Annotated in this window: 40 protein-coding genes and 1 pseudogene (2 of these 41 cut by a window edge); 18 read left to right on the top strand and 23 right to left on the bottom strand. The window is 62.2% G+C overall.

Annotation, left to right across the window (positions count from 1 at the left end; all coding sequences use genetic code 11):
* The 9 genes from AEYBE204_RS24410 to AEYBE204_RS24450 form a co-directional block, all read right to left on the bottom strand.
* A protein-coding gene (locus AEYBE204_RS24410; RefSeq protein WP_023461030.1) for a hypothetical protein crosses the window boundary here: on the bottom strand, positions 1-649 show its 5' portion. It extends 1,394 nt beyond the left edge of the window; 649 of the gene's 2,043 nt are visible here — the first part of the coding sequence; the start codon lies at positions 647-649; its stop codon lies beyond the left edge, outside the window.
* On the bottom strand, positions 646-1,776 hold the full coding sequence (locus tag AEYBE204_RS24415) for a VWA domain-containing protein (RefSeq protein WP_023461031.1): 1,131 nt from the start codon (positions 1,774-1,776) through the stop codon (positions 646-648). The genes AEYBE204_RS24410 and AEYBE204_RS24415 overlap by 4 nt, the downstream gene beginning before the upstream one ends.
* Positions 1,773-4,127 carry a DUF5682 family protein gene (locus tag AEYBE204_RS24420; protein ID WP_023461032.1) on the bottom strand — a complete coding sequence of 785 codons (2,355 nt, stop codon included), beginning with the start codon at positions 4,125-4,127 and terminating at the stop codon, positions 1,773-1,775. The genes AEYBE204_RS24415 and AEYBE204_RS24420 overlap by 4 nt, the downstream gene beginning before the upstream one ends.
* Positions 4,128-5,219, bottom strand: coding sequence for an AAA family ATPase (locus AEYBE204_RS24425; RefSeq protein WP_023461033.1), 1,092 nt, complete (start codon positions 5,217-5,219; stop codon positions 4,128-4,130). It lies immediately after the preceding gene.
* Positions 5,213-8,875 (bottom strand): DUF4132 domain-containing protein, encoded by a 3,663-nt coding sequence (locus tag AEYBE204_RS24430; RefSeq protein ID WP_031229810.1) that lies wholly within the window; start codon positions 8,873-8,875, stop codon positions 5,213-5,215. The genes AEYBE204_RS24425 and AEYBE204_RS24430 overlap by 7 nt, the downstream gene beginning before the upstream one ends.
* A 641-nt stretch (positions 8,876-9,516) precedes the next feature.
* Entirely contained in the window at positions 9,517-13,422 is a 3,906-nt protein-coding gene (locus AEYBE204_RS24435) for a TonB-dependent receptor (RefSeq protein ID WP_023461035.1), read from the bottom strand.
* Between the two features lie 103 nt (positions 13,423-13,525).
* Complete coding sequence (locus AEYBE204_RS24440) at positions 13,526-14,590, bottom strand: FecR domain-containing protein (protein ID WP_023461036.1); 1,065 nt, start codon at positions 14,588-14,590, stop codon at positions 13,526-13,528.
* Positions 14,590-15,111, bottom strand: a complete 522-nt coding sequence (locus tag AEYBE204_RS24445) for an RNA polymerase sigma factor (protein ID WP_023461037.1) — start codon at positions 15,109-15,111, stop codon at positions 14,590-14,592. The genes AEYBE204_RS24440 and AEYBE204_RS24445 overlap by 1 nt, the downstream gene beginning before the upstream one ends.
* 211 nt (positions 15,112-15,322) lie before the next feature.
* The gene (locus tag AEYBE204_RS24450) at positions 15,323-16,216 is read right to left on the bottom strand and encodes a LysR family transcriptional regulator (RefSeq protein WP_023461038.1); all 894 of its coding nucleotides are present in this window, start codon (positions 16,214-16,216) and stop codon (positions 15,323-15,325) included.
* Between the two features lie 98 nt (positions 16,217-16,314).
* Here AEYBE204_RS24450 and AEYBE204_RS24455 point away from each other — a divergent pair, with 98 nt between their 5' ends.
* From AEYBE204_RS24455 to AEYBE204_RS24490, 8 genes are all read left to right on the top strand, one after another.
* Positions 16,315-17,304, top strand: coding sequence for an aldo/keto reductase (locus AEYBE204_RS24455; RefSeq protein WP_023461039.1), 990 nt, complete (start codon positions 16,315-16,317; stop codon positions 17,302-17,304).
* A gap of 1 nt (position 17,305) precedes the next feature.
* On the top strand, positions 17,306-18,157 hold the full coding sequence (locus tag AEYBE204_RS24460; RefSeq protein WP_023461040.1) for an aldo/keto reductase: 852 nt from the start codon (positions 17,306-17,308) through the stop codon (positions 18,155-18,157).
* Positions 18,158-18,187: 30 nt separating this feature from the next.
* A complete protein-coding gene (locus AEYBE204_RS24465) occupies positions 18,188-19,318 on the top strand; it encodes an aldo/keto reductase (protein ID WP_023461041.1) in 1,131 nt (376 codons plus the stop codon).
* A 3-nt stretch (positions 19,319-19,321) separates the two neighbouring features.
* Complete coding sequence (locus AEYBE204_RS24470; RefSeq protein ID WP_023461042.1) at positions 19,322-19,891, top strand: flavodoxin; 570 nt, start codon at positions 19,322-19,324, stop codon at positions 19,889-19,891.
* Positions 19,892-20,012: 121 nt separating this feature from the next.
* Positions 20,013-20,618 (top strand): hypothetical protein, encoded by a 606-nt coding sequence (locus AEYBE204_RS24475; RefSeq protein WP_023461043.1) that lies wholly within the window; start codon positions 20,013-20,015, stop codon positions 20,616-20,618.
* Positions 20,618-22,117 (top strand): PepSY domain-containing protein, encoded by a 1,500-nt coding sequence (locus AEYBE204_RS24480; protein ID WP_023461044.1) that lies wholly within the window; start codon positions 20,618-20,620, stop codon positions 22,115-22,117. The genes AEYBE204_RS24475 and AEYBE204_RS24480 overlap by 1 nt, the downstream gene beginning before the upstream one ends.
* Before the next feature lie 142 nt (positions 22,118-22,259).
* Complete coding sequence (locus AEYBE204_RS24485; RefSeq protein ID WP_023461045.1) at positions 22,260-24,341, top strand: TonB-dependent siderophore receptor; 2,082 nt, start codon at positions 22,260-22,262, stop codon at positions 24,339-24,341.
* A 255-nt stretch (positions 24,342-24,596) separates the two neighbouring features.
* Complete coding sequence (locus tag AEYBE204_RS24490) at positions 24,597-25,544, top strand: LysR substrate-binding domain-containing protein (protein WP_031229814.1); 948 nt, start codon at positions 24,597-24,599, stop codon at positions 25,542-25,544.
* Here the strand turns inward: AEYBE204_RS24490 and AEYBE204_RS24495 are convergent.
* From AEYBE204_RS24495 to AEYBE204_RS24530, 9 genes are all read right to left on the bottom strand, one after another.
* Complete coding sequence (locus AEYBE204_RS24495) at positions 25,541-27,298, bottom strand: ABC transporter ATP-binding protein (protein ID WP_023461047.1); 1,758 nt, start codon at positions 27,296-27,298, stop codon at positions 25,541-25,543. The genes AEYBE204_RS24490 and AEYBE204_RS24495 overlap by 4 nt on opposite strands.
* Positions 27,299-27,371: 73 nt before the next feature.
* A complete protein-coding gene (locus AEYBE204_RS24500; protein ID WP_023461048.1) occupies positions 27,372-28,115 on the bottom strand; it encodes a class II aldolase/adducin family protein in 744 nt (247 codons plus the stop codon).
* A 22-nt stretch (positions 28,116-28,137) separates the two neighbouring features.
* Entirely contained in the window at positions 28,138-29,280 is a 1,143-nt protein-coding gene (locus AEYBE204_RS24505) for an LLM class flavin-dependent oxidoreductase (RefSeq protein ID WP_023461049.1), read from the bottom strand.
* Between the two features lie 12 nt (positions 29,281-29,292).
* The gene (locus tag AEYBE204_RS0119885; protein ID WP_023461050.1) at positions 29,293-30,276 is read right to left on the bottom strand and encodes an LLM class flavin-dependent oxidoreductase; all 984 of its coding nucleotides are present in this window, start codon (positions 30,274-30,276) and stop codon (positions 29,293-29,295) included.
* A gap of 3 nt (positions 30,277-30,279) precedes the next feature.
* Complete coding sequence (locus AEYBE204_RS24510; protein ID WP_023461051.1) at positions 30,280-31,374, bottom strand: PhnD/SsuA/transferrin family substrate-binding protein; 1,095 nt, start codon at positions 31,372-31,374, stop codon at positions 30,280-30,282.
* Positions 31,371-32,150 (bottom strand): ABC transporter ATP-binding protein, encoded by a 780-nt coding sequence (locus tag AEYBE204_RS24515; protein WP_023461052.1) that lies wholly within the window; start codon positions 32,148-32,150, stop codon positions 31,371-31,373. The genes AEYBE204_RS24510 and AEYBE204_RS24515 overlap by 4 nt, the downstream gene beginning before the upstream one ends.
* A gap of 5 nt (positions 32,151-32,155) precedes the next feature.
* A complete protein-coding gene (locus tag AEYBE204_RS24520) occupies positions 32,156-32,965 on the bottom strand; it encodes an ABC transporter permease (RefSeq protein ID WP_023461053.1) in 810 nt (269 codons plus the stop codon).
* Complete coding sequence (locus AEYBE204_RS24525) at positions 32,962-33,807, bottom strand: ABC transporter permease (RefSeq protein ID WP_023461054.1); 846 nt, start codon at positions 33,805-33,807, stop codon at positions 32,962-32,964. The genes AEYBE204_RS24520 and AEYBE204_RS24525 overlap by 4 nt, the downstream gene beginning before the upstream one ends.
* 12 nt (positions 33,808-33,819) lie before the next feature.
* A complete protein-coding gene (locus AEYBE204_RS24530) occupies positions 33,820-36,216 on the bottom strand; it encodes a TonB-dependent receptor (RefSeq protein ID WP_023461055.1) in 2,397 nt (798 codons plus the stop codon).
* 308 nt (positions 36,217-36,524) lie between these two features.
* Between AEYBE204_RS24530 and AEYBE204_RS24535 the strand changes: the two genes are divergently transcribed.
* A complete protein-coding gene (locus AEYBE204_RS24535) occupies positions 36,525-37,613 on the top strand; it encodes an ABC transporter substrate-binding protein (RefSeq protein WP_023461056.1) in 1,089 nt (362 codons plus the stop codon).
* Positions 37,614-37,971: 358 nt separating this feature from the next.
* Here the strand turns inward: AEYBE204_RS24535 and AEYBE204_RS24540 are convergent, their stop codons facing one another.
* Together AEYBE204_RS24540 and AEYBE204_RS24545 are read right to left on the bottom strand one after the other, a co-directional pair.
* A complete protein-coding gene (locus tag AEYBE204_RS24540) occupies positions 37,972-38,943 on the bottom strand; it encodes a bile acid:sodium symporter family protein (RefSeq protein WP_023461057.1) in 972 nt (323 codons plus the stop codon).
* A gap of 1 nt (position 38,944) precedes the next feature.
* On the bottom strand, positions 38,945-39,910 hold the full coding sequence (locus tag AEYBE204_RS24545; protein ID WP_023461058.1) for a PDR/VanB family oxidoreductase: 966 nt from the start codon (positions 39,908-39,910) through the stop codon (positions 38,945-38,947).
* Between the two features lie 324 nt (positions 39,911-40,234).
* On the opposite strand from AEYBE204_RS24545, the gene AEYBE204_RS24550 reads away from it, so the two are divergent.
* The gene (locus tag AEYBE204_RS24550; RefSeq protein ID WP_023461059.1) at positions 40,235-42,559 is read left to right on the top strand and encodes an acetamidase/formamidase family protein; all 2,325 of its coding nucleotides are present in this window, start codon (positions 40,235-40,237) and stop codon (positions 42,557-42,559) included.
* Between the two features lie 106 nt (positions 42,560-42,665).
* Positions 42,666-43,598: a ribokinase gene (locus AEYBE204_RS24555; RefSeq protein ID WP_023461060.1), complete on the top strand. Its 933-nt coding sequence runs from the start codon at positions 42,666-42,668 to the stop codon at positions 43,596-43,598.
* Here the strand turns inward: AEYBE204_RS24555 and AEYBE204_RS24560 are convergent.
* Together AEYBE204_RS24560 and AEYBE204_RS24565 are read right to left on the bottom strand one after the other, a co-directional pair.
* Positions 43,588-45,090: a carboxylesterase/lipase family protein gene (locus tag AEYBE204_RS24560; RefSeq protein WP_031229825.1), complete on the bottom strand. Its 1,503-nt coding sequence runs from the start codon at positions 45,088-45,090 to the stop codon at positions 43,588-43,590. The two genes, AEYBE204_RS24555 and AEYBE204_RS24560, sit on opposite strands and share 11 nt — an antisense overlap.
* A 149-nt stretch (positions 45,091-45,239) precedes the next feature.
* On the bottom strand, positions 45,240-47,651 hold the full coding sequence (locus AEYBE204_RS24565) for a TonB-dependent siderophore receptor (protein ID WP_023461062.1): 2,412 nt from the start codon (positions 47,649-47,651) through the stop codon (positions 45,240-45,242).
* 382 nt (positions 47,652-48,033) lie between these two features.
* Here AEYBE204_RS24565 and AEYBE204_RS24570 point away from each other — a divergent pair, with 382 nt between their 5' ends.
* From AEYBE204_RS24570 to AEYBE204_RS24590, 5 genes are all read left to right on the top strand, one after another.
* Positions 48,034-48,855 carry an oxidoreductase gene (locus tag AEYBE204_RS24570; RefSeq protein WP_023461063.1) on the top strand — a complete coding sequence of 274 codons (822 nt, stop codon included), beginning with the start codon at positions 48,034-48,036 and terminating at the stop codon, positions 48,853-48,855.
* Between the two features lie 259 nt (positions 48,856-49,114).
* Positions 49,115-50,323, top strand: coding sequence for an aromatic ring-hydroxylating dioxygenase subunit alpha (locus AEYBE204_RS24575; RefSeq protein ID WP_031229827.1), 1,209 nt, complete (start codon positions 49,115-49,117; stop codon positions 50,321-50,323).
* A gap of 95 nt (positions 50,324-50,418) precedes the next feature.
* Positions 50,419-51,510 (top strand): acetamidase/formamidase family protein, encoded by a 1,092-nt coding sequence (locus tag AEYBE204_RS24580; protein WP_023461065.1) that lies wholly within the window; start codon positions 50,419-50,421, stop codon positions 51,508-51,510.
* 15 nt (positions 51,511-51,525) lie between these two features.
* Positions 51,526-52,482, top strand: a complete 957-nt coding sequence (locus tag AEYBE204_RS24585; RefSeq protein WP_023461066.1) for a helix-turn-helix domain-containing protein — start codon at positions 51,526-51,528, stop codon at positions 52,480-52,482.
* A gap of 100 nt (positions 52,483-52,582) precedes the next feature.
* A complete protein-coding gene (locus AEYBE204_RS24590) occupies positions 52,583-54,592 on the top strand; it encodes a S9 family peptidase (protein ID WP_023461067.1) in 2,010 nt (669 codons plus the stop codon).
* 61 nt (positions 54,593-54,653) lie between these two features.
* Here the strand turns inward: AEYBE204_RS24590 and AEYBE204_RS24595 are convergent, their stop codons facing one another.
* Positions 54,654-55,940, bottom strand: coding sequence for a nitrate/nitrite transporter (locus AEYBE204_RS24595; RefSeq protein ID WP_023461068.1), 1,287 nt, complete (start codon positions 55,938-55,940; stop codon positions 54,654-54,656).
* Positions 55,941-56,296: 356 nt separating this feature from the next.
* Between AEYBE204_RS24595 and AEYBE204_RS40805 the strand changes: the two are divergent.
* A pseudogene (locus AEYBE204_RS40805) lies at positions 56,297-57,124 on the top strand (glycoside hydrolase family 3 protein); the annotation flags it as partial.
* Between the two features lie 114 nt (positions 57,125-57,238).
* A protein-coding gene (locus AEYBE204_RS40810; protein ID WP_235068073.1) for a glycoside hydrolase family 3 C-terminal domain-containing protein crosses the window boundary here: on the top strand, positions 57,239-57,671 show its 5' end (the start). 668 nt of this gene lie beyond the right edge of the window; 433 of the gene's 1,101 nt are visible here — the first part of the coding sequence; it begins with the start codon at positions 57,239-57,241; its stop codon lies off the right edge, out of view.

Raw genomic sequence — 57,671 nt, forward strand, 5'->3', positions numbered from 1 at the left:
GCGCAACCCCCGTCAATTCCGTTTGTGCAACAGCAAAGTCGCGCGGACTGTCACCCGGCGCGTCAAGGGTCAGGTGAGCACGCACCACGAGCCAGGCTGCCGTATGGACGGCCTTGCGCCCCGCGGGTGCGGTCTTAGAAACCATCCCCTCAGGCCCCAATCCCGTCAGGATGCGAACGACAGGTCCTTCGTCTGGAAAGGTGACCGAGAAACCCTGAGCGTCGGGAACAACGTCGGCCCCGCCCTCGGCCAGTTCAAGCGCTGCGCGCCAATTGGCTTTTCCGGCCCATTTGCGCAGGTCGTCCAGCGGGAGCGCCGCGACATCCGTCTCCGCGCCGCTGCCGACCGTCACGGCCTCGGTCGTGTCCGTCATGGTTTGCGACTGGACGAAAAGCACAGCCGCCAACCGATGGCGGCAGACACCCGGCGCCGGACAGGTGCAGATGGCAAAGGCCGGCCCCCGTCGATCGAGACGCACCGTGTCGCCATCGCACGTGACGGTAACGGTTTCAGCGTTCGCGTCCTGAATCGCCGCCATTCCCTCGGCGACGTCGCGTGCCGCCCGACGGACCAGCCCCTTATTGGCCAGAAGGATCAGAGCCGCTTCGTCAAAGACGGTCAGCGCAGCGGCGAGTCCTGACGGAATCATGCGATCACCTCACCCAGCCAGTCAGCAAAGCGGTCAGCCGTGAGCGCCGCCACCTGCATGCCCGCGGCCTGAAGCCGCTCGGCGGTGGCGCGATCATATTCCGGCGTGGCACCTTCGCCCAAGGCCGCCAGACCGATCAGGGTCACCCGAGCCGCACTGAGTCGTCGGACGGCCGCGATCAACGGTGAAACCGGGCCGCCTTCGCAAAAGTCGCTCAGCAGGACGAAGACTGTGCGCGTGGGCTGTTCGACCAGTTGCTCGCAATAGGTGACGGCGCGCGCGATATCGGTCCCGCCGCCCAGTTGCACCGACATCAGGACCGAGACCGGATCGTGCGCTTCCGCCGACAGATCGACCACGCTGGTGTCGAAGACGACCAGCCTGACGTCGAGCGACGGCAGGCCGGTCAGGATGGCCGCCATGACCGCCGCGTACAGCGTCGAGTCGAGCATCGACCCCGACTGATCGACGCAAAGGATGATGCGCCACGGCATGCGGCGCTCGCTGCGGGCGAAGAAACGCAGGCGGTCGGCGACGATAACGCCACGGGCGGCGTCATAGTTCTTGAGATTGTCGCGTATCGTCGCGCGCCAGTCGAAATTTTGCATCGATTTGCGGGCGCTGCGGCGAAAGCGGTTGACGCGCCCGGACAGGGCCTGCTGAACGCGCGGGCGCAGCCTTTGCAGTATCTCCTCGACGACGGTGCGGGCGATTTCGCGGATCTTGTCCTGAACCTGCGGATTGGTACGCCCCTTGAACGATATCAGGGCCTTGAGCAGGTCGCGATTGGGTTCGAGCGTCCCCAGCAACGCCGGGTCGGACAACAGTTCGCTCATGCCTAGGCGGTCGATGGCGTGGGCCTGAACCGTTTCGAGCACCGACTGCGGAAACAGGGCCCGGACCTCGGCCAACCAGCCGAGCGCCGTCAGCTGACTGGGGTCGAGCGAACCGATCCGCCCCTTCTCCCGACGCAGGCCCCGCCCCTCCATTTCACGCGCATAGAGGTAGTCCAGCGCCCGATCCGCTCGCGCATCCTCCGCATTCAGACGGACCTCGTCGAAGGCGGGCTGCGCATAGCCGCCCAGCACCATGCGCCAGCGTCGCAGGATTTCGGCTTCTCCGGTCATACGATCCCCGCTTCGGCCAGCTGCGCGGCGATTTGACGATCTATCGCCAGATTGGCCACCATCTCGAACTCCGTAACGGCAAAGGCCTGCATCATTCTGGCGGCATCACTCCCGCGTCGCGCGGCGATGGTGTGCGCCAGCCGATCGATGTCACGAGGATCAAGACCGGCAAGCGCCAGCCGGAAGTGCGGTAAAAGGCTCAGAAAATCGTCAGTCTCGACCTTTTCCATCACTTCATCCATCGCCGCAACCAGCTCAGGTACCGACCAGAGCAGCTCGCGCGAGACTGTGATCGCACCACGCAGGAACGCCACCCGGTCGCGCGGATCGCCATAGGCGCCGGTCAAACCACCCTTCAGACGCGCGCCCATCCAGCCACCGTCGACATGGCCGCTCAAGAGGGCCACCGCCGACACGGCCCCGGCCAACGCCGGATTGAGGTCTGTATCGAGCAGGGCTATCGCCGCGTCGTCGAAATCAGCCGACGCTATACCTGCGATCTCGCCCGCCGCCAGCTCGGCGACCTCGCGCATCGTCACCAGCCCGACCAGAGCGTCGGACACCCGGTCGTCTGCGAAACCGGCAATATTCGGCAGAAGAAACAACGCCCGTCGCCAGCCGTCGGCCAGCAGCTTTTCGATGTCGTCGCGCTCGCCAAAACCCAATGCCGGGGCATTGCGCCACAACTGCACCAGTTCGCGCAAGGCCTCGGCGACCGTCCTGAGATCGCTGTCGCCCAACACCTGATCGGCAATGAACGGCAGTATGAGATGCGCTTCGGTAGAGATACCCGCCTGACAGGCGGCGATGAACAGATCGATGGCCGCAGACGCATTATTGCCCTGACCGTTGGCTTCGAGATCGCGCAAACGCCGGCGCGCGGCCACCGCTACCGCCCCCTCGACCGTATCCGCGTCGGCGGCGCATTCGATGAGGCGGGCCTCGACCGATGGCGACCAGGCCACCAACCAGATTTCGTGCAGCCGGTCGAGATCGACACCGGTGCGGAAGTCTGGACCGGCCATGCGCTGGCCGAAACCGGTCTCCAGAAACGCCATGCCATGCAGGAAACGGCTGGCCTTGCGATGGCGCGCCTTGCGGTAGATGTCGAGATCGCGGTTGCGTCGTTCGCCATAATCGAGCGCAAAACCCAGCGATCGGGCGCGGGCGCGGGCCGCTTCGACCAGCGGCGGCGATCCCGCCGACGGCGGCACGTCGCCGAGCGCGCTGCCCGTCAGAAAGGCCATGAGTTCGCTCATGACCGGTGCCGCATCCCCGCTCTCTTCGCCCTTGAGGAAGGCCGAGCGGCAGGCGTCGAGCACGTCATCGCGCAACGGCCCCGGGCGGCCGCGCAACTCGGCCAGCCGATGCGCGTTTTCCAGTGCGCCGCGCACGGTCGGCAAAGAGGGCGAAAAGCCCGGAAGACGATCCCGCACATGAGCAGTAAACCCCATCACCAGATCGGCGGCATGGTCCGCATAGAGATTTGCGCCCCCATCGCGGCGCGCCCATAGACCTTCATAATAGGCCGGCAAGGGCAGGCCCGCCCGGTAACCGGTCAGGGCATTGAGCTGACGATGCCCGTAGCGCACGAGATAGGCCTCACCGCCTTTTGCCCGCGTCACATGGCCCTCCTCACCTTTCAGCAAGGCCGGGGCGTGGAAACCCCCAACCACCGCGACGACAGGTCCTGCCATCCGGCGGCAGGCATCGTCGATCAATCCGCGCATCTGGATTTCGCGCGCCAGGGTGCCGTCGCTTTCCATTTGCGCGGGCTCCGTGCAGGCGCGGATGTGGTCGCAATAGGTGGCGACTCCGGTAAAAAAAGCCTGCCAGTCGCTGAGGTGCAGCTGCGTTTCGAACAGATGGTCCCAGACCTCGTTGCCATCCCGGCACCCCAGCTGCGCGCACAGGGCGCGCACATAGTCGTTGCTGGTCAGGCGTCGTTCATCGTCCGCCTGAGGGGCGCGGGCCTCATCGTCGTCGCGCATGGCGCGGTGCGACATGGGCAGGTCGATGAAGGCCGCCGGTACGCCCCGTTCCTTCGCGAGACGCAAGGCGACATATTCCGGGCTGTGGGCGCAAAAGGGGAAATAGCTGACGACCCGACGCCCGCCCTCTTCGCCCTTGCGGTCATCGACGGCGACGACCGCGACGGGCGGAACGGTTCCGGGGTCGGTCAGCAAAGGGATCAGCGAATCGAAATCGCACGGCCCCTCGATCAGAATAGCCGCAGGCTTGACCTCAGCGATCAGCGCCGCCAGATGCGCGGCGCAGGCGGGGCTATGATGGCGAACGGGCACCACGTAAAGATCGCGCGCCGCGTCGTACAGGGGGGCCGCTGCCGTCATTTAAACCAGCTTGAGCGCGCGCGCCGCCTGATAGAAGTCGCGCCACGGCCCCGACCGTCCCGCACGCTCCTTGACGATATGGTCGATATAGGCCTTGAAACGCTTGCCGTCCTCGGCCGAGTCCTTGAGGATTACGCCCTGGATCTGGCTGGCCACGTGCCGCCCCGTGATGCGGCCATCATCCAGATAGGCGGCGTCGAGGGCCGCGGCATGCAGCACATTGACCGCCTCGGCGGTGGACATGACGGCGTCGGGGCGGTTGAGACCTATGCCTTCACGCGTGCGCCCGGTGCGCAGGTCCTGAAAGGTCTGGACAAGAAGCTCGGCCACCTCGACCTCGCCGCTGACCCTGACCTCAACGGCCCCCAGCCGCTCGGCCAGTTGTTTCAGGATCAGTTCGCGCTCGAAAGCCGGGTCATCGATCGGTCGCACCGTTTCGAAATTGAAGCGGCGTTTCAGGGCGCTCGACATTTCGTGGACGCCGCGGTCGCGCAGGTTGGCCGTGGCGATGACATTGAATCCGGGCCGCGCCTGCACCGCCCGATCCGCCCCCAGTTCCGGGATAGCCAGGGTCTTTTCCGACAGGATCGAGATCAGCGCATCCTGCACCTCCTGCGGGCAACGCGTGATCTCCTCGAAGCGGACGATCCGCCCCTCACGCATGGCGCTCAATACTGGCGACGGAACAAGCGCTCGTTCGCTGGGGCCTTCCGCCAGTAGCAAGGCATAGTTCCAGGCATAGCGCAGGTGGTCTTCGGTCGTTCCGGCGGAGCCCTGAACGACCAGCCCCGACTGCCCGCTGATCGCGGCGGTCAGAAGTTCGGACAGCATCGACTTGGCCGTGCCGGGCTCGCCCACCAGCATCAGGCCCTGATGACTCATGAGGCTGACGATGGCGCGGTCGACCAGAGGGTCGTCGCCATAGAATTTACGCGTGACGCGCAGGCTTTCGTCACCCAGAATGAACTTGCGCACGGCGCGGGCGCTCAAAACCCAGCCCGCGGGACGGCGGCCGTCGTCCGCCGCCGCCAGCCGGCTCAGTTCGTCAGCATAACGCGCTTCGGCGGAGGCTCTCAGCTGTGTCTCTACCATGGCGTCTTTTTCTCCCAGTCAGCCTCGAACCCCGTACCCTTGGCCGCGATGTCGTGAAGGTCCTGCCGCGTCTCGGCCAGCAGGACCGGCGGCACCTCGCCCAGTGCCACAGACGCGCCGTGCCAGCCGCTGTTGCGCCGCAGTTTGGCGAAACTCAGCTCCGTCAGCGCCGCCGGAAGGTTCTCCTCCGGCAGGGGACTGCCCGAAAAATGGATCAGCGCCACCAGACCTGCGGCGTTATAGGTGCGTTCATAGGTAAAGAAGACACCGCCGTCTTCCGCCGCCCCGCGCGTATAGCCCAGCTTGTTGGCCGCGCCCCTGAGCTTGAAGGTTTCGATCATCCAGCCCCGCCGGTCGGTGATGACCGTGTCGGCCTTGTGCGCCGGATCGAACACCGGCAGGTCGCGCCCGAACTGATCGAACGGCGATATGACCTCATAATCGGCCAGATGGGTCTGCCAGCCCTCTATGAGACGGGCCTCGACCAACTGGCTGTGGGCCAGTTGAACGGACGCGAAACGCGCTACATCGACGGCGCCGTCATCGCTATCGCTCAGACTGTTGTCATCGAGCGGCCGGAAGGTCGCCACGCACCTGCCGTCATCGTCCAGCCCCATCCACACCAGCCGTCGCGCCAGACGCGCCACCAACGGATGCCCCATAACATAGAGCTGCCAGTCCTCCACAGGCCATATCCGTTCCAGACACATGGCTTCGCGCAAACGTGCCGTCTGGTCCGGAATGACCTGCTTGAGCTCCTTGCGCGCCGTCGCCAGAGCCTTCTTGGCCTCCTCTATGAGCGGCTTTTCCTCGTCATTGCGCGCCGTCGGCAGGGCTTTGACCGGCTGCCCGGCCCCATTGAGCAGGACCAGAGCATCGCTGGCGTCGAGCACCATACGGTAGGCGCGGTCATTCCCGCATTCAAGCTCTGCCGTCCCGGTTTCGTCGAGCCCCGCTGTAGGTATAGTGCGATCGGCCAGTTCCTCGGTCGTCCAGCCGCGCCGCGCCGCGATCTCCTCGATCAGGGTGGCGGCGTGCGCCTGCACGGTCTTGGCCTTGAAGCGGTTGGCCGTGGCCAGCACGATCTGGATCGCGGCAGGCGACGGATTGGCCGCCAGTGCGTCGAGGATGGCCTTGGCCTGCGACACGCGTGAGCCGTGGTTCTTGAGGAACGCGCGGCACAGTTTCGCCATGTCGGCCCCATCGACCCGCGTGGTCAGGCCCAGCAGGCCCTTGCTGTCGACGGCGCTCCCCAGATAGGTATTGAGTTTGTCTTTGCGGATCTGCGCGAACAGCTTGTCGCGATCGGTAATCCAGTAGCTGGCCGATTGCGGATACTGTTTCACATACTGCAAATTCTGCTTCAGTGTCGTGTCGACCACCGATTCCGCATAGGCATTGGCCTCATCGAGCGTACAGGTGCGCGTATCCTGCGCGATCCAGGCGCTCAGCACGTGGAGGCCCAGACGATGCGCATGACCGGGAGCCAGCCGATCGAGCCACAGGTCCATCAGGGCGTTGCCGCTGGTCTGTTTCAGTCTGGCGGCCAGAACGATCCACCAGCGCACCAGTATCGGATCGACCATCGTCCCGTCGCGCCAGTTCAGTGTGGGCAGAACATCGAACGGGAACCATTCGAGGCCCTTGGGCTGAGCCTTGATCAGGCCCGCCTCGGCCTCTTTTTTCATCTTTAGGGGGTCGAAGACGTCGGACACATCGTCGCCCAGCCGCTCAAGTGCCGTAATCAGGGCCGCGCGCGCCACATCGCTCTTTTCGCTCGTCAAGGTTTTGCGCAAGGCTGGAATTGCGGCAACGACGCCGCGCTGGGTCAGCCATTCGGCAGCGCCCGCTCTCACTTCCTGCTTGCCGTCCTCCAGCATCCGCGTGATCAGGCCGTCGATCCCCGGCGCCCCCGCCAGCAGGCGACGCGCCTCGGCACGCGGCCCTTTGCGCGTCCCCGTCGCCACCGTCAGCAGCGGCATCAAAAAGCGTTGCGGTACCTTCGGCAGGGTCGCCAGCAGCTCCAGCGCCGGACTCACAATCATCGGTTCCTTACCCGACTGCGGTCGAAAACCCAGAGCTTCCTCCAGATGGTCGAAATACCGCGTTACCAGCGGCCATAGCCGTTCGCTGTCGATATTTTCGACCGAACTGCCCCAGCGGCGGGTCAGATGCTCGACGACGGCATCTTCGTCGCGCCACATGGCCCGCAGCACGCGGAGGTCCGCGCCGCCGGCGATACGCCGACGCAATTCAGCCGCGATCGGGCCAGTGATGTAGGGACTGAACGCCCAGAACAGATTGCCGTGGCAACTCCAGGTGTATAGATTGACGATATGGCGCAAGGTCAGGGACGGCGACGACAGGAACGCCTCGATACCCGATCGGTCGAAAGACGCCGGAATCTGCATCCACTGGAAGTTTTTCGGTTCGGACGGGCGTCCTTTTTTACCGTCGTTTTTGCCCTCGGCGGCGTCCCTGATCGCGCGCAGGGTTTCACTGCCCACGCTGTTAAACTGCTTGCTCCAGTGCCATCTTTCCTTTGCCCCCTCGCGCCGGGCCTTGTCCAGCACGGCATTGAAACTATCCATGGATGGACGCAACAGGCTTATCACCGCATCGGACAAGGGCGGCGCGTCGGGTACCGACGGCATCGGGGGGATCGCCACCGTCGATCCATCGAGCGCCAGATAGCTGTCATCTTTGTCGTCGGTCCCACCGTGAGCGGCGGCATGGAGCCCACCAAGGGCGTTTTCGAGCGCCAGCCTGACCTTCGGCGCGCTTTCGTCCGCCAGCCAGTCCCGCAGGATTGGCGCGGCCGCCTCGCCCAGCGCCCGCGCCGCGAATGTCACCAGTTCGGCCCTGACGCCCGGCGCCGAAGCGCTGAACCGATGACGCAATGCCTCGGGAAGGCTTATGGTACTGCCTTTGGTCAGGGCGATCTGTGCGGCTTCCTTCACGGTCTTAGAACTGGAAACCGCGCCATCCATCAGGAGCTCGAGATAGGGTTCCGTCAGACCGAAACGGCCTATGGCCGCCATCAACTGAGCGCGGGGGATCGCCGCCATCTTCGGTGCGGCGGCGAGGATATCGTCGGCCTGGGCCTTCAACCACCGTTCAGTCCCGCCAAACAGATCGACGCAATTGTCTGTACCGTATTGCGTCGGGTTCGGGCCGAAGACGATATCGGCGACGATGTCGCTACCCAGATCGCGTAATGCGGCCAGACGCGCGAGCGCCTCCACGTCACAAACTGTACGATCCCGTACAGCGCGGACGATCACCGCGTGACGCAGCCAGTCGGGCGATTTAGGCGTCCCCATAAGGCCCCAGCTTTGACCCGCCAGCGGGTGAAGGGCCGCGATGACATCGCCCAGCCGCGCCAGTTGCTCGTCGCTCCAGTCCACCCCCGCTTTAAAGAGGTTCGTATAATTATGAGAGCCCGGCCAATACATGCCGGTACTCTGCCAGTGCTGTTGCAGGCTCCGCATCGACAGGGTCGACAGGACAGCGCCCCCGGTACCGTTCGCCACATAGGCGGCGACGTCCTTGTTCAGGCCCGTCTGGTGTTTGCCGAGCTTCTCGAATTGTCTGGAAATCCGGGCAGCGGCTTCCGTTTCGCTCCCGCCACCAAACAGTCTGGACAAGATATTCATATTCCCCCCGAATAGCCCGTTATTGTCGCGCTTCATAACAGAAGCGATATCTGTAAGGCCTTCAACCTATGCAACATTTACCGCTATTTCCAGACAGAAAATCGAGCGCGCCCCCCTTTGGCGTTTTTCGCAGCGTCGTCGGCATTATGCAGAATTCTGGCGACATGATTCGAAGTTTGCGCAAGGGTACGACCGCACGGATTGACGCACGACAGATCGCGTTTCCAGCACGCGCTTAGCCGCGGCATTAAGTGCGACGATGTGTCACAAGAGTTTCGGGATCGGGATTATATCGATGTCCGGGCCACATAGCTTTGAACTGAAAATTGGCTAAGAGACTGTTTGGAAGTCAGCGGTTGAGCGCCCGTGAGGGATTTTTTTCGCAAAACGTAGTTTGGCCGCAAGGCGGAAACGAAGCCTCGATGTGAACATCGGGGCAAGTTTCCAACACAGCGGGCGGAAACAAAGACCCACGGGAGCGACCCGAAGACTTCCCAAACAGTCTCTAAGTTCATTAAAGAACAAAAAAGTCCGTGCCAAAGCACGGACTTTAAGTTGCCTTAGGCTCTAATGGCACAGACGAACAAACACACAGAGTTTATGGCGCGGTAAGGGAGTGGCTTTCGCACCAGGATCGAAAATCAGTTCAGCTTGTAAATCACCCCGACGGAGAACCGTCGTCCGCCATAGCCGATACGCCACAGGTTGGGCACGCCGTCGGAGAAGCCGCGATCGTCGGAGCCCACGATAATCGCCGCCTCTTTCAGCAAATTGCGTCCCTCGAAATACAGCTCGACATTGGGCCTGAACTTGTGCGTCAGCTTGGCATCGACATACTGATAGGCTTCGGTGAAATAGGGCTCACCGGGGTTATAGGGCTGACCGGTGACGTTGATGGGGTTGGCGTTGGGCGTATTGTTCACGCCTGAGTCGCCGCAGGCGGAGATACAGGTGAACACACGGTCCCGGGCCTGCCAGGTGACGCGGGCATTCGTCTTGCCGTCGTCGTACCACAGCGCCAGGTTAGCAAAGTATTTGTACTGGCCCGGCGGGGTCTGGTACTCGCCCGTAATGGGATCGACATAGGTCCGGCTGTTGCTGGCCTTGGTCGTCGAGACGTTGAAATCGGCCCCCGTATAGCGCAGACGCCACGGCAGGAAGGTGAAGGCGGTCTTCGAGGCGAACTCCCAGCCGCTCTGGGTATAGCCTTCGCCATTGACGTAGGTGTTGTAGCGGAAGGTCAGGTTGTCCAGACTTTCACCCGTCTGAGGATCGACTTCGCCGGTGCCCGCAAACAGATTGGCGTTGTTGACCGTGACCGTAACCGGGCCACCGACGCGGATGGTCTGGCGATAATAGGCCAGCGACAATGACGTGTCACGGTTGGGATACCATTCAAGGCTCGTATTGGCCTTGGCGGCCTGATAGGGCTTCAGGTCCGGGTTGCCGAACGTGTCGCAGCTATTGTCCTTGGCGGTGCCATCGGCGTCGAATTCGTTCTCGTTACGCTCATCGACAGTGCAGACCCCGGCAGGCCACAGACGGCCGACCGGCGGTCTGGCCACGGTTTTCGACCAGGAATAGCGCGCGACCAGCTTGTCGTCGAGCACCCACAGGGCGAGGTTATAGCTGGGGAGCCAGTCGGTATAGGTCTTGTCGATGGCCACCGGCTTTTGAAGATTGAACGAGGTAATGCCCGCGGCGGCTTCGCGGTTGGCCGGATCGTAGAGCGCAGTTTTCTGGATCGAGGTCAGGCGGACAAAACCCGATGCCTGAACGCTGGTGCTGACCATGCGCACGCCGAAATTACCGTTGAATGACATGCCCCAGGGGAGGTTCTGCTCGAATTCAGCCATATAGTAGGCGGCGGTGATCTGCTCGGTCGACTTGCTGACGGGTTGGGCATACATCTTTCCGTCGCTGCCCTCGCACACCTTCATGCAGTCGAGGTTGTAGTGTTCAGAATTGACCAGGGCATAGAACTTGTCGGCGTCGATGCTGGTCCAGTTAGTCATGCCTTCGGCGCCGTCATAGCCGTTGAAGAAGACATCGCTGTTTTCTTCGAGCGATTGCTGGAGAATGGCAATCGCCTGAGCCTGAGTGATCGTCTCCACGCCGTAGTAGCGATTGCGCGCCGACGGATCGGGCACATAGCCATAGACGCACTGGTTGGCGACCGTCGTCGTCGGCAGGTTTTCGCAGGCACGGACATTGCCGCGCAGATTGAGGGTCGGCACCTCGACACCGCTCACCGGCTGAAAGCCACCGCCACTCCAGTAGGCCGTCTTCATGTCGCGATAGCTGGCCCCCGTCTTGACGCGAGGGAAGAACGGCACGACGCCTTTGAGGTTATAGCTGGCGTCAATCTTGGCGGCGGTTTCCGAGCTTTCCGTCATTCGCGGGTTCAATTGGATGCCGAAATTGCGCGTCAGCGGCAAACCGGCCGTCACCGGGTTGAACTTGACGAAATTGGCCATGTCATTTTCGTTGTAGTCCGCCGGCAGGTCGTAGGTCCACATGCCGCTGGGCAGCAGCCTCATACGGGCATTGCCGTAATTATAGGTCCGGGCCACACGGCGATCGGTTCGCGAATACGAGGACTCCGTCTGGTTAGCCTGAAAGGTGACGAGCAGCGGCCCGTCCTTGTATTCCCCGCCAAGCAATATGTAGTTGCTCTTGGCCTCCACGCGGTTGCGGATATGGTCGATGCCCAGCGTGGCATTGGTAATGTCCATCTGGACAATGTGATGATTTTCGTCCATCACCAGAGTCGCCGGATTGACATTCAGCGCCTGTCCCATGACCGGGAAGGTATAGTTGGTCGTGGTTGACGTCGCGTTGGCGTCCAGCTGTATGCCGCCATAGACCTGGGTCGGGTTATAGATCCAGTAACCACCCCCTGCCACCGGTGTCAAAACCTGCGACGAGCCGACCGGGATATTGGTGTTGTTGGTCAGGCTTTGGTTCACGAAGCCCGTGGACGCCGCCGTCAGAACAGACACGCCACCGCGTGAACGAAAGCGCGTATCCTCTTCCTGATAACGATCCGCAACCTGATACTTGGCATAGACCTTGAGATTGTCGTTGATGCGGAAATCGAACCGAATATCCCACGCCAGACGATCCTCATAGGCGGTGTAGCGCTGGTCGCGCACCGAGTTCGGCGCATAGTCATTCCACTGGTTCAGACAGGACTGCTGCTCGCTGATCCTTTGCGCCTGTGCCGCCGAGCGGTTGGCGTTGTTCGACCCGGCCTGAATCGCGTTCAGCTCCGTCGCCGTCAGCAACGGGAAGGCCGCGACGCAGTCAGCTTTCGATTTGGCTGCTGCTGACTTTTCTATGATCTGACGTCGGGAACTGGAGTCGAAGAATGTACTCGTATTGGCGGCCAGCGGCGAGCGTAGCACTGGCGTATCCAGCCCTTCGCCCGACACGGTCGAAGGGTTCAACGCGTAGGTCTTTTCCGGCGAATTGTCGAAATCCGTCGTGCGCAGATAACCGGCGCGGTCGTTTGTCCCGGCCATGCCCATCTTGTGGCTGTCGCCCAGCCGTTCAGATTGGGAAAAGTTGAGCAACACTCCCAGCCGGTTGTCGAAGAACTTGCGCGAGGCGATGATATTGATGTTGGGCGACCATTTTTCGCTGAGCGAATTGCGCTCACCGGCGACCCGCATCTGGAAATAAGGCTTGCTGAAATCGAGCGCGTCTCGCGTCTTGATCTGGACGCTGGCCCCCAGGCCGCCTTCGGTCAGGTCGGGCGTGTTGCCCTTGATCACATCGACGCTTTTGATGAGATCGGCGGGCAATTCACGCATGTCCGAACCGCGGCCGCCGCCGTTCGAACCGTTGATGGCCAGGTCGGCGCCATTGGTCGCGACTCCCATACCATCCATTTCGATGCGAATGGCGCCGCCGCCGTTACCGCGGATATTGATGGAAGACCCTTCGCCGGTCTCATCGCGCGACAGGGCGGCCCCCGGAATACGCGACAGAGCTTCGTTGAGGTTACGATCGGGAAAGGAACCGACATCGTCGGCGACGATCGAGTCCTGCGCCGTATTGGAGCGCTTCTTGCGGTCTATAGCCGACTGCTGTGCCCGGCGCGCCCCGACGACGACGACTTCCTGTACACCGTCGGTGCTGATGCGGTCCTCGGCAACGATCGCACGAGCGGGCAGAACCTGTGGCAACGGACCGTCAACTTCAGCGCGCGGACCGGGCTTCTGCACGACCTTTTGACCGGCAGCTTTGATCAGGAAGGTCGTGCCATTGATCTGTTCAAGCGTGGCGTTGGTCCCTTCGAGCAGGCGGCGTAGCGCCTCGTTCGGGGTGAAAGTTCCCTTGACGCCCTGCGTCGTTTTCCCGCTGAGCTGGCGGCGGTCGAACATCAATTCGACGCCGCTCTGGCGTCCGTATTGTTCGAGCGCCGAAATAAGGGCCTGCGGGGCGATGTCGACGGGTTTGGCGACTTGCGCATAGGCCGGACTGGACATGACGAGCGCGGTGGCGGCGCCCGCCGCCAATGCGCGTAGAGTGGTGCTGAGCATTCGCGTTGTTTCCCCTGCCTGTTTTTGGTGGCAGCGGGCCCTCATTATGTGGGCCTCTGAATTGTAAGATGAATGCTCGGGCGGACTCCTCACCTCTCTTATATTATTTTTTTATATCCTTACTCTCGCGCCAGACCAGCTCCGTCGTACCGGCCGACGTCCGCCGGGCCTCGACCGGATAAAACCCCGTTACAGCCTCCAGAAAATTCTGCGGATGGTCGACCCGGAATATGCCGCTGACGCGCAGATCAGCGACCTTCGGATCATTGATCAGAATGCGCGCGTCGGAATAGCGGTTGAACTCGGCCACAGCCGCCGAAAGGGCATCGTCACGGAAGACGACCTGCCCTTCCTGCCAACTGATCGAGCGCTTGACGTCCGCTGTCTCTACCTTGACATCGCTGACGCCGGTCGTCGCGGTCAGTTGCTCCCCCGCCACAAGCTGTTCCGCCCCCAACTGTGGCAGCACGCGTTCGATGCCTTTCAGCTGTAACGGTTCGACAAGAACCTTACCCTCGACCAGCACGACCTTAACCTTATCGCCGTTCAGCCGGACATTGAAGGCCGTACCCACGGCCACGACGTGGCGATCCCCTGCGGTGACGACAAAAGGCCAGGCGGTATTGTGCGCCACCTCGAACAGGGCCTCGCCACGCAATAACCGGATATCGCGGCGATGTTTCGAAAAAGCCACTTCGACGATCGTATCCGTGTTCATCGACACGACAGAGCCGTCGTCAAGAGACACCTTGCGACGCTCGCCCAGACGCGTTTCGTAACGCTTCGTCGTGGCGAGGTTGGTTTCAGAACGATTGGACGCATAGTCCGGACGAGCGCTTATGGCCCCGAATACCGCCGCGCCGGCAATGAACATCAGACCGATCGACGCGGCCACGCGCATCCGGTTCGAGCGGACTTCCGGGACAACCCCAAGCGCCTCCTTGCGCAACTGAAGCATTTCCGGCTCCGCTGCCAACGCGCCGAGATCATCGAACAACTCACTAGCGGCCGCGTAGGCTTCGGCGTGAGTCGGATGGGATAGCCACGCCTGAAACGCGGCTTCGTCGCGCGTGGTCAGCGTCCCCAGTGCGCGCCGCGCCAGCCACCAGTCGGCGGCTTCCTGTGTATCGTTCGGTAACCCTTTAATCATGACAGTTGACTTGGTCATCACTGCGCGCAGCTCCTCAAATGAGCCAAGGCCCGCATCATGTGTTTTTCTACCGCCGACGCCGATATGCCCAACCGCCGGGCGATCTCGGCCCCCTTCATATCCTCGAAACGGCTCAGTATAAATATGGCCCGGGTACGTTCCGGCAATTCGTTCAAAGCGGCCTTAACACGCCGAACCGCATCGCGCCCCATAAGTATGCGCTCGGGTGTCTGAGCGTCCTCGCCCTCGAGCAGTTCCGGCTGGATTTCGATGACCTGTGCGGCATTGCGAAGGGTGTTGCGCCGCCCCGATTCACGCAAAAGATTGGCCGCCGCCTGAAACAAATAGCCCTCGACATTGTCGATGGGGCCGCTCTCGGCACGTTTGAGCACCCTGGCCAGCACTTCCTGAGTGAGGTCGTCCGCCTCCGACGGCGACCGCGTCCGGCGCGCCAGGTAATTGCGGATAGCCGGGGTATAGCGCACCAGAAGGTGGCTGAACGCCTCCCACTCCCTACTCTGCCCCGACGCCTCATTCATCTTACGACCTGCAAGGACAACATACCTTCATATGAATAGATGAACCTGATCCAAAAATCCTCACATACCAGATGAAAAAGATATCACGCTTGTGTTTTCTTCCACGCCTGCGCGCTCGAACGGTATCGCCATCGCCGAGGCTCTGTACGAGAAATCGGCAATTTGGTTGGAACACGTCAGCGACGACCAATATCCCGACCACTGACTGTTCTCATGCGCCCCGGTAACGCAGCGCTTCCACCACGGCGGTGAGCGCGGGCGAATGGCGACGACTGGGGTAGTAGAGGTGATAACCGGAGAACCGGTCGCACCAGTCTTCGAGTACGCGGATCAGGCGGGCCTGCTCAATATGCTCCAAAACCGCGTCTTCGGGTACATAGCACAGGCCCAAACCGTCGAGCGCCGAGTTAACGCGCAGGGCGAGATTGTTGTAAACCAGTTGCCCGTCCACCCGCACCTTGACCTCACGTCCGTCTTTCTCGAACTCCCAGGCAAACAGCCCGCCATAGGTCGGCAGACGCATATTGATGCAGTTGTGCCCCGTCAGTTCCTGCGGCGTCTGCGGTATTGACCGCTCGCGGAAATAGTCGGGAGACCCCACCACGGCCATCCGCATGTCCGGCGCAATCCGCACGGCGATCATGTCCTTGGCGACCTGCTCCCCCAACCTGACCCCGGCGTCGAAACGCTCCGCCACGATGTCGGTCAGACCATAGTCGACGATGATCTCGACATTGACCTCCGGATGGTCACGCAGGAACGGCGCGAGCGCCGGTTCCAGAACCGACACGGCCGCGTGTTCGCCCGCCGTGATCCGGACGGTCCCGGCAGGGCGATCCCTGAGCGCCTTCAGCGCCTCAAGTTCGTTGGTGATTTCCTCCAGCCTCGGGGCCAGCGTGCGCAGCAGGCGCTCACCCGCCTCGGTCGGCGAAACGCTGCGGGTCGTCCGCGTCAGCAAGCGCAAACCCAGTCGCTCCTCAAGCGCGCGCACGGTCTGGCTCAGGGCGGATTGCGAGACGCCCATCTTAGCGGCGGCACGGGTAAAGCTTTGTTCGCGCGCCACCTGAGCAAAGGCGGCAAGATCGTCGAAACTGGGCGTCGGCATTCATTAGACTTTCTAATAATGGCATCCCGATTATAGCGGCTAATCAAAATTGTCCAGCACGCCTAGGTTAGGTCCGGATCAGTACAAAGGATATGGATATGCAGACCAGAACACTCGGAACCCACGGCCTGAAGGTGTCCGCCCTCGGCTTCGGCTGCATGGGACTGAACTTCGGCTACGGCACGGCGGTGTCAAACGACGAAGGCATCGCCCTGATCCGTCAGGCGGTCGAACGCGGCGTGACCTTCTTCGATACGGCCGAGGTCTATGGCCCCTTCACCAACGAAGAAATGGTCGGTGAAGCCCTGCGCCCGGTGCGTGAGGATGTGGTTATCGCGACCAAGTTCGGCTTCAATATCGTCGATGGCAAACAGGCCGGGCTGAACAGCCGTCCTGACCATATCCGCGCCGTCGCCGAGGCCTCGTTGAAGCGCCTGGGCGTCGAGGTCATCGATCTTTTCTACCAGCATCGCGTCGATCCCGACGTGCCGATCGAAGATGTCGCCGGGGCAGTGAAAGACCTGATCATTGCCGGTAAGGTACGATATTTCGGTCTGTCCGAACCCGGTGCCGCCACGGTGCGCAAGGCTCACGCCGTGCAACCCGTCACGACCCTGCAAAACGAATATTCGCTATGGACGCGCGGTCCTGAGACCAATGGCATTCTGGAAACCTGCGAGGAACTGGGCATCGGCTGTGTCGCCTACAGTCCGCTGGGAAAGGGCTTCCTGACCGGGGCCATGTCGAAGGATACGACCATCGCCGAAGGCGATTTTCGCGCCAGCCTGCCGCGCTTCACGCCCGAAGCGATGCAAGCCAATCAGGCTCTGGTTGATCTGCTCAGGCGCATTGGACAGGCAAAGGGAGCAACACCAGCTCAGATCGCGCTCGCCTGGCTGATGGCGCAAAAACCGTGGATCGTACCGATTCCCGGTACGACCAAGCTGCACCGCCTAGAAGAAAATCTGGCCGCTTCCGAGGTCGAATTGACGCCCGCCGACCTTGCCGACATCCAGAGCGCGGCTGCCGGTATTACGGTCGAAGGTGACCGCTACCCCGCCCATCTCATGACGACGGTGGGGCGCTGAGATGCAAAATCTTACCCTCAATAACGGCGTGACCATGCCCATACTGGGCTTTGGCGTGTTTCAAATTCCCGATCCCAAAGACTGCGAGCGCTGCGTTATCGACGCGATCAACAGCGGCTATCGTTTGATCGACACCGCCGCTTCCTACCTCAATGAGGCTGCCGTTGGCGCGGGCCTTAAAAACAGCGGCGTTGATCGGTTCGACCTGTTCGTGACCAGCAAACTGTGGGTACAGGACACGGGCTACGACAAGACGCGCGACGCCATCGACGGTTCGTTAAAGCGTCTCGGTCTCGACTATCTCGACCTCTACCTGATCCATCAGCCGTTCGGCGACGTCCACGGCTCGTGGCGCGCCATGCAGGATGCCTATCGGGCCGGAAAGCTCAGGGCCATCGGCGTGAGCAATTTTCACCCCGACCGCCTGATGGATATCAAGGCTTTCAACGAGGTCACGCCTGCCGTCAATCAGGTCGAGATCAACCCGTTCCAGCAGCAGGTGGACAGCGTCCCCTTTATGGAAGGGATCGGCGTTCAGGCCGAGGCGTGGGCGCCCTTCGCCGAAGGCCGCAACGGTCTGTTCGAAAATCCGGTCCTGACGGAGATCGGGCAGAAATACGGAAAGTCGGTGGGTCAGGTCGTCCTGCGCTGGCTGGTCCAGCGGCATATCGTGGTGCTCGCCAAATCCGTTCGCAGGGCGCGTATGGCTGAAAATCTGGCCGTGTTCGACTTCGCGCTCGACGAGACGGATATGGCGCGGATCGCGGCACTCGACACCGGTACCTCAAGCTTCTTTTCGCACCGTGACCCTGACATCGTCAAATGGATGAGCGAGCGCAAGCTCGACATCTGACGACCCCTCACAGCTCACAGGAGACATACAATGCCCCCGAAAGCCGTTTCACCCCATCGCCGCCAGATCCTGTTCGGGGCTGCCGTTGCCGGGGCTGCGCCGTTGCTCGCGCCCGCCGGAGCGCAAGCTTCCGCAGCGACCGCGAACCGTCCGGGTCGCCGCAAGCTCGGCACGCTGGAGGTTTCCGCCGTCGGGATCGGGGTGCAGAATATGAGCCGTACCTATCAGACCACGATCCCCAGCCGTCCGGAGATGCACAACATCATCCGCAAGGCCTTCGACAACGGCGTAACCTTCTATGATGCCGCCGAAGCCTATGGGCCGCATGAGGTCGAACGTATTCTGGGCGAAGGCGTCCAGCCCTTCCGCGACCAGATCGTTATCGCGACCAAGTTCGGCTGGAACATCGATCAAGCCACGGGCCAGCGTCTGCCGGGCCTGAACAGCCGTCCTGACCATATCAAGGTCGTCGTCGATAACATGCTGAAGCGCCTGCGCACCGACCGGATCGACCTGCTCTATCAGCACCGCGTCGATCCCGCCGTGCCGATCGAGGACGTTGCCGGCGTGATCAAAGACCTGAAGCAGCAGGGCAAGGTGCTGCACTGGGGTCTGTGCGAGATGGGGCTGAATACGCTACGCCGTGCCCATGCCGAACTGCCGGTCAGCGCGGTGCAAAGCGAATATTCCATGCTGTGGCGCGGGCCGGAAAGCGAGGTTCTGGGGGTGTGCGAGGAATTGGGTATAGGCTTCGTGCCGTGGAGCCCGCTGGGGGTCGGCTTCCTGACCGGTGCCATAGATGAGCGCACCGCCTATGCCGACGGCGATATCCGCAAGTCCGAGTCACGATTCGCCCGCGAGAACCTGCCCAACAATCTGAAGCTGGTTGCCCTGCTCAAGACCTGGGCCGCACGCAAGCAGAGCACACCCGCTCAGATCGCACTGGCGTGGCTGCTGGCTCAGAAACCGTGGATCGTCCCCATTCCAGGGACCACCCAGATGGCGCACATGCTGGAAAATACCGGCGCGGCGAACCTCACCTTCACCGCCGCCGAACGCAGCGAACTGAACGCCGCCGTCGCCGCCATCGCGGTGCAGGGCGCTCGTCTGCCCGAAGCCGTGCTGCGTTTTTCCAATGTCGAGGCCCCGGTGAAGGGTTAAACCATGACCGATCTGTCGAGACGTGTGATGCTGACCGTGCCGATCCTGCTGTCGGCCTGTTCGCCAGTGGCATCGGAGGCCCGTGACATGGCAAAATCGAAGATACTCGTGGCGTATTTTACCCGTTCCGGCAACACAAAGGTGATTGCCGGAACGGTGCAGCGCGACCTGCCGGCGGACCTGTTCGAGATCCAGCCGAAGACGCCTTACCCCGACGATTACGAAGCCACGGTCGAACAGGCCCGGATCGAACGTGACCGGGGCATTGAGCCGCCCCTGCTCGGGACGGTGCCCGACTTCGACCGTTACGGGGATATCTACCTCGCCTTTCCGATCTGGGGCGAAACCGCGCCGCCTGTCATTCGGTCATTTCTTAAGACGCACGATACATCGAGCAAGGTCATCCGCCCGCTCATCACTCACGGCGGCTATGGGCTCGGCAACAGCCTAAGCGTACTGAAAGCCCATGCCCCCACAGCGCAGATCGAACCTCCCTTCATCATGGAGGCCGATCAGGAGCGGCGCACGCTCACCCAAGTTCGAGCATGGCTTAGTCAACTCGCTGAAAATTAAAGCCCTGCCTTCTCAGTCGCGCCCCTCCTTAAGGAAACCCGCAGCAATAAAGCTCTCGCAGACCTGAGAATGCGTCGCAAGATATGTTTACACGTGGCGCGCATCCTGATATCGCAGCCCGATGTTCAGTTCAGTCGTTACGTGTCTCGCGGTCATCCTGATCGTTCTCGCCATCGTCCTTCTCTATCTCAAATGGCGGGGTCAGGGATTGCCGGCGGGGTTCGACCGCGCCGCCGTACCGGTGGCGTGGCTGGCTCTGGCGGTGTCGGCGGTGTTGTGGATGCTGGCCTATGAGCCGGACTTCGGTTTGCCGGTCGGGTGCCTGATCGCCATGAGCCTGCCGCTGGCCCTGATCGCGTGGCGCAATGCCAAGGACGATCCCGCGCGGCACAAGCCCGAAAAAGACCGCCGCGCCCGGAGCCTGCCCGACGTGAAAGAGCGCTTCAGCCTGCGCAAGGGCGGCCGGATCGTCGCCCGTCTGTTGTCCAGTTTCGTGATCTCGCCGCTGATGGGTATGGCCGTCGGCATGGTGGCCTGGCTCTACATGCCCGGTCACGGCTCGACCCGCTATGCGTGGGCAGTCTTCGCCTTCGTCACCGCCTCGGTGATCGGCCTCGTGATCGGCAACAGTGCTCAGCGTCCGTGGCGCGCCTTGGGTGTCCTCAGCCTGACCGGTGCGGTCAGCGCCGCCGTGGTCGGCCTGCCGCTCGTGACGGGAGCACACTGATGACGATCTGGCCCAAAGTTCCCGCCGCCTTTGTCCGTCGCGTCCTGCACGGTCACAAGATCCTCGGCCTTGCCCTGTGCGCCATCCTCTACCTGATCTGCCTGACCGGTTGGGTCGGCGTCTATTATGTCGAGTTCGAGCGCTGGGAGCGCCCGAACCTGCCGGAATTTTCCGAGGTCACCCCCGAAGCCATCGCGCGGGCCACCGCCGACACGCGCGTGGTCATGCTGGCCGACACACACCGCGGGCCGTTCGATACCGACATCTATATCAGCCCGCCGACGGACAACGCCCCACGCCTCGTCATCGGCTACGGCCACGAAGCGCGCGGCTACGATGCGCAGGGTAATTTCAAAGGTCCGGCCAACCACGACCTGACGCATTTCCTGACCGAACTGCACTATTATCTGCACCTGCCGGAAAGCTTCGGTATGATCGTCGTCTGCCTGTTCGGGGTCGGCATGATGGCGCTGCTGATCGGCGGTGCCCTGTCGCACCCCAAGATGTTCCGCGACGCCTTCGCCTTCCGTCTGCGCAAGCAAGGCCATCTGACGCGTGCCGACCTGCACAACCGCATCGGCGCGTGGACCCTGCCCTTCGGCCTGATCATTACGCTGACCGGCACCCTGATCGGGCTGGGGCAACTGGTCGCCCTGACCATGGGTCTCCTCTATTATCAGGGCAACAGCCTGAAGGCCTACGAACCCATCTTCGGCAGTCAGGCGGAGATCACCGCCGCCACCGGCGGCAAGCCGTTGCACGACGGCGCGCTCCTCACCGCCCTGCGTCAGATCGAGGCCGCGCGTCCGGGGGAACCGGTCAGCTTTATCGCCGTCCGCATGGTCGGCACCCCGACCGAGTTTCTGGAGATCACTACCAAGCCGTCCCAGCGGCTGGTCTATGGCGAGGCGTGGCGCTTCGATGCCAAAGGCCATCTCAAGGGCAGCTATCATTTGTCGGATGGCCCCGCCGGGCGTCAGGTCGCCGCCAGTCTGTACAGCCTGCACTTCGGCGATTTCGGCGGCTGGTCGGTCAAGCTGATCTATGCCTTGCTCGGCTTCGGCCTGACCGTGATGATCGCCGCCGGGATGGATATCTGGCTGATCAAATCGGCCGAAAAGGGCAAGCCGCGTCCGCTGATCCACCGGCTATGGACGGTGTTGATCTACGGCGCCCCCGCCCTGATCGCGCTGGCCTTCGCCCTGGCCATGAGCCTGCATCTATCGCCGGTCGCGGTGTTCTGGGACGGCATGGCGGCGCTCACCATCGTTACCCTGATCAGCCCGAAATTCACGCAAGCCCCCGTCCAGACCGTATCCAGACTGATGCGTCTGGGTCTGGGCCTGTCTCTGATCGCCATGGTCGTGGTGCATCAGGCCGTCCATCAATCGTTCAGCGTCGCCGCCGTGCAGGTCAATCTGACCTTGCTGCTGCTGGGTCTCGGCTTCATCGGATTGACCATACGTAAGCAAAAGAGTCCTGCAAATACAGAGGTGTGACCTCAAAATCCATCTTTGCACAAATCGTGTTTCAAGATTGCAATCGATTCGCAATTTACTTGACACGGCCCGCCAAAGGCGTAAGTGCGACGCATTCTTAGATGGCGGCTTTGTGTGTGCCGCGTTTGTAAAAGGTATCCCCATGTCCCGTAGCCACCTCCTCGGTTCCGCCTCCGCCTTACTGCTCGCCAGCCTCGCCCTGCCCGCCTTCGCCGCCGATGCACCTGACGCCGAACCGACCGAAGTCGTCGTGCTGGGCAAGCGCGTCATCCGCGAGTCCGCCGGGGCGACCGGCCTCGACCTCAGCCTCCGTCAGACGCCGCAGTCGGTGACCGTCGTTTCCGCCGCGCAGATGAAGGAATTCGCCCTCACCGACGCTAACCAGCTTCTCTCGACCCTGCCCGGCATCAATGTCGAAGCCTCTGAAACCGACCGTACCTACTTCAATTCGCGCGGCTTCGACGTGGTCAATTTTCAGGTCGACGGCGTCGGGCAGCCGCTCGACTGGGGCCTGCAAACCGGCGCGCTGGATGTGGCCATTTTCGAGCGCATCGAAGCCGTGCGCGGCGCCAACGGCATGATGACCGGCACGGGCAATCCGTCGGCGACGATCAACTATATCCGCAAGCGCCCGACGAAGGATTTCCGCGCCAATGCCTCGGCCAGCTACGGCAGCTGGGACCATCTGCGCCTGACCGGCGACGTGTCCGGGCCATTGAATGAAAGCGGCACCCTGACCGGTCGCTTCGTCTATGCCAATACCGATACGGAGTCCTATCTCGACTATTACAGCGTCAACCGGAACGTCTATTACGGTGTCCTGTCGTGGGATATCACGCCCAAGCTGAACGCTACCGCGGGCTATTCCAAGCAGGACAATCTGGCCACCGGCAATAACTGGGGCGCCCTGCCACTGGTCTATACCGATGGCACGCCGATCAACTACGACGTTTCGGCCAATACCTCGGCCCCGTGGACCTACTGGGACACGCACAATGCCACGACCTTCACCGAACTTTCCTATCAGTTCGACAACGGCTGGACCGTCAAGGGCATCTATACCTACAAAAACCTGAGCGACGAAGCCAAGCTGACCTACGCCTACAACTATCCGGACACAACGACCGGCCTCGGCGTGGCAGGCTTTGCGGGTTATTACCCCTCAAGCTGGAAGCAGAACCTGTTCGACCTCGTCGCCAACGGTCAGGTCTCGCTGTTCGGGCGTGAGCATCAGGTTGTGGTCGGCGTCAACTCTAATAAAAGCGACACCCTGCGCTGGGCGGGCGAGGCCGCAGCCTTCGCCTATCCTGCCTATAAGGGCGCTCAGATCGTCGCCCCGGCCGAACCCACCACCTTCGCCACGCCGTACGAAGCGGCCAATGTCACCGATAAGCTGACGCGCGCCTATGCCGCCATCCATTTGAACTTTACCGACCGCTTCAAAGGCCTTGTCGGCTTCAACGCCATCGACCTGACGACAACCGGCGTCTCCTACGGCGTGACGCAGGACCGCTCTGAGAACAAGGTCAGCCCCTATGTCGGCGCGACCTACGACGTAAATGCCAATGTCTCGCTCTATGCCAGCTATACCGACATCTTCAATCCGCAGGCCGAGGTCGATATCAACCGCAAGCGTCTGCCGTCGGCGGAAGGCAAGAGCTACGAAGCCGGTGTAAAAACCGAATGGTTCGCCCGCCGCCTCTACGCCACGGCGTCGGTCTTCAAGTCGGAACAGAGTAATCTGGCCGAGTTCGTCGGCTATATCCCCAATACCTGGGACTCCTATTATGCCGGTGTCGATACTATCGTCAAAGGCTACGAGTTCGAAGTCTCGGGCAAGATCACGCCAGACTGGAGCATCAATGGCGGCTGGACCGATCTGTCGATCGAAAACAGCGCCGGTCAGGACGTTCGCCTCTACCTGCCGCGTCGATCGCTGAAAATCAGCACGACCTACAACCTGCCGCAGTATAACGACCTCAAGCTGGGTGCGTCGCTGCGCTGGCAGAGCGATGTCGAAACGACGGCCCTGACCACGACGATCAAGCAGGAGGCCTACAGCGTGGTCGATCTGTTCGGCAGCGTCCGGGTAACCGACAAGGTTCGCGCCTCGCTCAACGTCAAGAACGCCTTCGACGAAAAATACTGGGGCGGGCTGCGCTGGGGGCAGTCCTTCTATGCCGCCCCGCGCAGCGCGATCGTCAGTCTCGACTATTCGTTCTGATAAAACCAAATGGCCCGGAAATGTATTTTCCGGGCCATTTGTTGGCAAACCTTTACGATGCTGAGTTTCTTTAAGATTGAGATCGGTATCGCTTCCTGATCGCGCCAAAAGCAGACATTTGGCTAATACCGAAAATCCTGCTAGCGGACATTCAATGGAAATAACCTATTTCGATCACATTTCTGATCAAGTATAACAACCGCAACACTGAGCGGCACGGGCCTAGGTGATTGATTCATTCACCATGTGCCCGTCATGAAATCTCGCTCCTCCGCCGATACCCCTCCCCCCGTCCATGCCCTCCGGGCGCTGGAGGCCTGTGTGCGCCTCAAAAGCTTCGCCCGGGCCGCCGATGAGCTGGGTGTTACCGCCAGCGCCATCACCCAGCATATTCGCACCGTCGAGGATTGGGTCGGCAAACCGCTGTTCCTGCGCCGGGGGCGTTATGTGGTGCCGACCGATATCGCCGACGCCGCCATGCCGTCGTTGCGCGAAGGTTTTGACCGATTGCTGGAAGGGACGCGGCTGCTGCGCGAGGCCGACCGCAAGAGCTATGTCGTGTCGATTTCCGCCCCGCCGTCCTTCGCCGCCAAGTGGTTGCGACCGCGTCTGGAGGCGTTCCGCACCTTGCATCCGGAATACGAGGCGTGGCTGTCCGCCGACCTCAAACTGGTCGATTTTTCGACGTCGGAGATCGATATCTGCGTCCGCTATGGCCCCGGCGGCTATCCCGGCCTGACGGCGGAGCAAATCCTCAGCGAAAGCATTACCCCGGTCGCCTCACCGGCGTTCATCGCTCGTCACGGCCCGTTCCATCGCCCTCAGGATATCCTTCAGGCGCGATTGCTGCACGATATGGGCGCGGAAAACGACCCGTCGAGCCCGTCATGGTGGATGTGGTTCGACTCGCGCGGTTTCGACGACCTCAGGGCGCTGGACGGCCCACGCTACAACGACCCGGCGCTGGTCATCGACGAAGCCGTCGCCGGACGCGGCGTGGCCCTGGCCAAGCGCGCCATTGCCGAAAGCGATATCGCCGCCGGGCGTTTGCAGCCGCTGTTCAACGACCAGACACCGCTCAGCTTCGCCTACTGGCTGGTCTGGCCGCGCGGCCGCACCCTCCCCGCCCCGGTCAAGGCCTTCATCGCGTGGATCAAGAGCGAGGCCCAGCGCGGTCTGTTCGTTGATGGCGAGGGGATTTAAACGACCTTGGCCACATGCGTCTGCAACCCATGCAAGCGCGAATAGAGCCCCTGCTGACGGTCGAGCAGCGAGTCGTGGTCGCCCTCTTCGGCGATTTGGCCGTCCTTCATGACGATGATCTTGTCGGCGCTGGCGATGGTCGACAGGCGGTGGGCGATGACCAGCGCCGTGCGGCCCCGGAGCAGGGTTTTCAGCCCGTCCTGCACCAGCTTTTCCGACTCGGTGTCCAGCGCCGAGGTCGCCTCGTCGAGGATGATCAGGCTGGGGTCGCGCAGGATGGCGCGGGCGATGGCGATGCGCTGCTTTTCGCCGCCGGACAGGCGCACGCCGCGTTCGCCGACCATCGTGTCGTAACCTTCGGGCAAGCGGCTGATGAAGTCGTCGGCGTGGGCGGCTTTTGAGGCTTCGATCACGTCGTCGCGCTGGGCACCGACGCGGGCGAAGCTGATATTGTCGCCGATCGAGTCGTTGAACAGGGCGATATCCTGAAGCACCGCGCCGATGCGGGTGCGCAGACTGTTTTGCGTATAGCTGCGGATATCGCGGCCATTGATCAGGATTTCGCCTTCGCTTACGTCATAGAAGCGCATGGCCAGCTTGATGATGGTCGATTTCCCCGATCCGCTGGGTCCGACCAGCGCCACGGTCTGCCCCTCGCCTGCGGTAAAGGACAGGTTGCGGAGCGCCGGGCGCGTCTGGCCCGGATAGGTGAAGCCGACATTGCGGAATTCGATGTGACGGATGGGCTCGACCTCGACGGCATCGGTGCGGTCGGTGACTGTCGTCGGCACCTCGATCAACTCGACAAGGCGTTCCGACGCGCTGTCGACATCGCCCGCCGTATTGACCAGCCGCGTGATGGGCACAATCGTCGTGATGACGGCCTGAGTGAGCGCAAAGACCAGCAGGATATCGCCGACCGTATAGGCCTGATGCAGCGCGCCCCAGGCGACCCAGCCGATCGAGCCGATGACGGCCAGTGAATTGATCAGATTGACCACCACCGCCGAGCGCTGCTCGATGCCGGTTTCGGTGCGGCGAACGTCCCACCATTCGTCCTGAACCGCGTCATAGCGCCGCTGAACGATGCGCTCGCCGGCGAAGCTGCGTACCGTGGCGATCTGGCTGACCATTTCGCTGAGCAGGCCGCTCATCTTGCCGACAAGGCCGTTCCAGCGGCGGCGCAGGGGCTTGGTTTTCTTGACGGCGAGGTAGGACGAAATAAGATTATAGGGCACCAGTAACAGCATGACGAGGCCGACGGCCGGAGCCTTTATCAGCAGAACGATAATCCCGAAGACGAGTTGCAATATGCTGGCCAGCGTCCCTTCGGAGAGTTGAAAGAGCCATTGGGTGACGGTGATGCAGTTGCCGAAACGGTCGGTGATGTCGCCGACGCGGTTTCGCTCATAGTAGTCGAGCGACAGGCCGGTCATGGTCTCGAACACCCGTCGGCGCAGGGTCGAGATGGAGTGGAGCCAGAGCTGGTCCGACTGATGGTCCTGCCAGTAGCCGAACAGGGTGGTGAACAGGCGGATGACGGCGAAGGCCCCTACCGCCCAGCCGACCGCGATCAGGGCGGCGTCGTAATCGACGCGGTTGCCGAACAGGTCGGTGATCGTATTGACGATGCTGCGGAAGACATAGGGGGTCGCGGTCGCGCCGAACCCCAGCACGGCGCTCGACAGGATCAGGCCGATAATGCGGCCTCGATATTCCGGGATGAGTTGAATGATTTTCCAGATATTGGTCATGGTGGCCCGGATATATAAAGTCGTAGGAAGGCCCGCGCGGTATCCTGCGTGGGCCTGTAGAAAGTTACGCGAATTACTCGGCGGCTTCCTGATGGATGGTGCCGTCCTGTGAGACGGTCGCCGTCTTCGGAATCAGGCCGCTCATGCGCCATTGCTGCTGATAGACACCGGGGCCGAAGGGCTTGGAGCCGCCCAGCGAGGCGGCGAGCGTCTGGAACTGCGCGCCCTCTTCGAGGAGCAGGATGAAGTCGGCCAGCGCCAGCAGGCCCTTCTTGCCCCAGACGGTGGCGCCGCCATTGGCTTCGATGATGCCGGGGATTTCGGCGTCGATCTTCAGCTGATCGAGGATGAAGTCGACCTCCGGCTGGAGACGATCGACATAGACCGGCAGCGAGCGGACGAAGCGGTGGCGCTGCACCGGCACGTAGAGGAAATCGAGTTCACGATGCGCCTGCGCATAGGCCCCCAGATAGGGCGTATGAACGTGGCTGATCGTCGTCACGTCGTCGTGCTCACGGAACAGCTTGGTGTAACGGCCTTCGCCGCCGGGTCCGGCTTTACCGAGATAGACCGTGCCGTCGAAACCGACGACGGAGGTACGCACCTCGTCGAGGTCGTCGCCCCACGGACCGGTATAGCCGAGATTGATCAGCTTCTCTTCGCCGGGGATGCGCTGTACGAAGCCCAGCGTGCCGGTGGCCGAGATGGTGCGCGTTTCGCGCAGGACGCGGAAGGCCTTTCGCGCGTCTTTTTGCGCCTGAATGACGAAGGCGGTGGCTTCGGGCGACAAGCCCGCAATCGATTGTATGTCGGACATGATGTGATCCTTTCTATTAAAATTATTCCGCTGCCACACGCAGCGTTTGACGACCACGCACCAGCGGAAGAACCTCTTCCCCGACCCGGTAAGCTTCTTCGAGGTGCGGCGTGCCGGCGAAGATCAGGCCGCCGACGCCGAGGCCCAGCAAAGTGTCGATGCGTTCGGCGGCGGTCTCGTAAGAGCCGACGATACCGAGCGGCGATCCTTGCGCGCCGAGAATGCCAAGGCCCGAGAAGAAGCCGTCGATTTGCAGGTCTTTCGGGTCTTTGTCGGCGGTCGGGCGCAGGTGTTCGGGGATGGGCGAGCCCACCGCGTCGCCCCGGCGCATGGCGGCACGCTGACGCTCGATGGCCTCCCAGTCGGCATTGGCCCAGCCACGGCGCACCTCGGCCCAGGCCTCTTCTTCGGTCGCGCGGGCCAGGATGTTGAGGCGGATGGCGGGTTTGACGCTGCGACCATCCTTCGAGGCCAGTTCGCGCACGCGGTCGAACTTGGCGCGCAGCTTGTCCAGCGGCTCCATGTGCGTCAGGTTGAAGTCGGCGTGCTTGCCTTGCGCGGTCAAAGCGGCATCCGACGACCCTGCGAAATAAAGCTCCGGGCGGACCTGACCGGCCAGCGGCGCGGGCAGACCGGCGTCCTTCACCTGATAGAACTTGCCGTCATAGCTGAACGGGCCGCCGTTCCACACGCCCTCGAACACATTGAGGAACTCGGTCGTGCGGGTATAGCGGTCGTCGTGGGCGATGCGGTCGCCCCACCACAACTGCCCCGGACCACCTCCGCCGGTGATGATGTTGAACAGAAGCCGCCCGTTCGACAGACGTTGCAGCGATGCGGCAGCCTTGGCGGCATAGACCGGATTGATCCACGGCGGCTGAAACGCGATCATGAAGCGCAGGGCCCTGGTGTGCCGCGCCAGCGACGACGCGATGACCCACGGATCGTCGGTCTGCGGGAAGGACGGGATCAGCGCGCCGTCGAAACCGGCGGTTTCCGCCGCGCGGGCGATCTCGAGCAGATGCTCGTGATAGGCCGCCGGATCGTGCGGCGACGGCGCCAGATTGCCGGGTTTCAACGCGCCCCAGTCGCCGCGCGTATCGGACGGTAGGGCGACATCGGCGCGGTCGCCGTGGGTGGGAAGTCTCCAGTGGAACTGTACCATTTCTTTTGCTCCTTATGCCGTTTTCTGCAAGCGACCGGCCCAGCCCGACAGGCGCGGCAGGACGTGCTGGGCGGTGCGATAGGCGTCTTCGAGATGCGGACGGGCGCGCAGGATCAGGGTGGAGACCCCGACCTCGACATAGGCTTCGAGCCGTTGCGCGACGTGATCGTAGTCGCCGCTGAGGCGCGGATCGCCCTCCCCGTCGCGCGTATGGGCGGCGGCTTCGGCCTCGGCCTGCGTGTGACGGGCGGTGATTTCGGCGCGCAGGCCGAAGCGGATCGAACGATCTCCGGCCAGCGCTTTCAGCCGTGCGATATGAGCACTGACGATTTCCGGGCTTTCGGAGTCGAAGAGATAAAGATCGGCGTGTTTCGCCCCCAGCACCAGAGCTTCGTCGGTCGTGCCCGACAGGACGATCTCCGGCAGGGGCTGCCCTTCCAGCGGGCCATTGAAGCCGCCGTTGAGCACCTCATAATACTGCCCTTCGAAGGTGTAGGGCTTCTCGTTCCAGAAACCCTTGAACACGGTCAGGAACTCATCAGCACGGGCGATCTGTTCGGCCACGCTGCGGTCGTGACCGTGCCATGCGCCAGGCTCAGCTTCGCGCGTCACCAGATCGAGGACCAGCCGCCCGCCGGTCAGGCGCTGAAAGCTGGTGGCGATCTTGGCCGTATAGACCGCCGACAGGAAATGCGCCGGCAGTTCGGGCACAAGCTTGAGGCGGCGAACGTCGCGGGCAATGGCCCCGGCGACGATCAGCGGCTCTTCGCCCTCGTCGGTTTGCGGGATGATCACCCCGTCGAAACCGCCCAGTTCGGCGGCGCGCGCCACCTGCACGAGGTAGTCGTAATAGCTGACCTCTTCGTGCCCGTGGGCGCGATCGAAGCGCCACGCCCGCGACGGGGCGTTTTGGTAATCGCCACGGTTCCATTGGCTGCGGTCGGCGGTGCGCCCGTCGCCATTGACGGGTAATTGCCAGAATATTTCGAGTGCCATGACTCAGGCTCCAGTCTTGAACTTGCTTGCGTCCCAGTAGGTTTCTAGGGACAGGGTTTTGAGGGCTTTTTCGACCAGGCTGTCGTCGAGCAGGGCATCGACATCGACGTCACCGGTGATAATCCCGTTCTGCTTGGCAAAGGCCGAGGCTTCGCGATAATGGGTGTAAAGTTCCGGCGGAAAACGCGGCGACCAGCGGTCCTTCCAGCTGATGTTCGACTGATCGTAGGTCCGGCGGACGATGTGTTCCGGCGTGCCGTTGCGCGTGCCGAGCAGCACGATCTCGTCCTTGTTTTTCTCATCCGAAATCCAGTGCGCGGCGCGGACATAGCTATCGACGACCAGTTGCGCGATATCGGGCTGGTCGCTGAGGAACTTGCGCGATACCCACTGCCCGCCCCAGCTTTTCCAGTCGAGCGGCTGATCGGCGGTGGACCAGATGATTTTCGCCACGCCCTTGTCCTCCAGCCCGAAGGCCGAGATGGTGAACAGGCCGTCGACCCCGCCGGTCGCCACGGCGGCGGCCCCGGCGTCGGGGTTGATATTGAATATCTGGAAATCTTCGTAGGTCAGGCCCTTCGAGGTCAGCAACCGCAGCAGCGGCAGCTCCCACGGACGCCCGCGATGGATGGCCAGACGCTTGCCTTTCAGGTCTTCGATGGACTTGGCCGTGGAACCTACTGGTACGACCAGATAGGAGTCGCTGGGGTTGCCGGGGAGGACCAGCTTGGTCTTGCCGGTCGTGTTGCTGGCATTGAGGATGATCGACGGCAGGTCGGAATAGCCCGCGAACTGGATCTGATGGTTGGCGAAGGCCTCATTGACGATGGGGCCGACGGCGGAGTTAGGGGCCGGGAAATATTCCAGCTTGATGCCCTTTTTCTCCAGCCCTTCGCGCAGCCAGCCGAACTTGTCGACCACGTAGTCGAGGCCCGACAGGCGCACCTTCTGACCCGCGAAGCTTGACACGACGGCGATCTTGAGCGTGGTGATCCCGGCCTTGTCCTTCGACACCGAGCAGCCGGACAGGGCCACGCCGAGCGCAGCGGCGAACCCGCCCGCCAGAACACCGCGACGGGATGAATTAAAACCGGTCATATGACGACTCCGTTGGTAAGGTCTTTGAGCACTTCGTCGCGAATAGCGTGCAGGACGGGTGAGGCGCGGTCGCGCGGGTGGGCCAGCGGCACATCGACGATGCGGCGGATGCGGCCCGGCTCCGGGTCCATGATGACGACGCGGTCACCGAGATAGACGGCCTCTTCGACATCGTGCGTGACCATGATCATGGTCATGCGGTGCTGAAGCCAGATGCGTTGAAGCTCGTTCTGCAAGCGCAGGCGCGTCAGGGCGTCGAGCGCGCCGAGCGGTTCATCGAGCAGCAGGACCTTGGGCTGGCTGACCAGAGCGCGGGCGATGGCCGCGCGCTGGGCCATACCGCCGGACAGCTCCTTCGGATAGGCGCTCTCGAAGCCCTTCAGCCCAACGAGGTCAATCAGGTCGAGGACGCGCTTATCCTTCTCAGCCTTCGGTATATTCTGGTTGACCAAGGCGAAGGCGACGTTTTCGCGCACCGTCATCCACGGCAGCAGCGACGGATCCTGAAAGATCATGCCGCGGTCGAGACTGGGAGCGTTAATGACCTTGCCATCGAGCTGGATCGTGCCGGAATAGTCGTTCTCGAGACCGGAAACGAGACGCAGCAGGGTCGATTTGCCGCAACCGCTGCGTCCGACGATGCTGACGAATTCGCCCTCATGCACATCGAGGTCGATATTGAGCAGGACACGCAGAGCCTTCTGGTCGATGACGTAGTTCTTCGACAGCGACTGGATGCTGAGCTTGGCCGTGGGGGATGGGGTTTCAAAAGGCATGGTGCTTATCTCACATTGCGCCAGCGCAGGACGCGGTCGGCGATCTTGCTGACGATGAGGTTGGTGACGTAGCCGGTGACGCCGATGATGATGACGGCGAGCAGCACGACCTCCATGCGGAAGGCGGCCTGACCGTTGGCCATCATGTTGCCGAGGCCGGGCCCGGGATTGAAGAACAGCTCGCTGCCGACCGAGGACAGCCAGGTGAAGGCGACCGCCTGCATCAGGCCGGTGAAGACGCTGGGCAGTGCGCCCGGCAGGACGATGTGACGGAAGGTCTGCCAGCGGCTGGCGAGGAAGATGCGGCCCACCGCGACGTGACGGGCATCGATGTGCTTCAGGCCTTCATAGGTGTTGAGGACGGTGGGATAAAAGGCGGCCAGCGAGATAATCAGCAGCTTCGACGGCTCGCCATTGCCGAACCACAGGCTGATCAGGGGGATGTAACCCAGCAGCGGCACCTGACGGATCGCCTGATAGATCGGATTGACCAGCACATCAACGGGGCGGAAGGTCGCCATCAGGGCGCCCAGCGACACGCCGAGCAGCCCGCCGATGGCAAAGCCCGACGCGGTGCGCCCGAGGCTGGCCAGCCAGTTGATCGGAATTTCCCCATCGGCAAAGTGTTCGATCAGGCTTTTGAACACACCGTCCAGCGGCACGAAGACATAGGCCTGAACCGCGCCTTGCTGCGAAGCCAGTTGCCACGCCACCAGCGCCAGTATGGGAATGACGAAGCCGCGCAGACCGAGAAAAAACTTGGCAATTCGGTCACCGGTCGTGGGTCGGATATCGGTAAGGACGGCGGTATTCATGCGTTCTGTTTCCGTGAGCCGCGCGTCAGGACCCGCTCAAGCGCGCGGAACCCCTTGTCGAGCGTGAAGCCGATCAGGCCGGTGATGACGACCCCGATGAGGACCAGATCAAGGCGGAAGGTCTGACGCCCCCACTCCATCATCTGGCCGATGCCGCTGTCGGCGACGAGCAGTTCGGCGGCGACCAGCACCATCCACGAGCGGGCGAGCGCCGTGCGCAGACCCTGCACAAGCACCGGCAGACTGGCCGGGACGATAACGTGGGTGAATTGCGTCAGGGCCGGGATGCGGTGGATGCGCGCCACGTCGAGCCAGGTGCGCGGGATGCCCTTGACGCCCTGAAATGCGGCCAGCGCAACGGGTAAGGCGGTGGCCTTGGCGACCAGCACCAGCTTCACCGTCTCGCCTACCCCGAAGATCATGATGAAGGCCGGGATCAGCGCCACGGTCGGCAATTGCCGCAGGATGTGGAACCCCGGCAGGACATAGGCCTCGGCCTGTTTCGACACCCCCATCAGGGTGCCGAGCGCAATGCCGATGCCTGCGCCGATCAGGTAGCCGCCGAACAGGCGACCGAGGCTGCCCGTCAGGTGATCCGGCAACTGACCGTTGCTCCAGTAGGTGACGAAGGTGGTCCACAGAACCTCAGGCGGGACGACGATCTCTGCCGGAAACCAGCCGCTGCGGCTGAGCAGCGTCCAGCCGACGATCAGGATGATCGGGGACAGGACCGCCGCCAGACGCTGCCGCTTCCACGGCTTGCGTTCGGGGGCCGGGGGCGCCAAAAGCGCCACCGGTGCCGCCGTTACGCGGGTTTTCAGTATGACCGAACCGTCGTCCACGCCATTCTCCTCCTAGAACCGTGCCGACAACGACAGCAGGTAGCTGGTCGGCTTGCCCTGCTTCGAGGACGAGCCGTTGTTCGACGGCGCGATGGCGTGGATGTAATATTGCTCGTCGGTCAGGTTCTGACCGGTCAAAGCGAGGCGGTACTGGCCCTTGGCGCCGAAGGCGAGCGCGACATTGGCGCTGACCAGGCCGTAACCCTTTTGTTCGAGGGTCGGGTCGAACTCCAGCGTCGGGTTGTAGTACTGCTTGGCGAGGTAGCGGTAATCGACACCGGCCTCCAGTTCGACACCGCTCCACAGTTCGCGGCTATAGTCGACGCCGACCGCGCCGGTGAATTTCGGGGCGCGGGTGAATTCGCCGCCCGACGGGTCGATGGTCGCATTGACCAGACCGAGGCGCGGATAGTTAACGCCCGACTGGATCGGATAGTTGGTATATTCGCTGGCCAGACGCCCGAAGGCGCCCTTGAAGTGCCAGTTATTGTTGGGGCGGTAATCGAGCGTCAGTTCGACGCCCTTGACCCAGCCGGCGGCATTGGCATAGCCCTGCCCCACGGCGGTCGAGGTCGTGCCGGTATTGGTCCCGGTGCTCGGCAGGATGACCAGCACCTGAATGGATGGGTAATCGTAGTAGAAGGCCGACACATTGGCCGTCAGCTTGCGATCGAGCACCTGCGTCTTCAGACCGAATTCGTAGGTGGTGATTTCTTCCGGCTCGTATTCGCGGATTTGCAGGGTCGCGGGCGTCGTGCCGTTGTTACGGCGGCTGTTGAACCCGCCCGAAAGGTAACCGGTCGCCAGACGGAAATAGCCCAGCACATTGTCCGAGAACGCATATTGCGGCGTGATGTCGAAGGTGAAGCTGTCGTAGGTCTTTTCCAGCGAGGCCTGCGAATTGGTGTTGAGCGTCGCATTGACCGACGAGGTCTTCCACCATTCGGCTTCGTTATTGAAGGTCACCGTGCCGGTCGCCACCGTAAACGACTGACTATAGGTCTTGGTCTCGCTGTTGAGACGCCCGCCGACGGTCAGCTTGAATTTGTCGCTGAACTCATAGGTGCCGCTGACGAAGGCCGCCGTGCTTTCGGTGATGGTGTCGGTCAGGGTTTGCGAATAGTTCCGCGTCGAGGCGGGTGAGGTATAGACATTGAGATTGCCCGCCCAAGAATCCGAACCGTTCAGTTCCTTGAAATAGTAGAGACCGGCGATCCAGCTGAAAGCCCCCGTATCTGGCGAGGCCAGACGCAGTTCCTGGCTATATTGCTTGTCCGGCGTCACCTGACGCGAGACATTATTACGCAAAGGGATCGAGCCGGAACCGTTCGACCAGCGCGTCAGCTTGTTTTCCTCATACGCCGTGATCGAGGTCAGGCTGTATTCCCCGAGGTTCCAGCGCACGCGGACGAAACCGCCATCGTTGCGGATCGTCTGGCGGCCCGTGTCGGCGACCCAGCTATAGCCATAGGGCAGCGGGTTCGCCGGGCTGGTATAGCCCTGATTATAGGTCGGATTATTTATCGGCGCGACGGTCAGGTCGGGCTGGATATAGCCGGGGCTCTGATCGCCCTCATAGTCGCGGCGGTGATAGTTGAACAGGATGTCGAGGTGTTCGGTCGGCGTCCACAGAAGCTGCGCGCGCACGGCCTTTGCATCGTTTTCACCGACGCGCTTGCGGTCGGACAGCTTCCACGCCGTGGACGAGGCCGGGGTCACGTCACCCGCATAGAGGTTGTAGTTCCAGCCCTTGTCCTCGTTCTGATAGACCGAGAGGCGTCCGGCCAGCTTGCCGGGGATGAGCGTGCCGGTGATCGCACCGTCGAAGCCGCGCTCGCCGAAGCTGCCGGTCACGGCGCGGGCATAGCCGCCGGTCTCGAAGCTGGGGGCTTTCGAGATGAAGCTGATCGCGCCGCCAGTCGTGTTCTTGCCCCACAGGGTGCCTTGCGGGCCGCTGAGGACTTCGACGCGCTGCTGATCGAACAGCGGGAAGGCCTGCGCATAGAAGTTGGCGATATAGACTTCGTCGCGATAGACGCCGATCGGGCTGACGCCGTTGGGGTCGGTATTGTTGGTGCCGACGCCGCGCACGAACCAGCGCGGACGCTCACGCCCGTCGGTAGCCACGGCATTGGTATTGGGGGCGAAGCCGACCACGTCCTGAGCCAGCTTGATCTGCTCGTTCTTCGCGATCAGGTCGCCGCCCAGCGTCGTCAGCGAGATCGGCACGTCCTGCGCCTTTTCCTCGCGGCGGCGGGCGGTGACGACGACTTCGGTGGCGTCGTCCGCGCTGGCGGCGGCAACCGGTGCCGGGGCATCGGCGGCGAAGGCAGGTGCTACGAAAGCAAGGGACGAAATGCCCGCCAGCAGCAGGCCACGTAAGGTTTTTGTATCGAGGGAGGAGGTCATATCAACACTTGTTCGGGAGGCTGAAAACACAAATGCTGGCGCCCCCGTTGTCAGGTCTGCCGGCCATGAAGGTGGCCTTGCTACGACACCCGATGGGTCTCAGACAATAAAGCCGGACTTAATGTTGACTTAAGTGATTTTATAAAATGAAATTTTTATTTATTAATTTCATATATTTAAATCTATCAATTTCGCATATTTTCTTAATATAAAATCTTTTTAGTTTTAATTTACGTTGACACGGACGCCCCTCCGCCACCAGAGATACCCTCGTTTTGCACGCCCTCCGCGATTAAAGGATACTCCTGATGGCCGACACCCTCATCACCCCTTCCACAGAGACGCCCGCGCTCGACCGCATCTGGTTCACGCGCTGCCCCGTGCCTACCGCGACGGGCCTTGCCTATAAACTCGGCTGGCTGAACGAAGAGTTCGCCGCCGACAAATTGCCGGTCGAAACGCTTCAGGAAAGCACGACCGAGCTACGCCGGCATCACTACGACCACCGCCTGCCCTCGCTGATCCGCGAAGGCGGCAATATCCTCGCCTTCGGGGCGCGCTCGCAGGGCGAGCCGACCAAGCTGGTCGGTCTGACCTGGATCGAGGAATGGCAGACCATCCTCGTCCGCCCGGACAGCGGCATTACGAAACCCGAACACCTGAAAGGCAAGCGCCTCGCCCTGCCGACCTGGACCGACCATGCCATTCCCTCGCATCAGCGCGGCTCGTCGATTTCGCGCGGCATGTCGCTGGCGGGTTACAAGGGCGCGCTGGCCTCGGCCGGCCTGACCTTCGACGACGTCGAACTGGTCGAGGTCTCGTCGAACCGCGCCGCCCCGGTACAGGATCTGGCGGGCGGCAACCGCGCCTCGGCGAGTAATCTGGCAGGCTTGTGGGCGCTGCAACGCCTGATCGATGGCGATGTCGATGCGCTCTACGTCAAGGGTGCGGCGGCGGTTGATGCCGCCAAGAAGCTCGGCATCGTCGTCGGCATCAATCTCGATCACCTGCCCGAGCGTCGCTTCCGCGTCAATAACGGCACGCCGCGCCCGATCACCGTCCATCAGAGCCTGATCGACAACCATTTCGACGTGCTGACGCGCTTCCTGTACCAGACCCTGCGCGCCGCCGACTGGGCCCGCGATAATCTGAGCGGCGTGCGCGATATCCTGCAAAGCGAAACCCGCGGCAGTGCCGAAGCCGTCAAGGAAGCCTATTCTGACGACGCTCTGCAATCGCTGCACCCGACTCTGGACGACGAGCGGCTGGCCCTGTTCGACCATCAGAAGAAATTCCTCTGGCTGCACGGCTTTATTGACAACGACTTCGACCTCAGCGACTGGGTCGATCCGCGTCCGCTCGAAGCGGCCCGAAACCGCTTAATTTCCGAAGGTTAAGCCTAACCAGACATGCGATAAGGTCAGTAGGCGTTCGAACACCTTGCCCGAAAGCTGAAACCATCGACGTTGCCCCCTGATCTTATCCAATCTTGAGTTCGCTCAGGCGGTTGGTTTCCGTTTTGGATACGGGTGGGAGCGTCGGTGACCGGCGCGGCGCTGTGCGATGAGCGCAGCGCTGGGTCACTGCGACGCGGGCTGAAGCTACGGGCATACTCGGCCGACATCAACCAGCCGATTCGCGAATGTGATCGCTGCGTGTGGTACCTGTTCTACGATTGCGCTACCGCCATACAGCAAAAGACCGATAATCCCGTAAAATTCGAAATCACCAACACAGCTTGAATTGAGAGCATTATCAGGAACGCCCCGAATGCAGGCGGCTTGCCAGAATTGAACAGACGATAAGCTGCAATTGATGGAACAGCATCAACGGCAGTATCATCAGCCCCAGCACCGCCGCCGGAAACAGGGTCGAGGCCATCGGGACGCCGGAGGCCAGACTTTTCTTAGAGCCGCAGAACAGAATGACGATGCAGTCTTCGCGCGAAAACCCCAGCCGCGCCGACAGATACCAGGTCAAACCCATGACCACCGCCAGCACGACGGCACAGACGCCTAGCAGGCCCGCCAGATCGAGGAGCGACACCTTCGACCACAGGCCCTCGACCACCGAGGCGCTGAAGGCCGTATAGACGACCAGCAGGATCGAGGTGCGGTCCACCCGTCCTATCCACGTCTTGTGCTTATCGATAAAGCCCCCTAGCCACGGTCGCGACAGATGCCCCAGCACGAAGGGCAACAGCAGTTGCACGGCGATTTTTTGTACGGCCTCCAGCGATACCCCCGCCGCATGGCCGGTGACCTTTCTCATCAGCAGACCGACCAGCATGGGCGTCAGGAAAATACCGAGGAGGTTGGACAAAGACGCGCTGCATACCGCCGCCGCGACATTGCCCTTGGCCATGGCCGTGAAGGCGATCGACGACTGAACCGTGGACGGCAGTAAACAGAGGAATAGAAAGCCGCTCAACAGGGCGGGCGACATCAGTCCTGACAGGCCCGCCTGAACCCCCAGACCGATCAGCGGGAACAGGCCGAAGGTCACGGCCAGCACGCTTAGGTGCAGCCGGACGTGTGACAGCCCGGCAATAATCGCCTCACGCGACAGCTTGGCTCCATGCAGAAAGAACAGCAGCATGATCGCGGCATCGGTCACCCCGTCGGCGACCACCGCCGCGCTTCCGCGCACCGGCAGCACGCTGGCCAGAGCCACCAGCCCCAGCATGATCAGGATAAACGGGTCGAGGCGTTTCAGAAAACCGGTCATGTCACAGATCGAGGACAAGGCGAGCGGACTTCGCCCCGGAACAGCAGACCATCATGGTCCGCCCGGCGGCTTTTTCGGCGTCGGTCAGGACGCTGTCGCGGTGGTCGGGCATCCCCTCCAGCACGCCGCATTCGCAGGCCCCGCAAATACCTTCGGCGCAGGAATGCGGGACATTGATGCCGTGATCCTTAAGCGTTTCCAGAATGGTCTTGCCCGCCTCGACGGTGTAACGACCGCCGGTGCGCGCCAGTTCGACCTCGAAACCGCCGTCGAGCGCCGGAGCCTCGGCACCCGAAAAACGCTCGTAATGGACAGTACCGGCGGGGCGGGAAGCCCCGGCGGCGATATAGGCGTCGATCATTCCCGCCGGTCCGCAGGCGTAGAAATGCGCCCCCTCCGGCGCTTCGGCGAAGATGCGGTCGAGGTCCAGACGCGCCCCGCCCTCGGCTTCGAACACCCTGTGAAACGGCACGCCCGCCGTGTCGAGTTCGGGTCGGATCAGGTCGAGCAATGGCGCGGTTGCCGCACTGCGCGCCCCGAAATGGAACACGAAGGGCCGCCCCAGCGCTATCAATCGCTGCGCCATGGCCCATAGCGGCGTCACCCCGATGCCACCGGCGATCAGGACCGAGAACGGCGCGTCTTCGACCAGATGGAAATGGCAGCGCGGCGGGCTGATCATCAGGGCGTCACCGACCTCGACCCAGTCGTGCAGATATTTCGACCCGCCCCGGCTTTGCCCATCGAGCGCCACGGCGACGACGTAGCGGTGCGTCTCGCCCGGTGCGTTCATCAGCGAATATTGCCGCACCACCCCGTCGCGCGCCACGACATCGATATGCGCCCCGGCCTCGAACGCCGGCAGGTCGCCGCCGTCGGGCCTGAGGTCGAACACGCGGACGCATCCGGCTTCACCGGACGGGCCGCCTTCGGAAATATCGTGAACCCGCACGGTCAGATCGGTCATGGTGCTGCGCCTCAGGAATTAGTCTGTACAGGGTTTATAACCCGCACTGTCGCCGACTGACTTGTCGCCATGGCCCCATAAATTTGCTCCGCGCCCGTCGTCATGGTGCAGCGCCGCACAAAGACTTGTCTGTACGCGCACGAAGGACCGCGTCGGATTGACGCAGACGCGTTTTGGCCGGTTCCTGTTGTCTACAGAGACAGCGGTTTTTCGTCAGACGCACCGAGGAACGAACCAGCCGTCCACATTCCACAACCTGTTGAACCCAAAGCGTAAACACGCCGAAGGTATGCGTACACCCTCCCTGAGGGTGATGGAGGCACCATGCTGCGTTTCACGACCAATGCCTACCCGAAGGAGCAACGCTGGGATTCGTGGCGTTTTGCATTGCAGCGCAAGTCCATGCAGCTTGAGGCGATGAACGCCGACACCGCCTATGGTGAACTGGCCTCGTACCAGAGCCAGCAGAAACTCGATTTCATCTGCGTGTCGTCTACGCCGCAGATCCTGCGCATCGACATGACCGAACAGGCCGATCAGGTGTGGCTGGTCGTGCTGCTCGAAGGCGATATGAACATCACCTATGGCGGTGCGGTAACCACGGTGCGCGAAGGCGGCGTGGTGTTCGGCGACGGCAATGCCCAGGCGCAGCTCGATTTCCATCGCGATCACCGTTTTCTGCTGGTCAAGATCCCCAAGGCCTTTCTGAGCCTGCGCGTGCGCAATCCCCTGCCCGGCGGCGTCAATCCCATCGCCAGCGACATCGGCTCAGGCCGCATCCTGTCGGGGATGTTGCGCTCCGTCGCCGACACGATCAACGACCTCAATACCGACCGTATCCGTCCGGTCGAACTGAGCCTACCGGAGTTTTTGCTCACCGCCCTGATGGAGGATGCGCCGGTCAAGTCGCTGGGCGGTTCTGCCGGGGCGCGCGCCATGCTGCTGGAGCGCGTCTTTCAGACCATCGAGATGCACCTCAGCGATCCGAACCTCAACCTGCAACAGGTGGCGACCGAGCACGGCATTTCGATGCGCTATCTGCAAAAGCTGTTCGAAAGCGTCAATGAAAGTTTCGGACACTATGTGAAGCTGCGACGGCTGGAACGCTGCCGGATGGACCTGTTGAGCCCCCTGCACGCGCAAAAATCGATCTCGGATATTCTGTTTCAGTGGGGCTTCAACGACTCCGCCTCGTTCAGCCGCGCCTTTCGCGAACAGTATGGCCTGTCGCCGCGCGAATACCGCAAAGCGCCCCCGGCGCTCGACGACGGCGAAGCCCCGCGCCGGGGCCGCCCGGTCGTCGCTAAAGACGGACGCTTCCGCGAAGACCTGTCGGCCCCCGATCCTGACGAGGAGATCGAGGAGCCGGTGACCGAGGACAGTCTGCCCGAATTGCCCAAACACAGCGTCCGCCACCACTTCCTCCCCGCCACGCCGGAAACGATCCACTGGGGTCACCTCAGCCGTCACCTGAAACCGGCAATCCGCGTGCAGTCCGGCGACTACGTCACCATCGAGACCCTGACCCACCATGCCGGGGACGATTACGAGCGCATGATCGAGGGCGATCCCGGTGCCGAAGCCATTTATCACTGGACCGCCGAGGAAAAGACCGTCGAGCGCCGGGGGGCCGGGCCGATGGACGCTTCGGCGGTCGGGCGCGGCGCGGGCGAAGGCTTCGGCGTCCATATCTGTACCGGCCCGGTAGCGATTGCCGGGGCCAAACCCGGCGACGTCGTTGAGGTGCGTTTCCTCGACATCAAATCGCGGCCTTCGGGCAATACGAAGTTCGCCGGACGCAGCTTCGGCAGCAATGTGGCCGCCTATTGGGGCTTTCACTACAACGACCTGCTGACCGATCCCAAGCCGCGCGAGGTCGTCACCATCTACGAGGTCGAGACCGGGCACGATCGCTGCTGCGCCCACGCCGTCTATAATTTCCGCTATACGCCGCAAACCGATCCCTACGGCACGCGGCACGACCGCTACGACTATCCGGGCGTCATCATCGATCCCGACAGTATCGAACGCAATTTCGACGTTCTGCGCAATGTCGAGATTCCCGTCCGCCCGCACTTCGGCTTTGTCGCCGTGGCTCCGGCCTATGACGGGCTGGTCGACTCGGTGCCGCCCGCCAATTTCGGTGGCAATATCGACAACTGGCGGCTGGGGCCCGGCGCGTCGATCTTCCTGCCGGTGCATGTGGCCGAGGCGCTATTGTCGCTTGGCGATCCGCACGCCTCACAGGGCGATTCCGAACTGTGCGGCACGGCCATCGAATGCTCGATGACGGCGCTCATTCAGATCGTCCTGCACCCCAAGGCCTCGCAGCGCGATCCCTTACGCGACCTCGACTATCCGCTAATCGAAACCAAGGACGAATGGGTGCTGCTCGGCTTTTCGCAGCCCAATTACCTGCGCGAACTGGGCGACAAGGCGCAAAGCGAAATCTATAAGAAAGCCTCCATCGAAGGGGCCATGCGCGACGCCTTCCGCAAGGCGCGGCGCTTTTTGATGACCACCAAGGGCCTGAGCGAGGACGAGGCCATATCGCTGCTGTCGGTCGGGGTCGATTTCGGCGTGTCGCAGGTCGTCAACGGCAACTGGGGCGCCCACGCGATTATCCGGAAAAACCTGTTCCTGAATTAGCGCGTGATACAAAACGCCGCAGCAAGAGGTTGTGCGCCTCAGGACAAGACCCCCATCAGCACACAGGCAAGACTTGAGGCCTTATCGCCTGAAAAAAGAGAGCCTCATGCCCGGACCTGCCCCCAAGATCGTCGTTGTCGGCAGTCTCAACGCCGATGTCACGCTGGAGGTCGAGCGCCTGCCGCAGCCCAATGAGACCCTGATGGCGCGCGCCAGCCGTCAGACCGTCGGCGGCAAGGGCTTCAATCAGGCCATGGCTCTGGCGCGGCTGGGCTGCGAGACGGTCATGGTCGGGGCGGTCGGTGACGACCTGATGGGCAGCGAGGCCCGCGCCCGTCTACGCCGTTCGGGCATCGACGATCGTCACCTGACAACGATAGTCGGACAGGTAACGGGCACCGCCCATATCCTCGTCGGTCGCGACGGGCAGAACATGATTACCGTGTCGCCGGGGGCCAATGCCGCCCTGATGCCCGCTCATGTCGAGGCGGCCACCGATCTGATCGCGGCGGCGGATGCGCTGATCGTGCAGATGGAAGTGCCGCTGGAAACGACCCGGCGCGCCTTGGATATCGCCCGGATGCACAAAGTGCTGACGGTCCTTAACCCCGCGCCGGTCCTGCCCGGCGTCGAGTCGCTGCTGCCGCTTGCTGATGTGGTGACGCCGAACGAGACCGAACTGATGTCCCTGACAGGCATGGACGGATTTGGCGACGCCGCCCTGCACGCCGCCCTGCACAGCCTGATCAAGCAGGGGGCGGGACGCGCTTTGGTCACCATGGGTGGCAACGGTATCGCGGCGCTGATCGAAGGCACTTTGGTGCGCCTGCCCGCCCATAAGGTAAAGGCCCTCGACGCGACCGGCGCGGGCGATGTGTTCAACGGGGCCCTGACGGCGAAACTGGCCACCGGGGCGAAGTGGTTGGAGGCCCTGCACTATGCGATGGCGGCGGCGGCCTTGTCGGTGTCGCGCGCTTCGGCGGATGCCGCCCCGACCCTGAAAGAGGTCGAGGCGTTTTTATCCGAGGCTACGGTTTAATCGTTGCGGCTTCCAGCGCGTCGAGGCGGGCCTTGGCGAAGTCAGTCACCGGGGCGATGCCGTTATTATCGATGTGCATCAGGGTGCGCGACTTCACCGTATAGGTGGGCCACTGCGGCAGGCTTTCGCCGTTCGGATTACCGGTTTTGGCAAAATTGACCCAGTAGCGGTTCATCGTGCTGGCCACTTTGAGGTCCGACGGCGTCCATTCGTGCCGCGCGGTGCGGCTCTGGCGGATATCGAAGACCATCTCGATCTCGTTTTCATGCCCGGCTCCCGGTGTCGTGGCGCGCAGGGTTTCCGGCACGTAGCCGAAACGATAGAGCCAGACCTTGCCGTTTTTCTTCGCCGTCTGCTCCGCCCGCCAGCGCGCGGGGAGCGTCATGGCATATTCGCCCCACAGGCGCTTTTCGGCGACCTCGCGCGGCGTACCGTCGGCCATGTACAGCTTGACCACACCCTCGCCCTTCGGCCCCAGCGACTCGATCAGCTTTTTCTCCGCCCCCGGCAGCCAGCGGATCAGGCTTTCTTCGTAATTATTGGCCCCGACCAAGTAAGGCACATCGGCGATATGGCCGTTCTTATAGGCCTCCGGCGTCGTTTCCAGAACGACCTGACCGTCGGCGATGACGCTTTCGGGCGTATAGACCGGCGCATCGAGCACGGTTGCCGCGGGCAGATGACGCAGCTCTTCGGCGGTCAGTGCGCCTTTCTTGTCCCCCCATGCCTTGCCGTCGGCCTCGGCCTTTTCGAGCGGCTTGACGAAGCCATTGCTGCCGCCGGACTGCGCGATGGCCTTATGGAACAGGCCGCGCGCTTTTGGCGACGCCATCAGGAAATTGACCGACGAGGCCCCGGCGGATTCACCGAAGATCGTTACATTACCTGCATCGCCGCCAAAGGCCGCGATATTGGTCTGTACCCACTCCAGCGCCTTGATCTGATCCATCAGGCCGTAATTGCCGACGGCCTCACCGTCCGCTTTCAACGCCGGGTGCGCGAAGAACCCGAACCGCCCGACGCGGTAGTTGAGCGAGACGACGATGACGTCCTGTTTCGCAAAGGCCATCCCGTCATAGCTGGGGTAAGACGACGCCCCCATGATAAAGGCCCCGCCATAGATCCACACCATGACCGGCAGTTTCTTTCCTGCCGCGTTTTCCGGCGCCCAGACATTGAGATAGAGGCAGTCTTCGGATTCAGGATTGACGAAGCCCGGTCCCGGCGGGCTTTCCATGTCCATCTGCACGCAGTCCGGGCCGAAGCTGCGCGCCTCCAGCAGACCCGACCATGGGGCGGGCGATTGCGGCGCGCGCCAGCGCAGGGGGCCCACCGGCGGCTGCGCATAGGGGATGCCGAGATACCGCGACACGCCCTTGTCGGCGATGCCTTCGATCTTGCCGTCCCGCAGGGTCACCTGCGGCGCGGCCATCGCCGTCGTCGACATCAGAAGAGCCATAAGACCGGCGGACACACTCAAAACTCTGGACATGGGAAACCCTTTTCAACCGAAAGCGGCGGACCCCGATACGCCGGGTCCGCCGTTACGCGTACTTACTTTTTTAAGACGTGCATCTGATCCAAAAAAAACCCCAGAAAGCAAGAATGGACACTTTTTGGGATGCGCTTGTCTGAGCCGCCTTAGAAACTGCGGCTAACCTTGAAGTGCACCGTGCGACCGATGCCGGGGAGGACGTTGGCATTGGCGTCGGTGTCCGAATTGGCGAGGAAGTATTCCTCGTTGGTCAGGTTATCGACATTCAGATCGAAGCGGTACGGACCGTGGATATAGTAGGCCCCGCCGCGCACCAGCGTATAGGCCGGCAGGGTGATCGATCCCGGCAGGAAGCCGCCGGTTTCCGACGCATAGGTCACGCCGCCGGTCAGGCCCCACTTGCCGCGCACGTCGTAGGTGGCGAACAGCGAGCCGCTGGTCTTGGGCGTGGTACGCAGATAGTAGCCGTTCTGCATCCCCGGAATATAGTTGGCGTTCGAGAAGACGTAGCCGCCGTAACCGTCGGTGCACGCAATCCCGGCCAGGCAGGACGGCAGGGTGAGGAAGAAACCCGCCCCGGCGGTCGGCTGGACCTTGGTCTTCTGCCGCGTCAGGGTCGCCGTCAGGCCGAAGCTATCGGTGACCAGCCAGCGCAGTTCGCCTTCGATGCCCTGGGTACGCAGGGCACTGACGGTTTGCACACCCGTCGGCGGGCTGGAGATAAAGGAACGGTCCTGATCATAGACCGCCAGGGCGGCGAACAGACGACCGCCGTATTGCGAGGTCTTGACCCCCGCTTCGCGCAGGCGTGAAGCCCCCAGATAGGAGTCGTTGAGGATCAGCGAAGGCGCCAGGCCACCGCCCTGATCGATTTGCAGCGACTTGGCGCGGGCATAGGTGGTGTAGAAGGTCGCCCAGTCGAACTTATAGGCCAGCGACGCGTTGTAGCTATAGGCGGTCTGGTCGTCGGTGCGGCGGGCGCGGGTCGTGCCGACCTCGGTGCCGATGTTCAGCGCGTCGACTTCGTATTTATCCGAGCGGCCGCCGAGCGTCAGGCTGACCGGGCCCCAGGTGGCGTCGGCCAGCGCGAAGGCCCCGTAGTTATGGATCTTGGTCGTGACGTCGGTCGCCCACTTGTAACCGGCGGCGAAAGGGTTGTTGAAGCGGTCGTCCGTGGTCGCGCCGACGCTGAGGTCGCGGCGGTCTTCGGAGATGACGAAGTCGTTGAGCGATCCCTGTACGTGGGCATGGGTGAAGCGATGGCTGAGGCCCGACACGGTCTTCCATTCGACCGGACCGGTCGAGAAGTCGCGGATATAGCTGAGCCGCTGTTCGCTCAGGGTCGATTCATAGCGTGAACCGAAGCCGTAGCTCTGATAGTTGTCGGATTCCAGCGTGTTGAGGAAGCCTTCGATCTTCAGCTTGCCGCCCGCCAGTTCGCGCGAGGCCCCGGCATAGAGGGTGTGCGTCGTCGCTTCGTTGATATCGACGCCTTCGTCGATGAAGGTCGTGCGGCGCGACAGCTCGACCAGCTTGACCGTCGCCGGGTCGAGCTTGGTGAAGTTGTTCGGCTTGGGCGTGACGCCAATGGCGGGCGCGGCGAACAGCAGGGCCGAACCGCCCGTGACGGCGTAGTAGCGCGCCACACTGATGGTCGGCGACACACCGTCAGTGATCCTGGCGATCGGGCGACCGGAAATATACAGGCCGTCATCGATCAGTTGCTGGGTGACGCGGTTCCAGCCGATGTTTTTCAGATAGCCTTCGGAATGGACGAACTGATAGCTGGTTTCCAGCGACCACTTGTCGCCGAGCGTGCTGGCGAACGAGCCCTGAAGGACCTGCGATTTCGGGTGCATCCCCAGATAGAAGCTGTCGGAATCCTCGACCTTGGCGAACAGGTGCAGGCCCGCGTCGTTGGTGCCCCAGTTGGCGGGCAGCGACAGGTTGCCGGTCAAGATCTTCTCGCCATAGCTGCCGACAGTGGCGGACATATCACCGCTCGTCTTGTCGACGTATTTGGTGCTTTCGCCGTAGCCCGTTTTCGGGATAAAGTTCATGAAGCCGCCGACCTGACCGGAACCATAGACCGGCGAGGTCGGGCCGCGCACGATTTCGATGGATGACGTCGCATCAACCGGCGTCGGGTAGTTGGCGAAGTTCGACAGGCCCTGAAAGCCGTTATAGTAGTTGTCAGCCATGGTGCCGCGGATGTTCAGGCTGCCCGGAACGCCGAAGAACGAGCCCGTATAAGTGCCCGCCGCAACCGCCGTAAAGTCGTAGACGTTCTTGATCGAATAGCGCGACAGAAGCTTGTCGGAAATTTCGGTGACCGAACGCGGCGTGTCGACCAGCGGCTTGTCGATACCGAAGACGCTGGAGGTGACGCGCTTCTGCTTCACACCGCCCAGATCGCGGGTGCCGGTCACGACGACCTCGGTGACCTCTTCCGGCTTTGCGTCCTGTGCAAAGGCCGGTACCGCGAGCGCGCTCAGGGCACCGCAGATGGCCGTCAGGGCCAGAAGAGAATGTTTGTACGTAATATGCTTACCGTTCATCGTGCCATATCCCCTTGGCCATAGAGCGTCCAAAAAAGCCCGCCGTCTATATTGGAATTAGAAATGCGAACGCTTCCGATCGAAGGATCGTTGTCATCAAGGTGTCATGATCAGCGGGCTCCGGTCTTGAGCGGGTGCGCCCTGTAAATTGCGTCAATTGACGCGGCGCAACATATTAAGGTGGCGTTTACCCTTCCTGCACGCTGACCGGTGACGGGGCCCTGTGCGCGCCCGGACAAACCACCGTTGCCAAAATGACGCCGTTACGCCGGAGGCCGGACGCGATGCGTCATCTGGGGGCAAGTATTGAGTCGCCGCGCGTCAAGACAACCGCGACCTCTGCGAAGAGGATCGCGCGCATTCAAAATACGGAGTGCGAGCGATGAAATGGTTTATTACGGGCGTTTCCAAAGGCTTCGGTCTGGCCATTGCCAAGGCGGCGCTTGATCGGGGCGATATAGTCGCAGGCACCGTGCGCGGTCAGGCCGATCTGGAAGCCTTCACGGCGCTGAAACCTGGCTTCGCTTTCGGCTATCAGATGGATCTACCCGATCGGACTCAGGTCGATATCGCCGTGGCGGCGGCGGAAACCGCGCTGGGCGGTATCGATGTGGTCGTCAATAATGCCGGTTACGGCCTGATCGGCGCGGTCGAGGAAGCCAGCGCCGCAGAAATCCGTCAGGTGTTCGACGTCAATGTCTTCGGCGCGATCAATGTGCTTCAGGCCACCCTGCCCTATCTGCGCCAACGCCGCGCGGGTCACATCATCAATGTTACCTCCGTGTCGGGCTATGCGCCGTGGGCGGGCTCCGGGCTTTATGGCGCGACCAAGTTCGCCATGGAGGGCCTTGGCCGGACCCTGGCCGAAGAAGTCGAGGAACTGGGCATCGGCGTGACCAACCTCGCCCCCGGCGGATTCCGCACCCACTTCGCCAAGGGCTCGCTCAATATCGCCAAACACAAGATCGCCGATTATGACGGCAAGGCGCGCGAAGCCGAACGGACTTTGGCCGCGCATAATGGTTCCGAACCCGGCGACCCGGAGAAGCTGGCGCAGGCGGTCCTGACCATAGCGGGCATGAAAAACCCGCCTTTGCACCTGCTGTTGGGGGCCGATGCGCTGGGCTATGCCGAAGAAGAAATGGCCGAAATCCAAAAGGACATCGACCAGTGGCGCGACCTGTCGCTATCGACGGCGTTCTAAGCGCATTGGCTACGCCGAACTGCGTTTCCGAAAAGTGTGAAGCGGTTTTCGGAATCAAATGCGCGACAAAGCAAAAGCTTAGAACATGTTCCGATCCAATCGGATCGAAACATGTTCTAATGCGCAACAACTTCTTGTGCGCCTAAACACAAGACCATCGTCCATCGCCGGGGGTAGGTCTTAGGCCAAGATGGCATCCGCCCGGATGCGCTATTCCGGGGGCGCTGCCACGAAACGACGAAATCAGGTGATCGTCGCCATGCCCACAAAACTGCCCTCCAAAGCCTTTATCGACTCGTTCGCATCGTCGGACATCGACCTTGCCGATGCCGAGACCCTGCCACCGGAATGCTATACCGACGCCGGTTTCTACGAGTTTGAGAAGGAAGCGCTCTATTATCACGAATGGCTGTGCGCCGGTCGCGAGAACTGGGTCAAGAACCCCGGCGACTACTTCACCACCCAGATCGCCGGTGAGCCTATCGTCGTGGCGCGCGGTCGCGACGGTCAGATCAACGCCATGTCTTCGGTCTGCGCCCATCGCGCCATGCTGGTCGCCGAAGGTTCAGGCAATACGCGGATGTTCCTTTGCCCTTACCACCACTGGGCCTATGGGCTCGACGGTAAGCTGACCGGCGCCCCCGCTATGGAAAAGACGTGCAACTTCAACAAGGAAGAACACGGCCTGACGCGGTTCGCGGTCGAAATCTGGAACGGCTTCATCTTCATCAATTTCGACGCCGATGCGGCCCCCCTCGCCCCGCGCCTGACGCAGGTGACCGAGGCGCTCAAAGGCTACGACCTTGCCAATGCCGACGATCTGCGCCCACAGGCGCCGGGCACCTTCCCGTGGAACTGGAAGGTGATGTTCGAAAATAATAACGACGGCTACCACGCCTCGAAACTGCATCAGGGGCCGCTTCACGACTTCGTGCCGTCGGATCTGGCCGAGTTCCCGGACTCAGACCCCGCCGATGCCGGGTTCTTGCGCTATAACGGCACGACCCACCGCGACGCCAGCTTCAACCCGACGCAGGTCGCGCAGATGCCGGTCTTCCCCGGCCTGACCGAGACCGACCGCAACCGCATGACCTTCGCCAACATCCCGCCGACGCTATCGCTGGTGATGATGAGCGACATGGTCATCTATCTGATCCTGCGCCCCACGGGCGCGGAGACGATGGAGCAGGACGTCGGCACGCTGGTCGCGCCGGGGGCGTCGAAGCACCCGTCCTTCCAGCACAAGTTCGAAATGAACATGAACTCGGCCACCCACATCATCGATCAGGACATGCACGTCGACGAGCTGGTGCAGATCGGTCTGCGCTCCAAATTCGCCCCGCGTGGCCGCTATTCGTGGCAGGAAGGCGCGCAGATCCAGTTCAACCGCTGGCTCATCAAGCGCTACCGCGACACCTATGCGCGCCTGACCGGCCCGAACCTCACAGCCGTCAAGGGCGCGGCATAACCTTCGAAAAACTTCATGAAATTCCCCTCTGTCCGGCACCCCGGACAGAGATCGGGTCCTCATGTCTCACCCCTCCCTCTCAAGAGAACTGTATCATGGCTTTTATCTGCACCCCGGGTGAGACCCGTCAGGACACCCAGCCGAAAAACCTGCATTTCCTGCGCGCCACGCCGGAAACCATCCACTGGGGTTATTTTCATCCGGAGATCAAGCCCGCCCTGACGGTGAAATCCGGCGACATGATCATGGCCGAAGCCATCACCCACCACGCCGGGGACGCGCCGGAGCTGATGATGGACGACGCCATCACGCGTATCTTCACCGAAGTGCCGGAAGCCGACCGCAATCCCGGCGTCCACATCATGACCGGTCCGATCTTCGTCGAAGGCGCGGAGCCCGGCGACATGCTGGAAGTCCGTTATTTCCAGATGACGCCGCGTTTCAACTACGGCTCGAACCTGGCCGCCAACTGGGGCCACCTCTATGAGGAGTTCGGCAAGAAAGAACGCGTCACCATCTACGAGCTGAACCCCAATTCCAATACGGCCTCGGCGCACTATGCCTATGATTTTCCAGGCGTTTACCTGACGCCGGGCACCATTACCCACTGTGCCGAATGCGACCGCGTCCCGGCCCTGAAAGGCATCTCGATCCCGGCGCGCCCGCACCTTGGCACCGCCGGTGTGGCGCCGGCTGTGGATCAGCGCGTATCGACCATTCCGCCCGGCCTGCACGGCGGCAATATCGACAACTGGCGCATCGGCGCCGGCGCGACCATGTATTATCCGGTGCAGGTCAAGGGCGGCCTGTTCTCGATCGGCGATCCGCATGTCTCGCAAGGCGACGGCGAAATTTCCGGCACCGCCATCGAAGCCTCGCTCAACTGCCTGTTCCAGATCATCCTGCGCAAGGATTTCAGCTTCCCCTCGCCGCTGCTGGAGACGCCGAACAACTGGATCGTCCACGGCTTCGACGAAGACCTCAACAAGGCGATGAAAAACGCCTCGCTCGACATGCTGACGCTTCTCACCGAGCATCAGGGCCTGTCGCGCGACGACGCCTATTCACTGATGTCGGTCGCCGCTGATTTCGGCATCACCCAGGTCGTTGACGGCACGCAGGGCATTCACGTCCGCATCGACCGCAACATCTTCCCCGACAAGGGCGTGGTCAAAGACCCCGAATAGGCATAGTTTCACCCCATGCCCTTGTGGAAATTCTCGGTAGACACGGTTCCGGAAACGGAACGTCAGGCGGCGTGGGTGGATGTCCTGCGCCGCCTGAAACTGCCTGTGGCCGACCTGTCGTCGCTGTCGCGCGTGCGCGGTTCGGTCATGGTGACCACCACGCCGCTCGGCTGCGAATTCGCCGTGCTCGAGTCCACGCCGCAGACCTATTCCGGGCGCAACCCCGACCACAGTTCCGCCGTCTGGCTGGCCGTGCTGGCGCGTGGCGAAGGCATACTGGAACACGGCGGTGAGACGACGGTCCTCAGCCCGCGCTCGATCATCTTCGGGGCGTCGGGCGTCGATTCGACCCTGCGCCTGACCAGCGATTTCCGCATGTTATTCATCAAGATCCCGCAACTGGCCGTCAGCCCGCGCATGATCACGCCGCTGGGTCAACGCGTCGGGATTCTGCCCGGTGTGTCGGGGCTGGAAAAGATGTTCAACGGCTTGCTGCTCGGTCTGGCCGACACGCTGGAAGCGCTCGATGACGAGCATTTCCAGCCGGTCGAGCAGTCGATGATCGAGTTCCTCGTCGCCTGTCTGGCCAGTGACGGGCGCATCGAGTCCAAGGGCGGTGCCGCCGGGGCGCGGGCGTTTCACCTGCGCCGTATCTGCCAGAAGATCGAGACCCTGCTGCACGATCCGGAGCTGTCGCTGCTCAAGGTCGCCGCCGAAAACGGCGTCTCACCGCGCTATGTGCAGAAGCTGTTCACCGGCGCGCAGATGACCTTTTCCAACTATCTCAAGACGCGGCGGCTGGAGCGCTGCTACGCCGATCTGATCAGCCCGGTCCATGCGCAGTTGTCGGTGTCGGAAATCTGCTTCCGCTGGGGGTTCAACGACGCCGCGCATTTCAGCCGCACCTTCCGTGAACGCTTCGGCCTGTCGCCGTCCAAGCACCGCCAGTCGGGTCAAACGCAGGCGGTATAATAGGTCTTGCGCAAATCGCACGGCTGTTTCATGATCGTTGCAATACCAACGTTCGCATAATCATTTTCCTATTTCTATCCTCATTTCTTCCGGAGCCGCCATGCCTTTTCGCCATGTTCCGCGTCTGCATCCGCTTGTCCTGAGTGCGCTTTGCCTGACCGCTGCCCCTGTGATGGCTCCCATAACCGCACATGCCGCAAAGCCCCCCGCCGCCAAGCCGATTGCCACCCCGGTCAAGGATATCACCGACCCGAAAAGCCTGGTTTCGCCAGCCAATCCGAACGCCCGGCCCGTGCCGCTTAAGGATCTGACCGCCGTGCGGGCCGCCCCCGAAGCCGTCTGGACGCCAGATGGCAAGCACATTGTCCTGGCCACCAATATCGCGGGCCGGATCAATATCTGGAAACTGAGCGAAGGCGAAATGACGCCGGTGCAACTCAGCGAATCCGAGAACCCGCAAAGTAATCTTTTCGTCAGCCCGGACGGACAGACGGTCTATTTCCTGTCCGATATCGACGGCAAGGAAATCTTCGATCTCTACGCCCTGCCGATCAACGGTGGCGACGTCGTCAACCTGACCGACACGCCGGACCTGACCGAACGCGGCGCGCGTCCGTCGCTGGACGGCAAACTGATCGCCTTTTCCATACGTCCGCGCGACAGCGCCATATCGAACGTCGCCGTAATGGATGTTGCCAGCCGCAAGGTGCGCGTCCTGACCGATGAAAAAGACGGTAACTGGTTCTGGTTCGCCAGCGGTTTCACGCCCGACGGCAAATATATCATCGCCCACCGTAACCGGTCAGACGATTCCGCTGGCACGCCGTGGCTGATCGAGGTCGCCACGGGCAAGGCCGTTATGGCCGTTCCGTCAAAGGACACCGAAGCCACCTATATTGCCGACGTGTCGCCGGACGGCAAATGGCTGGCCCTGTCGACCAATGCCGGTACCGGTCAGTTCCACGCCGCGCTTTATAACCGCGAGACGTTTGAGACGAAGCGTCTCAAGGCCACGCCGTGGGAGCAGATGGCGCAGCAGTTCTCGCCGGACGGCAAATATCTGATCGTCTCCAACAATGCCGACGGTCGGGGCACGCTCGACCGCGTCGATCTCGCCACCCTGACCGAGACGCCTTTGCGCATTGATCCGGGCTTTGTCGGATTGGCGACCTCGGCGCAAAGCAGTTTCAACCCAGTGACGGGCAAGTTGCTGGTCAATCGCGATGCGGGGGATTCTCCGCTCGATTACTGGACGGTCGATCTGAGCGGCACCGAACCGGCCAAACGCATCACACGACTGGCCATCGCCAGCCTCGATCCGGTCAATCTGCCGAAAAACACCATCGTCCACTATAAGAGCTTCGACGGCACCCCGATCAGCGCCGTGGTGACGATGCCTTTCAACCTAAAGCGCGACGGGTCAAACCCGGCCATCGTCATGCCGCACGGTGGCCCGACCGGGCAGTCTCAGGACTATTTCTCGAAATATACGGCGGCGCTGGCCTCACGCGGCTATATCGTCATCCAGCCGAATTTCCGCGGCTCGACCGGTTATGGACTGCCGTTCCAATTGGCCAACCAGAAGGATCTCGGCAATGGCGACCTGAAAGACGTCATGGGCGCCGTCGAGTTCCTCAAGGCGACCGGCTATGTCGATGCGAAAAAGATCGGCATCACCGGCGGGTCTTATGGCGGCTACATGACCCTGATGGCGATCGGCAAATATCCGGACAGTTTCGCCGCTGCGGTTCAGCAGTTCGGAATCATCAACTGGTACACCATGTGGGAAAACGGCGATGCGGGCCTGCGGGAGTATCAGCGCGCCCTGCTTGGCGATCCGGTGACCCACAAGGCGCTCTACGACGCTGCTTCGCCGATGACCTATGCAAAGAGTATCAAGACGCCGCTACTGACTCTGCAAGGCGAAAACGATGCCCGCGTTCCCAAAAATCAGGCGGCTGAAGTGGTCGAGCGCGTCAAGGCTAACGGCACGACGACCGAGGTGGTCTATTATCCCGCCGAAGGGCATGGCTTCCGCAAGAAGGAAAACGCTGCCGATGCCCTGAGCCGCGTGGTGGCGTGGTTCGAAAAATACCTGCCGGTGAAATAGACAAAAAAACCAGACCCGGTGGGGAACCGGGTCTGGCCAAGGGTCTGAGGAGGTTTAAGCCTTACAACCCGCCGTGATTGACGCTGGCCACCTCGGCAGCCGAGACCGTCATGCGATACGGCGGGAAGAGCATGATCAGCGCCGCGACGATCACCAGACAGGCTTCGATGATCAGGATCGACCCGGCATAGGCCTTATAGTGGTCGAACCACACATCCATCAGGAACGGTGTCAGGCCCTGCGCCAGCATGACGACCGCATAGATGACGCCGGTGATCAGGCCATAGGCCTTGAGGCCGAAATAGCGCGAAATATAGTAGGGTAAGGCCCCGAAGGCCGTGCCGAGCCCGATCCCCAGCAGCGCCCCGGCCAGCAGCAGCATGGGCGTGTTCTGTGCCGCTTCCAGCAGCCACAACCCCCCGGCGGCGATAACGAAGAACGGCGCGGTGACGCGGGGCGACTTGATCCGGTCGAGCAGCGAGCCGACCACGATCTGCCAGACCGAGGTGACCAGCGCCAGCACGACCATCACCGTCGTGGCCAGCCCCATATCGATCTTACGGTCGGTCAGGACGGGGATGACGTGCGAAAACACCGCCGTCAGACATCCGGCCCCCAGACCGAGGCTGGCGATGATCAGCCAGAAGACCGGCGTTTTCAGCGCCTCGCTCAGGGTCAGGCCGTCTAGGCCCGCCGAGGGGGCGTTTGGCTGATATTTCTCAGCACGCGGCGAAGGGTCTTCGACGACCGGGCGCGGTGCGTCTTTCAGCAGGAAGAAGGTCGCCGGAAAACCGACGGCGAAGATGATGAAACCGATGACGGCAAAACTCATCTGCCAGCCGACCGCGCCCAGCAGCAGGGCCGCGACGATCGGCATAAAGGTCGCGCCGACGCCATTGCCCAGTCCGGCGGAAATCCCCAGCATCAGGCCGCGGCTCTTGTCGAACCATTCCGAAACGACCTTGGAGAACATGGCCGTGCACGGAATAGCCCCCGCCACGCCTATCAGGGCGAACAGCAGATAGAAGTGGAGCAGGTTGTTATTGACCTGACTGATCGCCGCGACGCTGAGCGCGAACAGGATATTGCCGATGAGAAGCACCTTGCGCCCGCCGTACTTGTCCATCATCCGCCCGACCAGCGGAAAGGCGACGATGCTGACCAGCGAGATAATCCCCAGCACGGCGGTAACCTGAGAGCGCTGCCAGGCGAAGCTTTCGGAGATCGGCACCAAAAAGACGCCGAAGACCGAGCTGACCGTCGCGGTCAGGCAGACCATATTGCCTATGGTGCAGGCGACGACGACGCCCAGCGCCGTTTTGCGATTTTCCCTGGTTTCGATCGTCATGCCCACGCACTCCACATTACAGTCGGATCAGCAAAACCGGAATCCGTCGGCCCGTCAAAGCCAAACCTGCCGCTGCCAAAAAACAGGGCGTCAGGCGTCTAGTCCGCGTCGGGCGTCATTTACAGCGCTGTCAAATTTTACGACGCCGCCGGTCAAGACCCACAGGGCCGCCTTAGTAAATATTAGCCATGCACAAACTTACGAAACATCTATCGTATGCGCGGGCCCACACCCGCGCCCTTTTTCTCACCGCCCTGATGAGCGGTTCGGCGCTGGTGTCACCCGTTCGGGCCAACGACGCCGTCAAACGCGCCGCCGAGATCGAGGCCCGGATGACGCTGGATGAGCGCATCGCCATGGTCAACGGCACATGGCCGGTGCCGTGGGTTACGCGCACCCCCGACAACCCGCAGCCCGAAGACGCCATCCCCGCCGCCGGTTATGTGCCCGGCGTCAAACGCCTCAATATTCCGCCCCTGTTCGAGACCGATGCGTCTTTGGGCGTGACCAATCCGTCCGATGTCCGCCCCGGCGACCACGCCACCGCCCTGCCCTCGGCATTGAGCACCGCCGCCAGCTTCAACCCGAAACTGGCCTATGACGGCGGCGCGATGATCGCCTCGGAGGCGCGCGCCAAGGGGTTCAACGTCCTGCTGAGCGGCGGCGTCAATCTGGCCCGCGACCCGCGCAACGGGCGCAATTTCGAATATTTCGGCGAAGACGTCTGGCTGTCGGCCCTGATGGCCGGCGAAGCCATCCGCGGCGCACAGTCGCAAAAAATCATCGCCACCATCAAACACTTCGCCGTCAACGACTCCGAGACAAACCGCGACTGGTCGAACAGCGTCATCGACGAGAAAGCCATGCGCGAAACCGACCTGCTGGCCTTTCAGATCGCCATCGAGCGCGGCAAGCCCTTGTAGGTCATGTGTGGCTACAACCTCGTCAACGGTCACTATGCCTGCGGCAACGACCACCTGCTGAATGGTGTGTTGAAGGGTGACTGGGCCTACAAAGGCTTCGTCATGTCCGACTGGGGCGCGGTCAAGGCCACCGATTTCGCCATCAAGGGCCTCGATCAGCAGGCCGCCAAGGAACTGGACGCCCAGCCGTGGTTCGGCGCACCGCTGAAGGCCGCCGTCGAGACCGGCAACGTCCCCGCTGCGCGCCTGTCCGACATGGTCCGCCGTATTCTCTATGCGCAGATCGCCTCGGGCGTCTTCGACGCGCCGCCGCAAAAGACCGAGATCGATTACGAAGCCCATGCCCGGATCAGCCGCGCCGCCGCCGAAGAAGGCATGGTCCTGCTCAAGAACAGCGGTGATATCCTGCCGCTGGGGCGTGAGGCGCGCACTATCCTCGTCATCGGGGACTATGCTGAAAAGGGCGTGCTGTCCGGCGGCGGTTCGTCCAACGTGACCGCCGTGTCGGGGCAACCCGGCGTCCCGATGAGCGGCGAAACCCTGTTCGCGCAGTACGTCAAGGAGCAGTACCATCCTTCCGCGCCGCTGGCCGCCATCCGTGCGCGCGCGCCTCAGGCGACCGTCCTGTTCGACAATGGCCGCAACGCGACCGAGGCCGCGCGAAAGGCGGCGAAGGCCGACCTCGTCATCGTCTTCGGCAATCAGTGGATGACGGAATCGCTCGACGCCCCGAACATCGACCTGCCGCGCGGTCAGGATGCCATGATAAACGCCGTCGCCACCGCTAACCCCAAAACCGTGGTCGTGC

The sequence above is a fragment of the Asticcacaulis sp. YBE204 genome (assembly GCF_000495855.1).
Classification (GTDB): Bacteria; Pseudomonadota; Alphaproteobacteria; order Caulobacterales; family Caulobacteraceae; genus Asticcacaulis.

What these genes read in the sequence shown, in the direction of transcription:
- AEYBE204_RS24415 (WP_023461031.1), bottom strand. Translation starts at nt 1,776, where the DNA reads ATGACCGGAGAAGCCGAAATCCTGCGACGCTGGCGCATGGTGCTGGGC.
- AEYBE204_RS24420 (WP_023461032.1), bottom strand. Translation starts at nt 4,127, where the DNA reads ATGACGGCAGCGGCCCCCCTGTACGACGCGGCGCGCGATCTTTACGTG.
- AEYBE204_RS24425 (WP_023461033.1), bottom strand. Translation starts at nt 5,219, where the DNA reads ATGGTAGAGACACAGCTGAGAGCCTCCGCCGAAGCGCGTTATGCTGAC.
- AEYBE204_RS24430 (WP_031229810.1), bottom strand. Translation starts at nt 8,875, where the DNA reads ATGAATATCTTGTCCAGACTGTTTGGTGGCGGGAGCGAAACGGAAGCC.
- AEYBE204_RS24435 (WP_023461035.1), bottom strand. Translation starts at nt 13,422, where the DNA reads ATGCTCAGCACCACTCTACGCGCATTGGCGGCGGGCGCCGCCACCGCG.
- AEYBE204_RS24440 (WP_023461036.1), bottom strand. Translation starts at nt 14,590, where the DNA reads ATGACCAAGTCAACTGTCATGATTAAAGGGTTACCGAACGATACACAG.
- AEYBE204_RS24445 (WP_023461037.1), bottom strand. Translation starts at nt 15,111, where the DNA reads ATGAATGAGGCGTCGGGGCAGAGTAGGGAGTGGGAGGCGTTCAGCCAC.
- AEYBE204_RS24450 (WP_023461038.1), bottom strand. Translation starts at nt 16,216, where the DNA reads ATGCCGACGCCCAGTTTCGACGATCTTGCCGCCTTTGCTCAGGTGGCG.
- AEYBE204_RS24455 (WP_023461039.1), top strand. Translation starts at nt 16,315, where the DNA reads ATGCAGACCAGAACACTCGGAACCCACGGCCTGAAGGTGTCCGCCCTC.
- AEYBE204_RS24460 (WP_023461040.1), top strand. Translation starts at nt 17,306, where the DNA reads ATGCAAAATCTTACCCTCAATAACGGCGTGACCATGCCCATACTGGGC.
- AEYBE204_RS24465 (WP_023461041.1), top strand. Translation starts at nt 18,188, where the DNA reads ATGCCCCCGAAAGCCGTTTCACCCCATCGCCGCCAGATCCTGTTCGGG.
- AEYBE204_RS24470 (WP_023461042.1), top strand. Translation starts at nt 19,322, where the DNA reads ATGACCGATCTGTCGAGACGTGTGATGCTGACCGTGCCGATCCTGCTG.
- AEYBE204_RS24475 (WP_023461043.1), top strand. Translation starts at nt 20,013, where the DNA reads ATGTTCAGTTCAGTCGTTACGTGTCTCGCGGTCATCCTGATCGTTCTC.
- AEYBE204_RS24480 (WP_023461044.1), top strand. Translation starts at nt 20,618, where the DNA reads ATGACGATCTGGCCCAAAGTTCCCGCCGCCTTTGTCCGTCGCGTCCTG.
- AEYBE204_RS24485 (WP_023461045.1), top strand. Translation starts at nt 22,260, where the DNA reads ATGTCCCGTAGCCACCTCCTCGGTTCCGCCTCCGCCTTACTGCTCGCC.
- AEYBE204_RS24490 (WP_031229814.1), top strand. Translation starts at nt 24,597, where the DNA reads ATGAAATCTCGCTCCTCCGCCGATACCCCTCCCCCCGTCCATGCCCTC.
- AEYBE204_RS24495 (WP_023461047.1), bottom strand. Translation starts at nt 27,298, where the DNA reads ATGACCAATATCTGGAAAATCATTCAACTCATCCCGGAATATCGAGGC.
- AEYBE204_RS24500 (WP_023461048.1), bottom strand. Translation starts at nt 28,115, where the DNA reads ATGTCCGACATACAATCGATTGCGGGCTTGTCGCCCGAAGCCACCGCC.
- AEYBE204_RS24505 (WP_023461049.1), bottom strand. Translation starts at nt 29,280, where the DNA reads ATGGTACAGTTCCACTGGAGACTTCCCACCCACGGCGACCGCGCCGAT.
- AEYBE204_RS0119885 (WP_023461050.1), bottom strand. Translation starts at nt 30,276, where the DNA reads ATGGCACTCGAAATATTCTGGCAATTACCCGTCAATGGCGACGGGCGC.
- AEYBE204_RS24510 (WP_023461051.1), bottom strand. Translation starts at nt 31,374, where the DNA reads ATGACCGGTTTTAATTCATCCCGTCGCGGTGTTCTGGCGGGCGGGTTC.
- AEYBE204_RS24515 (WP_023461052.1), bottom strand. Translation starts at nt 32,150, where the DNA reads ATGCCTTTTGAAACCCCATCCCCCACGGCCAAGCTCAGCATCCAGTCG.
- AEYBE204_RS24520 (WP_023461053.1), bottom strand. Translation starts at nt 32,965, where the DNA reads ATGAATACCGCCGTCCTTACCGATATCCGACCCACGACCGGTGACCGA.
- AEYBE204_RS24530 (WP_023461055.1), bottom strand. Translation starts at nt 36,216, where the DNA reads ATGACCTCCTCCCTCGATACAAAAACCTTACGTGGCCTGCTGCTGGCG.
- AEYBE204_RS24535 (WP_023461056.1), top strand. Translation starts at nt 36,525, where the DNA reads ATGGCCGACACCCTCATCACCCCTTCCACAGAGACGCCCGCGCTCGAC.
- AEYBE204_RS24540 (WP_023461057.1), bottom strand. Translation starts at nt 38,943, where the DNA reads ATGACCGGTTTTCTGAAACGCCTCGACCCGTTTATCCTGATCATGCTG.
- AEYBE204_RS24545 (WP_023461058.1), bottom strand. Translation starts at nt 39,910, where the DNA reads ATGACCGATCTGACCGTGCGGGTTCACGATATTTCCGAAGGCGGCCCG.
- AEYBE204_RS24550 (WP_023461059.1), top strand. Translation starts at nt 40,235, where the DNA reads ATGCTGCGTTTCACGACCAATGCCTACCCGAAGGAGCAACGCTGGGAT.
- AEYBE204_RS24555 (WP_023461060.1), top strand. Translation starts at nt 42,666, where the DNA reads ATGCCCGGACCTGCCCCCAAGATCGTCGTTGTCGGCAGTCTCAACGCC.
- AEYBE204_RS24560 (WP_031229825.1), bottom strand. Translation starts at nt 45,090, where the DNA reads ATGTCCAGAGTTTTGAGTGTGTCCGCCGGTCTTATGGCTCTTCTGATG.
- AEYBE204_RS24565 (WP_023461062.1), bottom strand. Translation starts at nt 47,651, where the DNA reads ATGAACGGTAAGCATATTACGTACAAACATTCTCTTCTGGCCCTGACG.
- AEYBE204_RS24570 (WP_023461063.1), top strand. Translation starts at nt 48,034, where the DNA reads ATGAAATGGTTTATTACGGGCGTTTCCAAAGGCTTCGGTCTGGCCATT.
- AEYBE204_RS24575 (WP_031229827.1), top strand. Translation starts at nt 49,115, where the DNA reads ATGCCCACAAAACTGCCCTCCAAAGCCTTTATCGACTCGTTCGCATCG.
- AEYBE204_RS24580 (WP_023461065.1), top strand. Translation starts at nt 50,419, where the DNA reads ATGGCTTTTATCTGCACCCCGGGTGAGACCCGTCAGGACACCCAGCCG.
- AEYBE204_RS24585 (WP_023461066.1), top strand. Translation starts at nt 51,526, where the DNA reads ATGCCCTTGTGGAAATTCTCGGTAGACACGGTTCCGGAAACGGAACGT.
- AEYBE204_RS24590 (WP_023461067.1), top strand. Translation starts at nt 52,583, where the DNA reads ATGCCTTTTCGCCATGTTCCGCGTCTGCATCCGCTTGTCCTGAGTGCG.
- AEYBE204_RS24595 (WP_023461068.1), bottom strand. Translation starts at nt 55,940, where the DNA reads ATGACGATCGAAACCAGGGAAAATCGCAAAACGGCGCTGGGCGTCGTC.